We start from the raw sequence: 57671 nt of genomic DNA on the forward strand, positions 1-57671 counted from the left end.
GTTTCGCAGTAAAGAACTTTAGTGTTTTCAGTAATTGCGTCTTCAACCTGATCTAGTTTAGTAATATCTACAAAAGAAGTTTCAATATTTAGTCTCGGTGCAAAGTTTTTAAGAAATGCATAAGTCCCACCGTAAATTGTACGACTAGAAACTATATGGTCTCCAGCTTTACACAGTTGTAGTAGTGCAGGAGTGATAGCGCCCATTCCGCTTGCAGCAACATTTGCTGTTTCTGTGCCTTCCATTGCAGCAAGTGCTTGCCCTAGGTATAAGTTTGATGGACTTGTGTGTCGCGAATAAAGATAACATCCGTCTGCATTTCCTTCAAAGGTATCGAACATAGTTTTTGCTGAAAGAAATGTATAAGTAGAAGAATCTGATATAGAAGGATTAACGCCTCCAAATTCGCCAAAGTATTGTAAATCTTGAATTTTATCTGCTGGTTTAAATGCCATGATTGTCTTTTTATTGTTGTTTCACAAATTTGCGAAAATTTATAGGAGTGGTCAAATTATAAAAGCAATTAGTTTTTAATGATAAAACTTTAACTTTTAAACCGCTAAACTTTTAAACTATTAAGCAGTATTGTACCTTTGCATCTTCAAATAAAAAACACATACAAGATGTCAAAATATGATGTAGCAGTAATAGGTTCTGGTCCTGGTGGCTATGTAGCAGCAATTCGTTGCGCACAATTGGGTATGAAAACCGCAATTATAGAAAAGTACGATGTATTAGGAGGTACTTGCCTTAACGTTGGCTGTATTCCTAGTAAAGCCTTATTAGACTCTTCACATCACTACGAAGATGCTATGAAGCACTTTGAAGATCACGGAATTGAAATTCCTGGCGATATTAAGCTTAATTTCAAAAAAATGATTGAGCGCAAAGCCTCTGTTGTAGATCAAACTACCAAAGGGATTGTTTATTTGATGGATAAAAATAAAATCGATGTTTATACGGGAATGGGATCTTTTAAAGATGCTACTCATATCGATATAACCAACGGTAAGAAAACCGAAACCATCGAAGCAAAAAATACAATTATTGCCACTGGAAGTAAACCTTCAACGCTACCTTTTATTAAGTTAGATAAAGAAAGAGTAATTACTTCAACTGAAGCATTAAGCTTAAAAGAAGTGCCAAAGCACCTAGTTGTTATTGGTGGTGGAGTAATTGGTCTAGAATTAGGCCAAGTTTACCGTCGTTTAGGTGCAGAAGTTTCTGTTATTGAATATATGGACAGAATTATTCCTACTATGGACGCTGCTCAAAGTAAAGAGCTAACTAAAGCAATGAAGAAACAAGGGGTTAAATTTTATTTATCTCACAAAGTTTCTGATGTTTCTAAAAAAGGAAAAGAAGTTGTAATTACCGCAACCGATAAGAAAGATAAAGAAGTTACTTTTAAAGGTGATTACTGCTTAGTTTGTGTAGGTAGAAAACCTTATACAGATGGACTAAAAGCTGAAAACGCTGGGGTAAAAGTTACTGAGCGTGGAATGATTGATGTAAACGACCAACTTCAAACAAACATTAGCAACATTTACGCTATTGGTGATGTTGTTAGAGGTGCAATGTTAGCTCATAAAGCTTCAGAAGAAGGAACTTTAGTGGCTGAAATTATAGCGGGTCAAAAACCACATATCAATTACAACTTAATTCCAGGTGTAGTTTATACTTGGCCGGAAGTTGCTTCTGTAGGTAAAACAGAAGAGCAGCTAAAAGAAGCTAAAGTAGAATACAAAGCAGGACAATTCCCGATGCGTGCGTTAGGAAGAAGCCGTGCAAGTGGTGATATTGATGGTTTTGTAAAAATTCTTTCAGATAAAAATACAGATGAAGTGTTAGGTGTACATATGGTAGGAGCCAGAGTTGCCGATTTAATTGCTGAAGCTGTAGTAGCTATGGAATTCCGCGCTAGTGCAGAAGATATTGCTAGAATGAGTCACGCACACCCAACGTATGCCGAAGCAGTAAAAGAAGCTGCACTTGCCGCGACTGATGACAGAGCTATTCACGTATAGAAAAAGTGAATATCGATAAATGGTGAGTAACCATATAAAAAAAGCATCTTGAAATATTTCAAGATGCTTTTTTACTTTATTAGATTAATTGTGGATTATTCAATAATTCCTCCACAAGAAACACGTCCACCAGCATCACCTGTTGGTTGTGAAACAAAATCGTCTTCACCGTCGTGAACTATAATAGCTTTCCCAACAATGTTTTTGTTTTCATCATCACATCCAATACACCATTCGTCAGTTTCCATAGAAATTTTTGCCATCCCATTAGCATCAGCAACCATATTTCCTATGTCACCTTTATGGTATCCTTCGGCATCTCCCCACTTACCGTGTCTTTGATGAGTTGGGTTCCAATGACCTCCTGTTGAAGTTCCATCATCTGCACTACAGTCTGCTTTTTCGTGAATATGAATCGCGTGAGTACCTTCAGTTAAGCCTTCAAATTTTGCATCCATTTTTACTACTCCATTTTCTTCAGTAAAGACAACCTGACCAATAGCATTACTTCCACTTTTAGACTCCATCATTACTGATAGCGTTTTCGGAGCTTCCTTTACTTCTTCCACTTCAACCGATTCGGTTAATTCTTCTAAAGAATCAGCATCTTTTTTTTCGTTTTTACAACCTACAAAAGCTAACATTGCTGTTGCTGTAAGTAATAGTCCTAATTTTTTCATTTCAAAAGTTTTTTAGTTTGTGTTGATTAATAATTAATCACTAAAGATAAGATTTCACCATCCCACAAACAAGAATTTAAAAAAATCTTAGCAGTTTTTATGAATAATGAAATTCTATCAATATTTAAATACTATTCTACAAGCTTAGTGATAATTTGTGTTTTGCTATGAAGCGTTTTATGAACAGGGCATTTATCTGCAATTTGCATCAATTTCGCTTTTTGCTCATCGGTTAGATTCCCAACCAATTTAATTTCACGTTTAAAAGTGTCAATTTTTGAAGAATCTTTTTCGCATTCTTGACAATCTATAGCGTGTTCTTTTGAATAATCTATATGCACGGAAACATTCCCTACATTCCAATTTTTTCTTCTCGCATACATTTGTATTGTCATAACTGTACAAGCAGCAAGTCCTGCCGATAAAAATTCGTAAGGCGAAGGACCGAAGTTGTTTCCGCCGAAAGATTTAGGCTCATCTGCAATTAAATAATGATCGCCAACTTTTAAATTAGTTGTAAACTTCTCGTCTTGCCCTAAACTAGCGGCAACCTTACTTTTACTTTTTATTTCTTTGGCAGGAGGTATTTCTACATATCGCGAAGCCCATCCAGCAATAACCTCACCTACATACTTAGAATCTTCTTTTTTCGAGAGTAAATGATCTACGCCGTCTAATGATACAAAACTTTTAGGATGATGAGCGGCAATGTATATTTTTTCAGCATTTTTAATACCAACCGTGTTATCTTGAGGAGAGTGTAAAATTAACAGTGCTTTTCTAAGATCACTTACAACATCTTTTAAAGTATTGTTTTCTAGATCGTCTAGAAATTGTTTTTTTATGGTGAAATCTACACCGCCTAAATTAACTCTAGCTTTTCCATTTTTAGTTATTTCTTGTTCGCTATCCTTTAATAAATGCATAACGTGCGATGGATCACTAGGAGAATTGATTACTGCAACAGCTTTTATAGATTCAAGTTTAGAAGCCGCAAAAATAGCCGCAGCCCCTCCAAGCGAATGCCCAATAATAAGTGTAGGTGCTTGATAATTTTCTTCTAAAAAGTTCGCTGCCTCTATAAGGTCATCAACATTTCCTGAGAAGTTGGTATTCTCAAAATCTCCTTCGCTTTCACCCAAACCAGTGAAATCAAATCGCAAAACTCCAAACCCTGCATTCGTTAATGCCCGACCAACATTTTTTACAGCAGTTAAGTTTTTGGTGCAAGTAAAACAATGCGCAAATATTACAAAGTTATGTGGCTTCTGATCTAATGGTAGTTCCAAACGACCAGCTAATTGCTCTTTATCTTTATTAGTAAAGGATACCTTATGGATATTCATAAAAATCGTTTTTGATTAAATTACAAATTATAAAAAATATGTAGCCTTAAAATTAAGTATTTTATAGAGGATAAACAGAAGTTTCCATGAATTAATTCAACAGCTTTCATTAGTAGTTTTAATGCTAGTTTAACGTTTACTTGTTTTATTTAAAAAACAAATCCGTTACATTTATAAGATGAACAAAAAAGGACTTAAAAGCGGATTTGTCTTCACCAAGCATACTCCCAAAGAACTGTCTCCTTTCGAAAAACTCTTAGATGTTTTCCAAGAATTAATAACGCATACTTCTGGGGATGTTGATGAAGCTTTAGAGTGGTTAAAGCAATTGGATGACGAATATAAACTTACTACCGATGACTACACCTTAGATGATTTTGTAGAAGACCTTAAAAAGAAAGGTTATCTGCGTGAAGAAATTAAAGTGAATGGGAAAGGAGGTTTAGCAATTACCGATAAAACTGAAAGAGCACTTCGAAAGAGAGCTTTAGAGCAAATCTTTGGAAAACTGCGAAAAAGCGGCGCTGGAAACCACCGCACCAAACAAACAGGGAGAGGAGACGAGCAAGCAGGAGAATTTCGCTCCTATCGATTTGGGGACTCATTAGAACAGATTTCAATGACCGAGAGTTTTAAAAATGCTCAGATTAATCACGGTTTGGGTGAGTTTACACTGTCTGAAAACGATTTGGTTGTTGAAGAAACGATGTACAAAACCCAGATGAGTACCGTGTTAATGATAGACATTAGCCATAGTATGATTCTTTATGGTGAAGATAGAATCACCCCCGCTAAAAAAGTGGCAATGGCTTTATCCGAATTTATAACAACGCGTTACCCAAAAGATACTTTAGATATTTTAGTATTTGGAAATGATGCTTGGCCAATTCAAATTAAAGATTTGCCTTATTTAAATGTAGGCCCTTACCATACAAATACAGTTGCTGGATTGCAATTGGCAATGGATTTGTTGCGAAGAAAAAGAAATACTAATAAACAGATATTTATGGTAACCGACGGAAAACCAAGCTGTGTACGACTTCCCGATGGGCGTTATTATAAAAATAGCAATGGTTTAGATAGGTATATCGTTAATAAATGTTACGCAATGGCATCCCAAGCTAGGAAACTTCACATTCCAATAACAACCTTTATGATTGCTGAGGATCCCTATTTAATGCAGTTTATCGAACATTTTACAGCAGCAAACCAAGGGAAGGCATTTTATACAGGGTTGAAAGGATTAGGAGAAATGATTTTTAGTGATTATGAATCTAATAGAAGAAAGAGAATAAGATAAAAAGTCCTTTTCAAAGAGGTAGAAATGAAATTACCTAGGTGGTTTAAAAATTTAAGAAAGAAAAAGATATGAATATAGATATTACTAAAATAAAGACATTAGGCGACCTTCAAAAGTCAGGTTACGAATCAAAACCTGTAAAGGAGGAACTACGCAGGAACCTTCTTCAAAAAATTATGAAGAAAGAAAGTCCGTTTGTGGGAATTCACGGATATGAATTAACAGTAATTCCAGCGTTGGAAAGAGCCATATTGTCTAAGCATAATATCAACCTACTCGGATTACGCGGACAAGCAAAAACGCGGTTAGCACGACAGATGGTTGGGCTATTAGACGAGTATATACCTATTGTAGAAGGTAGCGAAGTAAATGACGATCCTTATAGCCCCATATCTCGTTATGCTAAAAATTTGATTAAAGAAGAAGGGGATAATACTCCTATAAGTTGGTTGCATCGAGATAATCGTTTTTTTGAAAAACTTGCCACACCTGATGTTACTGTTGCTGATATTATTGGTGATGTGGATCCAATTAAAGCGGCCAATTTAAAACTAAACTATGCAGATGATCGTGTAATTCATTTTGGGATGATACCGCGAAGTAATCGATGCATATTCGTAATTAATGAATTGCCAGATTTGCAACCGCGAATTCAAGTGGCATTATTTAATATTCTTCAAGAAGGAGATGTTCAAATTAGAGGTTTTGCTTTGCGATTACCATTAGATATACAATTTGTATTTACGGCAAATCCAGAAGATTATACCAACCGTGGTAGTATTGTTACACCATTAAAAGATAGAATTGGGTCGCAAATCCTCACCCATTACCCAGAAAGTATAAAAACAGCTCGTGCTATTACTGAGCAAGAGACCGACCAAGCTACAAAAGAAAAATCTGATGTTTATGTTCCTGATTTGGCAAAAGATGTTTTAGAACAAATTAGTTTTGAAGCACGAGAAAATGATTATATAGACGTTAAAAGTGGTGTAAGCGCGAGATTAAGTATTACAGCGTTTGAAAACTTATTGAGCACCGCGGAGAGAAGAGCATTGCATAACGGAGTGCAGAAAACTTCTGTTAGGTTAGGTGACTTTGTAGGAGTTATCCCTGCAATTACAGGTAAGATTGAATTGGTGTACGAAGGAGAACAGGAAGGAGTAAATCAAGTTGCACAGCAGTTAATAGTTGATGCAGTTGACACAACTTTTAAAGAGCGTTTTCCAAAAATTGAGAAACTTACCAAAGAAGGAGATGACGATCCGTATTCTGAAATTGTTTCTTGGTTTTTTGAAGAAAGTGATTTTGAACTATTGGATTCTTACTCCGATGAAGAATACAGAATGGAACTTGATAGGATAACTCCTTTACAGGAATTAATAGAAACATATCAACCTGATACTTTAAAAGAGGATATTTACTTTTTAAAAGAAGTAATACTATGGGGACTGGCAGCCAATAATAAGCTAAGTAAATTTAGCATTGGTAACGGACTTCATTTTAAAGATGTTTATGGTGGTTATATAAGTGGACTATAGCTTATAAATAAAAAAGGCTGTCAAAATTTTGACAGCCTTTTATTATAAATTCTTACAGAATATTAAATGTTCGGGATCACCAACTCATCACCAGGATGAATAAGATCTGCAGACTTTAATTTACCTTTATTAGCTTCAAAGATAGCGTTGTATTTGTTTGCATCACCATAGTATTTCTTAGCTATCTTACTTAAAGATTCGCCGCTTTGTACAGTGTGATGTGCAAAAACAGAACTATCGGCAACTTTAATGTCAGCCATAATGTCTGTAGGGTTTTCACCACCAACTCGCTTAATTTCATCCCAAATTAAATTTTTGTCGTATTGAGTCTTTGCAGTACCCCAAACTTTAAGTTGACCATTTTCTTCTTTTACATCACCCTCTTGGATGTTAAGTTTTTCTCCTAAATCCAGAACACTCTGGTATTTTGACTTAATCATTTTTTATAGTTTTAGTGTTAATTTCTATAAAGATACAATTTTACCCAAAATTAAATTTAACATTTAGAAAAATTTAAGACAAAAGTGTAACTATTTCATTATCAGCTAAATTTAACTAAATGTTAATGATAATTGGTAAAAACTTCACAGTTTGAACGATACCTTTGATACAAACTAAAAAACACACTATTATGAAGTTTAAACAAATTGTACTATCAATTGCAGCCGTTGGAATTCTATTGGTTGGTTGTAATGATTCGAAAAAGAAAGAAGCCGAAGCTCAAGCTCAGGCGGAAGAATTGAGAATGGAACGTGAAGCCGACTCTATATTGAAGTTAGAAGAAGAGAAAATGGCTAGAATGGAAGATATGGAAGCTAATTCTATTTCGGCTAAAGCAATGGGTAACGACAACTTATCTACTTTAGTTAGTGCGCTTCAAACTGCAGAGTTAGCCGATACCTTTAAAAGTGAAGGCGAATACACAGTTTTTGCACCGACAAATGATGCATTTGAAAAAGTTTCTAAAGCAACTTTAGATAATTTGATGAAACCGGAAAACAAAGAAAAACTACAAAGTTTGCTTAAGTATCACGTGCTTCAAGGAAAATTGCCTTCAGTGGATGTCTTAGCGAAAATTAATAATGCTAATAACAAATTGGATGTTACTACCTTAAATGGAGAGATTCTTACTTTATCGGAAAAGAATGGTAAAGTAATGATTAAAGATGCTAAAGGAAATGTTGCTACTGTTACAAATGTAGATATCGATGCCTCCAATGGAGTAATTCATACTTTAGATAAAGTATTGATGCCAAAAATGTAAATCATCTTATTTTCTATTATTAAAAACCTCTGAAAAGAGGTTTTTTTATGTCTATTCTTTTCCTAAATAAGCCCAAGCATATAAGTCCTCCTTAGAATTTATGGAGTGTGAAACACTATGTTTTATTAGGTTATTTTTAGGAATAATAAAATAGGATTGGAATATATTAATTAAAAAAGGTCAGTAAAATTAGTTTACTGACCTTTTCGATTCTTAATGACAAGTACAACCGCCATCCATAAATCCTTGGGTTTCTTGATGCCAAGGGAATGCCTGGTTATAACCATCTAACTCCCAGAAAAAAGGTAGGCGCTCTTTAGGATTGTTACCTATTTCATTCATAGTTTCAGTATCGTACAATCTACCATTTACCATAACCATATTTATAGATAAGGTGTTTTCGATATCTTCTAATGGGTTTTTATCCATCACGATTAAATCTGCTAGTTTACCAACTTTTAATGAACCTATATCTTCACCTGCACCAATATATTCAGCAGAGTTAATAGTAGCGGCTTTTAAGGTTTCAAGATTGCTAAGTCCACCTTGATTAATCATCCAGGTTTCCCAATGTGCCCCAAGACCTTGTAATTGACCGTGAGCCCCCATATTTACTTTTACGCCTGCTTCACTTAAATCTTTTACCGTTTCAGAAACTAAAATATGCCCGTTTTGGTACTCTTCCTGTGGAACTTTAATTCTATGACGAGAACGACTGTCTATAACGCCACGCGGAGTAAAGTTGAGTAGTTTTTCGTTTTCCCAAACATTGTCTCTTTCATAAAAATACATTTCTCCATTCATCCCACCATAATTTACAATAAGAGTAGGAGTGTAGCCAGTATTGCTTCTGCTCCAAACTTCTCTAATATCCTTATAAATAGGTGCTATAGGAATGTTGTGTTCTATTCCGGTGTGTCCGTCAATAACTTGCGTTATGTTGTGATAAAAAGTTGAACCTCCTTCAGGCACCACGTTAATTCCCATTTCACGCGCTGCTTGTAAAACTTGCTGACGTTGATCGCGGCGCGGTTGGTTGTAACTCTTTACACTTTTAGCGCCAAAGGCTTTTGTACGGCGAATACTGCTTCTAGCATCTTCTAAATTGTTTATCACAGCTTTAAAATCGCCATCACCACCGTATAAAATAAATCCAGTAGAATATAATCTCGGCCCTACCAATTGGCCACTCTTTTGAAGTTCAGATAGTGTAAATACCGTTTCTGTATTCGCCGAAGGGTCATGTGCTGTAGTTACACCAAAGGCTAAATTGGCCATAAACGACCATTTTTGCTGCGTAGGCAATCCATAGCGGAAAGCACCAACGTGAGCGTGTGCATCTACCATTCCTGGCATAATAGTTTTTCCTTCAGCAGCATAAATCTTTGTACCTGATGGAATAGAAACTTTATCTGCAGCTCCTACAGCTTCAATTTTATTACCATTAATTAATATAGTTCCGTTTTCAATTACCTTATCACCCTCCATTGTGATGATTCTTGCATTTGTGAATGCAATTCTACCGTTAGGAATATCTACTGGAGCTTCTAAGTTAATTTTGGTTCCGGTTAATGTTACCTCTGGTAATTCATCTGGTGAACCAGGTAAAAAGGTAAATCTGTTTTTTAATTCATTACTAAAGTATTCATCTCCAAGTGTCCACATTACATTCTTACTGTTTGCTGACCAATGTATGTTGATGCCAGCATCTTTTGCAAGTTGAGAAACAGGTAATGCTTTTGTTTTATCGTCTAAGTCAATTGTTTGTCCGTTAAGCAATAAAGGCGCAACATATAACTTATGAAGATTTGTAAAAGCAACCCATTTATTGTCCGGACTTGGAACTAATCTATTTGCATATTTTGAGGTAATGTGTGTTTTTTCTTCGTTTCCTTTAAGGTTTACGCTAATTAATTTCTTCTCAATGCTCCCAAAATATGTGCCGCCCGTTTGTAAGAAAATACGTTTTCCATCTGCGCTAAACATTGGGTAATCACCTTTGTCGGTTACAAAAGTTTCATTACCTCCATTAGCATCCATTATATAAATCCCTTCTTTCTTTGTATAAGTAAAACCTTGATCGGTATTTCCACTTTCTTTTTTAAAGATAATTTGTGTTCCGTTAGAAGAGAAAGAAGGCATTCGGTAAATTCCTTTATTTGAAGTAAGTTTTACAGGATTTCCGCCGTTTACTGAAATCTTGTAAATAGCTCCTTTATCAACGTCGTTCCAAGTAACGTAAATTATTTCAGTACCATTAGGAGAGAATGTAGGTTCGAATTCAAAATTGGTACTGTTTGTTAAACGTTGAGGTTTTCCGTTAGGTAATTCTTTTTTGTATAAATGCCCTAAAGCACTAAAAACAATATGTTTTCCATCAGGTGAAGTAACCGTATGACGGATCATTTTTGGGGTGAACTTTTCAGTTTCAATTCTATTGTCAAAATGAACAGTTTCGGCTAAATCTATATTTACATTAGCTGTAAAAGGGATGTTTGTAACTTCCAATGAGTTAACATCAATCTTATTAATTTTTCCACCACTCCAAAAGATGATTTCGTTGTTATTTGGCATCCAATTAAAATTTGGATAGACTCCAAAAATCGCCCAAGCTTCTTGCTGATCTTTGTTCAACTTGTCGTAGATAGGAAACTCTTCTCCTGTTTCTAGGTTGTGGATAAATAAAACACTTTTGGTACGCACTCTTTTTACAAAAGCTAATTTCTTACCATCAGGAGAAACTGTAGGTCTTGCTGCTCCACCAGGTCCACCGGTAATAGTTTCGGTTTCTCCGGTTTCAAACTCGTAGCGTTTTATAACATAAATCTGACTGTTTGGATCTTTGTTATATTGAAAATATCCGCCAGGGTACACATCTTCACTGTAATACAAATACCTTCCATCTGAAGAAACGAAGGGTTCGTTTACGTCTTGCTGGTCATTTTTTCTTTTGGTAAGCTGAATACCAGAGCCTCCTGTTTTGTGGTATTGCCACATCTCTCCAGCTCCTAGACTTCTACCTGATGTAAAGTGTTTTCTAGCAATTAAATAATTGCCATCTGCACTCCAAACGGCATTGTTAAGTAGTCTAAAATCTTCTTTGGTAACTTGTTTTGCATCGCTGCCATCAACATTCATCACCCAAATATTATCACCACCACCTGCATCGCTGGTAAATGAAATTTTTGTCCCATCTGGACTGAATCTCGGTTGAATTTCAAAAGGAATTCCAGTTCTAATAGCTTTGGCTGTACCTCCAGTAATTGGCAGAGTGTAAATATCGCCCACCATATCAAAAACTATGGTTTGCCCGTCGGGGCTAACATCAAGGTTCATCCAAGTTCCTTCATCGGTAGTAAAGGAATGTGTTTTGTAGTTGAAATCTTTACCAGGATTTGCAACTTCCCATTTTGTTTCTGATTTTTCACTGTCTTTTTTCTTTTTCTTCTGTGCTGTAAGCGTTAGTGAAATCGTAAAAATGAGGAGTGTTGAAAGTAGTTTCATATTCAATGTTTATAAATTTCGGTGTAATTATAATTGGGTGTACGTTATTCTATTTCTTCAGTAATAACATAAAAATCTTTTTTAATTTCAGCAGTTTCAATGGATGATGAAAATTCTTTTGTTTTCCATTCCGAAGTAGGTTCTATCCATTCTTCTTTTCCATTAATTATAGCAATAACAGGCATCTTAAAGTTTTTAAGGATGTCGGTATAGCGAAATTTCAACTTGTTGTCTTCAACTTTATATTCCACCTTAGGAATCATAGTTGTTCTTAGGTATTGGTTAAAAAACATATTGAGATTTAAGCCACTTTTCTGCATGATATAATCTTCAACCTGTTTGCTGCTTACAGTTTGGTGATAAAAATCTTTATTCAAACCGATTAAAATTTGTCGCCACTTTTCATCATTATCAATTAGTTGTCTAATGGTGTGAAGCATATTTGCACCTTTGTAATACTTATCGCTGCTACCTGAATGACTAACATTATAATTTCCAATTATTGGAATATCATTTAAAATACTACGGCGAAGTCCAACAACATATTCTGAAGAAGCTTTTTTTCCAAAGTGATAATCGAGATAGATATTTTCAGAATAGCAGGTAAATCCTTCGTGAACCCACATATCTGCCACATCATTATTAGTAATATTATTTGCAAACCATTCGTGACCACTTTCGTGAATTATTATAAAATCGAATTTCATTCCCCAACCCGATCTAGATAAGTCGCGGCCTAAATATCCGTTTTCAAACTGATTGCCGTAGGTAACACTACTTTGATGTTCCATTCCTAAATATGGTGCTTCCACAAGCTTGTATCCATCTTCATAAAAAGGGTAGGGGCCAAACCAGTGTTCAAACGCTTCCATCATCATTGGGGCTTGTTTGAATTGTTCTTTGGCTTTTTCTTCATTTTCTCTAAGCACGTAGTAATCCATGTCTAAAGTTCCATTTAAACCTTGATACTTTTCACTCCAACGTACATAATCGCCAATATTAATGTTTACTCCGTAAGCATTGATAGGATTTACAACCTCCCAAACCCAAGTTTTTGTGGTGTCATTTTCAATTACTTTAATAAGTCGTCCGTTGCTTACATCCATTAAATGTTTTGGTGCCGTAACCGAAATTTTCATGCCATTATCAGGCTCTTCGGAAGGGTGATCTTTTAACGGCCACCAAATACTTGCACCAATTCCTTGGTTAGCAGTGGCGATAAATTCGTTGCCATTGCTATCCTTTGTCCATGTAAAACCACCATCCCAAGGAGCACGTCGCGCTACAGTTGGTTTTCCAGAAAAGTAAATAGTGATTTTATTCTGCTTACCTTTTTTCTGTTTCTTTTTAAGTTTTAAAAAATGCGCATTTCCTTCTGAAGTGAATGAAATCTCTTCATTGTTTTGAAGAATTTTGTCAATTTTCATCGGAGCCTGCAAGTCGATTTGCATAATGTTGTTGCGCTCTAAAACTTCATAAGTTATGGTGTTACTACCTTCAATAGATTTTTCTGAAGGATTTACGGAAACTTTTAAATCGTAATGTGTAACATTCCACCAAGCTCTTTCAGGAGTAATGCTACCTCGAAGCGTATCTGCACGTGAAAATTCTTGTGCAATGGAAACAAAATTAATGCTTAGGAATAGTAGAAAGAAAAGATTTTTCATTGAGGAGAAATTTTTGTCTAAAAATACCAAAAAAAAGACTTGAAGCTATTAGAAATACTGAAAAGTAGCTGAGTTTTATAAAAGAGAAATTATTCAGTTAGTTCAATTGAAACATTCGGTTTTGCTATAAAAAAACTCAAGCTGTCTGAAACTTTAAAGCAAAAGGATTCATTTCAAGACTGTAATACTGAAGAATCTTCATTTTATTTAGCCTCCGAAATAAGGCAATTAAACTTTCAATTAAAAATTGATTTTATAATTTAATTTTCTTCAACAACTAGGGCTATTTTTTTTCCATTCGGACTAATTGCTATTCTAGTTATATTTTTTATTCCGTAGTCTTCAAGTGATGCTACACGATTCCATTCGGGTTCACCCAGAGTGTCGTACATATATAGTTTATTACCGCTACCAACAAGTATTTGGGTGTCGTTGATCCATACGTAATCTTGAATGCCAATAGGCAGTTCACTAACAAAATAACTTCCTAAAATATTCATTTCTAACATATAAATATCAAGGTTACCTTCATCGTTTATCAATGAATAGCTCATATAGTCCGATTTCGGAATTCTTTGAAGCGTTCTTCCTGCGTTTCGAAATAAAGTATCAACAGCTTTAGTGGTTAAGTTAATCATCACTAAATCCAATTTGTCATCCGCCAAAACAGTGGCAAGAATTAATTCGTCATTGTAAAATGCGAAATAAGCTACTTCTAAATCTTCTATAATTTCTGAAGATTTTCCCGTTTCTGAATCATATCTATAAAGTCGTTGTTTTCCGTCTTTATCCAATCTTACAGCTGCAATATCATTGCTAGAAGGAAATTTTTGTGGTGAATATTCGCCGCCCTCGGTTTCTTGATTAACCCAAGTTTTAATTTTTGAATTTAAATTGTATTCTGAAATATCTGTTTGTCCATTGTTATTTCCAGCAAAGACTAAGGTTTCATTTGAAATAAAAGAAGGCTGATTGTCGTACCCTTCATTATTTGAAACATTACGAGCGTTTAGCAGTTCCATACCCGAATAAGAAGGTGAAATATCGAATATATATACTTCAGTGTTTTGTTGGGCGAAACTTAATTGAAGGATAAATAAAGTGAGGAGGAAAAGAATCTTTTTCATAGTAAATCATTTTTCTTCAAAAATAGCAAACTCTACGCCATATTCTAGAAGAAGTAATATTTTACAAAATTTATGGCTCGTTTTTTCTTTTCGACATAATAAGCTTGAAAACTGTTTAAATATGTACTTTTGCAATCTGAAAATAATAAATAGGATTTTAGATAATTCTCACTTGTTTAAATGCCATTATTTTAAATAATTTCTAAATGAAAAAAGTATATTTCGATAGCGCCGCAACTACTCAGCTTAGAGATGAAGTGATTGACTGTATTAATGAAGTTTTAAAAACCGAATACGGAAATCCCTCATCAACTCATTCATACGGTAGATCTTCAAAGTCGTTGTTAGAAAATGCTAGAAAAGAAACTGCTAAGCTGTTGAATGTTTCAGCAAGCGAAATTATTTTTACTTCTGGTGGTACTGAAGCTGATAATTTAATATTAAACGGTGCTGTTCGTGATCTTGGCGTTAAGCGTGTAATTTCTAGTAGAATTGAACATCACGCTGTTTTACACACTTTAGAGTGGCTTCAAGAAAAGTACGAGATTAAATTAGAATTCGTGAACTTGGATCATTGCGGACATGTAGATTACGAGCATTTAGAAAAATTATTATCAGATACATCCGAAAAAACCTTAGTGAGCTTAATGCACGTTAATAATGAGGTTGGTAATCTTCTTGATTTAAAAAAGACGGCTGAGCTTTGTAAAAAATACGATACACTTTTCCACAGTGATACAGTACAATCTGTAGGGCATTTTGAACTTGATTTTAAAGAAATTCCAGTTGATTTTGCGGCTGCTGCTGCCCATAAATTTCACGGACCCAAAGGAGCTGGTTTTGCTTATGTAAGAAAAAACTCAGGGTTAAAACCATTAATTCACGGTGGTTCTCAGGAAAGAGGACTCAGAGCTGGTACGGAAGCTGTATATGCAATTGCAGGAATGGCTGAAGCCTTAAAATTATCTTATCACAAATTAGAAAAGGAACGCAAATATATTAGCGAACTAAAGCAATACTTTAAAACACAACTTTCAGAAAATATTCAGGGAGTAAAGTTTAACGGAGATTGCGATAATGACGAGCGCAGTACATATACCTTGTTAAATGTATGTCTTCCTATTACTTCTGAAAAAGCGATGTTGCTTTTGTTTCAATTAGATTTAAAAGGAATTGCTTGCTCTAAAGGAAGCGCTTGCCAAAGTGGTAGCGAGGGCGGATCACACGTGCTAAGCGCCATTCTTTCCGACGACGACCTTGCAAAACCATCAATTCGTTTTTCATTTTCTTCTTTCAATAAAAAAGAAGAAGTGGATTATGTAGTTGAAGTTTTAAAAGAATTTATTGAAGAATAAATTCAGATTTCAAATCCCAAATCCCAAATCCCGACCCACGAGCGGAGTCGAAGGATAGCTATGTTTTCAAAACACAAAATCCCTTTCCATTTGTCAGTCTAAGCCTGTCGAAGACAATGGTTGGAAATTCCAAAATCCAAATTCCAAATCCCGGATCCCGAGCGGAGCCGAAGGGAAATAATGTTTTTTAAATTTCACTTCCAACTTCCAACTTCCAACTTCCAACTTCCAACTTCCAATTTCCAATATCGTCCATCTATAGCGCCTCCTTCATAATCTCTTCAACTATTTCAGGATTTAGTAGGGTAGAAATATCTCCAAGGTTTGAAGTGTCTTTTTCAGCTATCTTTCTCAATATACGACGCATGATTTTCCCGCTTCTAGTTTTAGGTAAGCCGGAAACAAATTGAATCTTATCCAATTTTGCAATGGGTCCAATGTGTTCTGTGATAATCTGATTTATCTCTTTGCGCAAATTGTCATGCATACGGCTCTCTCCAGTTTCCTTCAGTATCACATAACCGTATAGTGCATTTCCTTTGATGCTATGAGGAAAGCCTACAATTGCACTCTCAGATACTGCTGGGTGCTCGTTTATCGAATCTTCAATAGGAGCAGTTCCTAGATTATGACCAGATACAATTATTACATCGTCAACACGGCCTGTTATTCTGTAATAACCTGTACTATCACGAAGTGCACCATCTCCAGAGAAGTACATGTCTTTATAAGCCGAAAAATAGGTGTCGCGATATCGCTCGTGATTATTCCATATCGTTCTTGCCATGGCAGGCCAAGGGAACTTTATGCATAATTTTCCACTAACAGAATTTCCTTTAAGCTCCTCTCCATTTTCACCCATTAATGCAGGTTGAATCCCCGGTAGCGGCAAGGTTGCATACGTAGGAATGGTAGGAGTGGAGTAGGGAATTGGAGAAATCATAATTCCACCAGTTTCGGTTTGCCACCATGTGTCTACTATTGGGCAGTTTTTCTTCCCAATATTATCGTTGTACCAATGCCAAGCTTCTTCATTAATTGGTTCACCAACACTACCTAAAATCTTAAGTGATGAAAGATCGTATTTTTCTGAAAAATCTGTTTTTTCTTTTGCTAAGGCACGAATTGCCGTTGGTGCGGTGTAAAACTGAGTTACTTTGTGTTTTTCTACAACATTCCAAAAACGTCCAAAATCTGGATAGGAGGGTACACCTTCAAACATTAAGGTTGTGGCTCCGTTTGCTAAGGGGCCATAAACTATATAACTATGGCCGGTTATCCATCCAATATCTGCAGTGCACCAAAAAACATCGTTCTCTCGGTATTGGAACACGTTTTTAAAACTATGGGCGGTATAAACCATATATCCAGCAATAGTGTGAACCATTCCTTTTGGTTTTCCTGTACTTCCAGATGTGTACAAAATAAATAATGGATCTTCCGCATCCATAATTACAGGTACGCATTCATTCATTGCAGCGTCTAATAAAGGTTGTAACCACTTATCGCGATTTTCCTTCATCGGGATATCAGAATTTGTTCGTTTTGCTACTAAAACAGTTTTTACACCTGGACAACTTTCTAAAGCATCATCAACAATTCCTTTTAAATCTATTGTTTTATTTCCACGGAAAGAGCCATCACTGGTTATAACCATCTTACAATCGGAATCGTTAATTCTGCTAGATAAAGCAGAGGCAGAAAATCCTGCAAAAACCACAGAGTGTATCGCTCCAATTCGCGCGCATGCCAATAAGGAAATTGCCAAATCAGGTATCATTGGTAGGTATATACAAACGCGATCTCCTTTTTGAATCCCGTGGTTTTGCAAAACATTGGCAAACCTACAAACCCTATCGTGAAGTTGGCGATAGCTTATGTGCTCTGCCATTTCATCGGGATTGTTTGGTTCAAAAATGATAGCTGTTTTATTGGCGTGTGTATATAAATGCCTGTCAATACAGTTTTCAGTAATATTTAGTTTTGCCCCTTTATACCAAGAGAATTCTGATTTTGAAAGGTCGTATTCTAGTACTTTATCCCATCGCTTACGCCACAAAAAGTTTTCTTCGGCTATTTCCTCCCAAAAGCTTTCTGGGTCACGAACAGATTTTCTGTAAACTTGAAAATATTCTTCTAAATTCTTTATGTGGTAATTACTCATTGCAAAACGGTTTTTATGGGAAGTGAATTTTCTAAAATTAAGACAGATTTTAATAAGCCTTAATAGACTATAGCCTTTCAAATATATTTACATTTTCAGAATATTTAAATTAGAAATCAAAAAAATATGGAAATAACTATTTACAAAAACTAAAAATCCCGCTAGCAAATTTTTGTAGCGGGATTTTCAAATTATGAATAAAATCGAAATTAATGAGGAAGTTTGTTTTTTACTAATCCATAAAGAAAGGTTCCTAATAGTGCTCCGAGGATAACTATTAAAATAGGAAAATATCCTGCTCCGGCTAAAACGTACATTGGTCCTGGACAAGCGCCAGACAGTGCCCATCCTAAACCGAAAATTATACCACCAATCATATAACGGCTAAAGCCTTTATCTTTTGGCTGTAATCTCATTTCACCTCCATCTATGGGTTTTATGTTCTTTCTTTTAATTAGCTGAACACCAATTATTCCAATGGCTAAAGCAGAGCCCATAATTCCATACATATGAAAACTACCAAACTGGAACATTTCATAGATTCGAAACCAAGATGCAGCTTCAGATTTAAACATTATAATTCCGAAGAATATACCTACTATTAAATATGTGATGTATCTCATTTTCTAAAATATTAAAGGGTAAATAAGGTGAATCATAACTAGGCCACCAATAAAAAAACCAATTACTGCAATCAATGAAGGAAGTTGTAAATTACTCAGTCCCGAAATTGCATGACCAGAAGTACAGCCGCCTGCATATCTAGCACCAAAGCCTACTAGTAAACCACCTATTAGTAAAATCAAAATGTTTTTTGGCTGAGATATATTCTCCATACTGAAAATTTCAGTTGGTAAATACGCTTCGTTTGCGGAAGTGATGTTGTAGTCATCAGCTAACTGTTGTGCGACTTCAGGATTTATAGTAACAATATTATCGCTCATAAAATTAGAAGCTATAAAACCCCCAATTATGGCGCCTAATACAACCATTAAATTCCAACGTTGCGTCCTCCAATCGAATTTAAAAAAGTCTGCTGCTTTGCCAGCTCCTAAGGCTGAGCAGGCTGTACGTAGGTTTGATGACATTCCAAATTGCTTTCCTAAGTACAAAAGCACAAACATTACAAGCGCAATTAAAGGTCCGCCTATATACCAAGGCCAAGGATCATAAAACAAATTCATAGTTAATTATTTTTGTGCAAATTTAAGTATGATTAACCAAACAGACTGTAACCTAGATTACATTCCAACGGGTAATTAAAAAGAAAAGAGAAAAAATTAATTTTTATTTGAGGTTAACTAGCTAAAGAAGAGTAGTGTATAGCCTTTTTAAAAATTGAATAATATGAAATAAAAAATTAATAATTTAGAGTTATTGGAGTGTTTGAGAGTAAATTGGAAGGTATAAATAGCAAAAGGTGGTGTTGTGTATTAAAACAGAACACCACCTTTTTTAATAGATCTAAATATAACTATCCTTATTATTTTCTAGCAGGAGAAATCATAATATGTGAACGATGAGTGCCAGCATCCATTAACCAGGGCATTCCTGGAGCTTGTGGTTTAGTTGGTAAGCCAGTGCTTTCACCCGTCATATAAGGTTTGTAAAGTACATATCGAATTCTGCTATTTTCAACTTCACCAGTTTCAATATTAAGGTCTTTTTCTTCAGCAGCCAAAACATAAACCATTGAAGGTTCTTCGGGCATTTTTAGCCTTCCAGCTTCAATTTCTTTTTTTCGAACTTCTTGCTTTTCAGGATTAGATTTTCCTTCAGCCTCTAATTCTCTTCCTCTTGCCATAAATGGTTCTAATTCGGCGCCATAGCAGGCTACGCTTATTCCTTCTTTGTTTGGATCGTCTGCTAAACAAATTAATGTATTTGTGCCTTCACGAAGTGTCACTAGTTTTCCATCGGCGTTATACCCAAGTACTGTAGCCGCATCGCGATACATTTCAGGTGCCGCTAGAAGAGCAGTTTTTATCTGAATGTCGGCTGGTAGAATTTTAGATTGGGAAAATGCTGAAAAAGCAAAAGTTAATGCAATAACAACGAGTAATTTTTTCATAATCAAACTTTTTAAAATTAAAGTTTAAGATACGAAAAATATGGAACTTGTATTTATAAATAATTCCATTGATTAAGTCCCCTTCTTTAGACCTACAAGGAGGTTTTCATTTGCTTACACAAATCAAAACAACACCTTGCAGGTCATCCTCCAGCATAGCCTAGGGTAAACTCAGCTGAGGGACATCTTCAAATTCGTTTTCGATTTCATCTTCACCTTCAATTTCAACCCCTTCCGACAGCTGGATTACGAATTTATCTCCTAATTCACCTATTTCCCAGCTGCCACCTTCCCCTTGATGCCACTAGTACAATTATTTAAAATATTTCGAAGGGGAAGGAGCTCGTAATTGTATTAAATCAGGTAATGTACTTTCTTTTTCAACTTCAACTTCAACTTCATCTTCATCTTCATCTTCTCCCGACAACTATCGGATTCAATCTCGATATCGTTTTCTTTAGACCTACAAGGAGATTTTCATTTGCTTACACAAATCAAAACAACACCTTGCAGGTCATCCTCCAGCATAGCCTAGGATAAACTCAGCCGAGGGACATCTTCAACTTCGTTTTCGATTTCATCTTCACCTTCAATTTCAACCCCTTCCGACAGCTGGATTACGAATTTATCTCCTAATTCACCTATTTCCCAGCTGCCACCTTCCCCTTAAAGCCACTAGTACAATTATTTAAAATATTTCGAAGGGGAAGGAGCTCGTAATTGTATTAAATCAGGTAACGTACTTTCTTTTTCAACTTCAACTTCAACTTCAACTTCATCTTTATCTTCATCTTCCCCCAATTACTATCGGGATTAATCTCGATTTCGATTTGATTTTTCGATTTCGTTTTCGAATTCGTTAGACCTACAAGGAGATTTTCATTTGCTTACACAAATTAAAACAACACCTTGCAGGTCATCCTCCAGCATAGCCTAGGATAAACTCAGCCGAGGGACATCTTCAACTTCGTTTTCAATCTCGATTTGGATTTCGTTTTCGATTTCTTTTTCATCTTCATCTTCACCTATTTTCCAACCGCCACCTTCCCCTTGATGCCACTAGTACAATTATTTAAAATATTTCGAAGGGGAAGGAGCTCGTAATTGTATTAAATCAGGTAATGTCCTTCCTTTTTCATCTTCAACTTCATCTTCACCTTGCTCCCGATAACTATCGGGTTCGTTTTCGATTTCAATCTCGATTTCGTTTTCGTTAGACCTACAAGGAGGTTTTCATTTGCTTACACAAATCAAAACAACACCTTGCAGGTCATACTCCAGCTTAGTCCAGGATAAACTCAGCCGAGGGACATCTTCAAATTCGTTTTCAATCTCGATTTGGATTTCGTTTTCGATTTCTTTTTCATCTTCATCTTCACCTATTTTCCAACCGCCACCTTCCCCTTGATGCCACTAGTACAATTATTTAAAATATTTCGAAGGGGAAGGAGCTCGTAATTGTATTAAATCAGGTAATGTCCTTTCTTTTTCAACTTCAACCTCAACTTCGGTTTCGATTTCGTTTTCGTTTTCAATTTCGATTTCTTCAGTGCCCATGCCCACCGCCACCTTCTTCCTGTAGCAATGCAAAACCACCTTTGGTTAAAAAACGACTATCTTTTTCAAATTCTGAAGCATTCTCAATTATTGTATAGCCTTGGTATGTAGCTCCAACCTTTACTCTTGCAGAGTGTAATTGGTATTCGTCGTTGTTTTCGTTTTCTATAAGCAATACATAATTCACTCCATCTAATTCTACTATCGCGTTTTCAGGTAAGGCCAAATGGTTTGAGGTACCTGTTACGATTTGAGCTTCTACAAACATTCCTGCGGTGAAATTCTGCGAGTCTTTTTCATCTATATGTCCGTGGATCATTGCAATTCTTGAATTAGGATCGATAGAAGTTCCAACCAAATGCACATCGCCTTTAAATGTTTCCTTTGAGGCTTCTGGCACAGAAAACAGTATTTCCTGATCTTTTTTAAGTTGTAACAAATCCTTCTCAAAAACTTTTAATTCCAAGTGAATATGGTCGGTGTTCATAATTTCCATAATCTTATCGGCTGGAGAAACATAGGTGCCCGTATTCACAAAAACTTGAGTTACATTTCCATCTATGGGGCTATATATATTTACTTGAGAAACTATATTTCCCGCTGCCACGGAAGCCGGATTTATATTCAGCATCTGAAGGTTTTTCTTTAAACTATTACTACGCGCCAATGCTGTTTTGTATTCACTTTCAGCTTTTAAATAACTTTTCTGAGAAGTTATTTTCTCTTCAAACATCGTTTTTTGTCGCTCGTATTCCGAGTTTAGGTATGAAAGCTGCGCCACAGTTTCCATATAATTCTGCTGCATTGTTATAAACTCTGGATTTTCGATGGTAACCAAGCGTTGTCCTTTTGAAACTTTGCTTCCAACTAATAACGGTGTGTTTTTAATATAACCTCCAGCAAAAGCGCTAACTACCGCTCGACTTTGTGGTGGCACATCAATTACGCCATTGGTTTGTACTGTTTGAGCAAATGGTTTTTCGGTGAGTTGGCCAATTTCCATTTTGGCGTTTTCAAACTGTGCTTTTGAAAGATGAATATTTCCGTCTGCAATTTCTTCTGAAGTAGAATCAGTAGATTCCACTTCTTTTTCTGAATTGTTACACGATGCCAAAATGAAGGCTAATAGCAACAAAATTGATTTTATATAATGCATAATTAATTTTTTAAAGCGTTAAATAGTTGATAGCAATAACTGCTTGGTTGTATTTATTGAGGTTTTCTAGATGTTGTAATTCAATTTCGTAAGCGTTTTCAAGACTTTGGATGTATTGAAAAAAGTCTATTTCTCCATTTTTGAAACTGATATTGGCTGTCTTTAAAATTTCTTCTGAAAGTGATTTTCCTTCGGTTTCGTAATACTGAAGTGCATCTTCATATTTTGAAACTTCATTGAGCAACTGCACTTTTCGTGAATTCATGTGAATTTTATAATCTTCAGCTTGCTGCTGACTTACATCTGCGGCAATCTTTGATGCTTTTATTTTTGAAGCATTTCCGCCAAAAAGCAACGGAATTTTAAGTCCGATTTGATAGGCGTAAAGATTCTGACTCAAACCAGAATTGCTGCCTAAGGAATAGGAAAGACTGATATCTGGAAGTAAGCTTTGCTTTTCAAGACCGCTTTTAGCCTTAAAAAAGCTATTTCTACTTTCATAATAGTCTAATGCTGGATGTTGTTCAGAAGCTGCAATTGAAAGTTGAAGTTTCTCAAGGGGTTGCTCAGCAATCAGCAAACTATCTTTGGATTGAACTACAGTTTTTAGCTGCTCCATTGCAATTAATACATCTTCTTTAGTCTGATTGAAATCGGTTTCTAACTGTCGTTGTTTGGCACGAGCAGTTATCTTTTCTAGGTAATTTGTTTCCCCTAATTCAAAACGGCGTTGCGCTGCGTGCGCAAAATTTTGATACAAACTATCCAATCTCTCGTAAACACTTGCTCTATTTTTCTCATATTGATATTGATAATAGGCTGCTGCAACCATCCCTTCAGTTTTGCGTTTTTGAAGTTGGTATTGCTTGCTTTGCATTTCAAACTGACGCTTATTTACATTCTTTTCAGCGAAGTAAACTGTTGGGAAAAGAAAGTCTTGTTCCACACCAAAAACTTTAAGTGGTTCATTATTGGGCGCCATATTGTTTTCGTCAAATTCATAAAACACAGTGGTTTTATCAAAACTGAAAGCACTACCAATTAAAGCATTGGCTTCATCCATCTGAAGTGAGGAAGCTTTGAGTCCAGCATTGTTTTCCAAAGCCATTTGCTGTAAATCTTGCAATGACTTCGGATTCTGCTGAGCCAATCCTGAAAAACTTAGAAGTATTACTAGGATTGTAATTGGCAATGACTTTCCTAATTTCTTTTTAGGTTTTTTCTTTTTATCAGAATCAAAAATTGAAAATAACACAGGTAAAACTATTAAGGTTAGAATTGTAGCTGTTATCAAACCACCAATTACCACAGTAGCTAATGGTCTTTGAACTTCAGCCCCAGCATTTGTTGAAACAGCCATTGGTAAAAATCCGAGTGCTGCTGCCGAAGCGGTTAGTAATACTGCACGTAAACGGTCTTTTGTACCTTGTACTATAAGTTCGTTTTTATCTGTCATTCCTTCTTTTTTAAGTTCTTTAAAATGTTCTATTAAAACAATTCCGTTAAGTACGGCAATCCCAAAGAGGGCTATAAAACCAACACCTGCCGAGATGCTAAAAGGCATATCGCGAATCCAAAGCAACAACACGCCACCAACCGCTGCCAAAGGAATTGCAGAGTAAATCATCAAAGCTTCCTTTACTGAATTAAAAGCGAAATAAAGCATTATAAAAATCAGCAGTAATGCAATGGGAACGGCGATTAAAAGTCTGTTTTTTGCACTTTGAAGATTCTCAAACTGACCTCCGTAATCAATGGTGTAGCCAGCAGGGAGTTTAAGATTGTCGTCAATTATTTTTTGAACATCATCAACTACACTTTGTAGATCGCGACTTCTCACATTTACCCCAACTACAATGCGACGTTTTGTGTCGTCTCGGGAAATTTGCGCAGCACCTTTGGAGTATTTTATTTCAGCTAGTTCACTTAAAGGAACTTTTCCACCGGCAGGAATATCTACATAAAGGTTTTGAAGATTTGAAAGATCGCGACGATTATTTTCATCTAAACGAACCACTAAATCAAAACGTTTTTCACCTTCAAAAATGCTTCCCAAAGATTTTCCAGCGAAGCCCATTGAGATCATTTCATTTAAATCTTCAATGTTTAAACCGTATCGTGCGATTTTATTTCTATCGAATTTTACATTCATTTCGGGTAGGCCGGCAACTTTTTCTACAATAATATCGTCGGCACCTTCAACATTTTCTATTAGGCCTTTTATTTCGTTAGCCTTTTTATTTAGTATATCGAGGTCTTCTCCAAAAATCTTAATCGCAATATCTGCTCTAACTCCTGTAATAAGTTCATTAAAACGCATTTCGATTGGCTGGGTGAATTCCACTTCCATCCCAGGAATTATTGCTAAGGCTTCTTTAAATTTCTCAGCTAACTCATTTTTAGTTGAGGCGGATGTCCATTCCTTTATTGGTTTTAAGGTGATTATAACATCACTTTCTTCCATAGACATCGGGTCTGTAGGAACTTCTGCGGCACCAATACGGCTAACCACTTGATCAACTTCTGGGAAGTTATCAATGAGAATTTTTTCAATTTGAGTAGTAATATCAATGGTATTGCTAAGAGAAGTCCCCGTTTTTAATACAGGCTGAATTACAAAATCACCTTCGTCAAGCGTAGGGACAAACTCGCCACCCATAGTAGTAAAAATATAAACAGTAACTGCAAGGATTAAAATAGCAATACTTAAAACCAGTTTTTTCGCTCCTAATGCCCAACGGATTGACGGTTCGTAAAAGCGATTTAAGAAAGTCATTATCCGAACAGAAATGTTTCTTTTGGAAGCTTCCTCGGGTTTTAAAAATAGAGAAGCAGCTACAGGAACATAAGTAAAACACAAAATCATAGCTCCGATAAGCGCAAAACTAAACGTCATCGCCATTGGTCTAAACATTTTGCCTTCCACACCGCTTAATGAAAGAATAGGAATAAAAACTATAAGAATAATAAGTTGCCCAAAAATGGCAGAATTCATCATTTTTGAAGCGCTATTCCAGGTGAGGTTATCTTTTGCTAATCGCCTTTCTGATAAAGGAAGTGCATTGAGTTTTGAAGCGTTTTTACTAATTTGAAAAGCGACAAATTCAACTATAATTACTGCACCGTCAATGATAATTCCAAAGTCGATAGCGCCAAGACTCATCAAGTTTGCGTCCACACCAAATAAATACATCATCGAGAGCGTGAAAAGCAAAGACAGCGGGATAACAGAGGCTACCACTAATCCGGAACGGAAATTTCCTAATAGTAGCACCACTACAAAAATTACAATAAGTATCCCGAGAATAAGGTTTTCAGCGATTGTAAAAGTGGTTTTTCCAATCAGCACACTTCTATCCAAAAACGGATTTATATAAACCCCTTCAGGGAGAGATTCTGCTATTTCTGCTACTCTTTCTTGTACGTCATTTATTACTTGATTGGAATCGCCATCTTTCAGCATCATTATCTGTCCGAGGATTTTTTCGCCTTCTCCATTTCCGGTAATAGCACCAAAACGTGGAGCACCACCAAACTGTACTTTGGCGACATCCTTCACATAAATGGGGAAGCCATTATCGTTTTTTACTACAATATTTCCAATGTCTTCTAATGAAGTCGCCAAGCCTTCCCCGCGAATAAAATAAGCTTGATTTTCCTTTTCAATATAACCACCGCCAGAAACACTGTTGTTTTTTTCTAAGGCAGTAAATATTTCTGAAGCGGTAATATTCATCGCATTCAGCTTGTTGGTATTTATAGCAACTTCGTATTGCTTTAAATGTCCTCCCCAAGTATTTACTTCTATTACACCTGGAATTCCCGAAAGCTGTCTTCTTACAATCCAATCTTGAATGGTACGCAGTTCAGTAGTGGTATATTTATCTTCATAACCTGGCTTTACGTCTAGAATGTATTGATAAATTTCACCAAGACCAGTGGTTATCGGGCCCATTTGAGGTGTGCCAAATCCTTCGGGAATATTTTCGGATGCAGATTGAATTTTCTCTGCAATAAGTTGTCTGGGCAAGTACGTACCCATACTTTCTTCAAAAACAATAGTAACTACTGAAAGTCCAAATTTTGAAGTAGAACGAATTTCAACTACCCCAGGTAAGTTGGCCATTTCCAGCTCGACAGGGTAGGTGATAAACTGTTCCATATCCTGAGTAGAAAGGTTGCGGGAAGTGGTAATAACCTGCACTTGATTGTTGGTAATATCAGGAACTGCCCCAATAGGTAATTGTGTAAGGGAAAACACACCAAAGCCAATCAGAACAAGGGTAAATAACCCGATAATGAGTTTATGGTTGATGCTAAATTGAATGATTTTTGATAACATAACTAAATTAATCTTTGAACTTCAACAGATAAATTGCTGAAGTATGAGTAAATAGAAAATTGTTGGAATACCGATCCAAGTTTGGAGCAGTAAAAACTTGCAATTGGAAATAGATAATTTCCAAAAGGTCTATTTAGTTATGCGAATTTTGGAGGTTGGAAAATTGAAATTTTTTCCAAAGAGGAATATAAATTTTGGTAATAAAATTTATGAGATTGTGGAATGTTTATTTCCACTTTTGGTAAAGTAATATCCAATGAAACTATCACAACATCGGTTAAAACGTGTTGACAAGAAATATGCTGAAATGGCAATTCTTCGTGTTCAGGTTCTTGATGATTTTCCTTTTCAATACCGTAGTGTTTTTGAACAAATGTAAAAAAGTCGTCTCCGTAATTTTCTGAATGATATTCGGCGTGTTGTACTAGTTTTCCTATTAAAAATATATCCTGAATGCCAATGCCAACGCTTTGGAAAGCGAGGAGAAAAGAAAATGATATGGCGAATATGGCTTTCATTTAAGTATCAAAAATATATATTTTTTTCTGAACTGAATATGATATGAATCAGTTAATTAATACGATTATTAGTAACTGCTGAAATTCATATAATTAAAAATATTATTTCAAAGATTGTGATTTAAAAGGATAGATACAGTGACTTTTGTTACAAAGTAGAAAAATGAATTATTTTTTCTGATTCATCTTAGTCACAATTAGCTTAGTAACTAATAAGCCAATTGCGCCTCCTACCAGTGAAACGGCCATATTTATAGCGAAGAGTGCATAGTTAACTTCTCCTGTTTTCATAATGGAAATAGGGTCGAAGCCAAGTCTTCCGAAGATTTTAATAAAAAATATACTCCCGAATATTCCAGCGATTGTATTTCCTGTGAACCCCAATGAATATTTCTTCTTAATTACACTTAAAAGCAATGCACCAAGGATTCCAATAAAAATACTGATTATAGCAATTAATGTATCTGTCATAATGGAGTAATACTAAATCTTACTAATGTTCTCCATACCCTACATCGTCCATCTTTCCTTTAAAAACGCGATACTGAATAACCATATAAATAGCTACCAACACTGCGGCAATTACAAACCAATAAACACCAACCGATAAACCATACTCGTGTGCGGCTGCGTTATAAACGGTTAGGGAAGGGTTTACATTATTTGTAGATGGTAATAAGTTGGGGAATATAGAAGATACAGTTGTAGCTAATCCGCCAAATAAAAATAAGGTTGAAAATAAAAATCCGAACCCATCCTTTTTAAAGCTTTTGACTTTAAATAAGCCGAAAATTCCAGTAAATGTGATGATCGGGAAGATCCAAAGCCAAGGGTATTTTACAAAATTATGAAATGGTTTAGGGTCGATTATATGCCAAGAAAATAGCGATATAATAACTAAGATTAACAAAACAATATTCAAGTTAAAAACTACTTGCTTAAGCTTTTGGTTTAAGTCAGAATTGGTTTTAAAAATTATCCAATTTGCCCCGTGAATAGCTAAGGCTACAACACCAATTACCCCCAGTAACAACGTAAACCAATCAATTATACCTAAGTGTTCTGCGTGCGGACTAAAAGTTGAATTCCAAAGTGGTAAAAAGAAAAAATGAGGTTCGTGCGCAGACACTCCGTCGGTAACCATCCCCAAATTTACTCCTCTTACTATGTTTCCTAAGGCTATCCCAAAAAACAAGGCTAGGAGTAGACTTGCTATTCCAAAGGCTTTATCCCAAATTGCTTCCCATATTTTGTTGTGGATTTGCCCTCTAAGTTCTAAACCAATAGCTCGAAAAATAAGTAACCACAATATCATTATCAATGGCAAATAAAATCCGCTAAACGAAGATGCGTACAAGGTTGGAAAAGCAAAAAATAAAACACCACCTACAGCTATAAGCCACACCTCATTAGCATCCCAAAATGGGCCAATAGCATTTCTAATAGCCTTTTTGTCTTTTTCTTTTTTCGCATAAAATAGATGAATAATACCAGCACCAAAATCATAACCATCTAAAATCACATAAATGGTAAACATAGCCATTAAAACGATATACCAGAATAATTCCATAGTTAGTTGAGTTTAGTGGTTTCAGGACCTTTATAGATAATTTTTCCAGCGAGCATTAAAAACAATAGCCCTAGCAGTAAATAAAGTCCGATAAATCCAAGTAAAGTAAATAATGTATTTCCTGATGACACAGTTGGGGAAATTCCATCGACGGTTCTTAATAGGTTGTAAACCAACCACGGCTGCCTTCCCAATTCGGCGGTGTACCAACCTGCAGTATTTGCGATATATGGAAAAGGAATCATAAACATCAATGACCAGAGAATCCATTTAGTTTTATAAAGTTTCTTTCTGAATAACTGAACGGCTGCTAAAAGTAATAATCCTATAAAAATAGTTCCCAAACCAACCATTATGTGGTACGAATAGTACAGGCCAGGGATGTTTGTGGGATAAACACTTTCGTCGAATTCATTAAGACCTTTAATCTCTGCATCCCATTTTTGGTAGGTTAAAAAGCTCAATATATTCGGAACTGCAATCTTGTTGTCTAGTTTTTTGTTTTCCACATCGGGTTGACCGATTAAGATAATTTCAGAACCACCTTCTTCAGTTTCGAAAATACCTTCCATGGCTGCAAAAGTTACTGGCTGATATTTTACAACGTTTTTTGCTGCCCAATCTCCTGTAGGAAAAGCGACTAATAGGCTAGAAACCAAACCAAAAATAACTCCAGTCTTCACAAAGAGCTTTCCAAATTCACTGTGTTTATTGTTTAGGATATAAAATGCACCAACTCCTGCAACTACAAAAGAAGAGGTGATTAAAGATCCCATTTGATTGTGTAAGAATGAGGGTAGCAGCCAAGGATTGGAAAACAATGCACCAAAGTTATTGAGAACAAATTTTCCGTTTTCTAATATTTCATAACCCACTGGGTGTTGCATCCACGAATGGGTTGCAATAATTAAATATCCACTAGCCCAAGAACCAAGGAAAACCAAGAAGCCAGTTAAAAAATGAAGTTTTTGTCCAAGTAGTTTTTCTCCAAATAGAAACAATCCTAAAAATGAAGATTCAAGGAAAAACGAAAACATCCCTTCCATAGCAAGGGTTTGCCCAATAATTCCTCCCGTAAGCTCAGAAAATTTAGCCCAATTTGTTCCAAATTGAAATTCCATTGGGATTCCTGTTACCACTCCCATTGCAAAATTAAGAGCGAATATCTTCATCCAAAACTTTGCAGCATCGTTGTATTTATCAATTTGAGTTCTTAAGAATTTCCATTTAAAATAGACTATCATCAGGGATAGTCCCATAGTTAATTGCGGAAATAAATAGTGGAAAGTGATAGTAAATGCAAACTGCATCCTATCGTAAAAAATCATGTCTTCCATAACTGATTGAGAGTTGGTCACTCAAATTTATGAAATCGAAATCAATGATTTAGTAATAATTACTATTAAAATAAAGAAAGGACGTTTTTAAAACGTCCTTTCTAAATAATTAATCGATTAACCTTAATTCTTAAAGTCGTTTACATCGTCGCTGAGGTCAAAAACATTTTTTGCGTTTAATTCTTTTTCAAGAATACTTGAGCCAGCTGCACTTCGGTAACCTCCTGCACAGTGAACCACTATCGGTTTATCTGTAGGTATTTCACCTACTTTTTCGCGTAATTGGTGTAGCGGAATGGTAATAGCATCGTCGAAAAACTTCCCTTCCAAAAATTCACTTTCATTACGAATATCAACTATAGTATAGTCTTTCAGATTTTGCTTGAATTCATCTACATTTAATCTATCAGATTTTTCTAAAGCTTTTTCCGCAAGTGTACTTATAGAAACTAAATTCGCTTCATATCCAATTTTAGCAGTACGCTGAAGGATTTTTTCAACATTGTCTATAGAATCAACTACTATTTGAAATTTCTCATCTGGGCGAACAATAGATCCTAACCAAGTTTCAAATTTGGAAGTATCAGAAGTAGCCATAATGTTTATACTTCCAGCAATATGATTCTTCTTAAAATCCTTTTCATCTCTAATGTCAACGATTAATAAATCGTTATCTAATTCAGTAACATTTAATTTAAGATCGATTTCACCTAGAGAAGTTCTGAGGTTTTTTGCACCGTTTTTATTTACATCAACATTATACCCAAAATAGTGTGGGATAAAAGGTTGAGAGTCTAATAAGTGATTTACAAACTGCTCTTCTGTTTGTTTTTTGAAGGCCCAGTTGCCCATACGCTCATTTCCTAAAGTACTAGAAGTTGCGTCTGCACTCATTCCTTTTCCACATAAAGAACCTGCCCCGTGAGCTGGGTATACATATGCGTTATCCGGTAGATGAGTGAATTTATTCTGAATAGTGTCAAACATCATTTTCGCCAATTCTTCACGCTTAACTTTTACGTGACCTGCGTTTTCACGTAAATCTGGACGACCTACATCTCCTACAAAAAGTGTGTCACCTGTAAACATTGCTGTTTTGTCGCCTTCCGTAGCTACAAACGTTACACTATCTGGGGAATGTCCTGGAGTATTTATAGCTTTAAAATTAGCATTTCCAATTTTAACTTCATCACCATCGTCAAAAGCTTGATGTGGGTAATCGGCCCCAGTCTTTTGGCTGCAATATAAGGTTGCTCCAGTTTCTTTATGAATCTGAAGATGCGAACTCACAAAATCGGCGTGAGGGTGCGTTTCAAAAACGGCAACTATTTCAGCGTTGTTCTCTTCGGCATATTTATAATACTGTTGCGGATTTCTTTCTGGATCCACTAAGGCCATTTTTCCATCGCTTATAATAGCATACGAAAAATGTGAAAGTGGCTCGTATTCAAATTGTTTTATTTTCATAATTAGTTTTTTTAAGAGCAGAGAATAGAGAGAAAAGATGTGTCTTTTCTACTTAATTCTTTGACTTTGTGGTTTTCTTTAGTCTTGTTTGCTTTTATTCAGTTTTGTTTAATTCTTAAAAATCTAGAGTAATACTGCAGAATGAATTTTTCAATTTTTTCCTTAGTTAATATCTATTTCCTTATAATTATTAAAGGTAAGATAATAAATAATAAAGTACAGTAACTCAGGTTACAAAGGGTGAGAAAATTGATTTTTATAGGTTTGAAAAAAGTAATTTCGGAGTTTTTAAAGAAAAGAATCCAGTAATTAATTTTTCATCTAAAATCTAACTAGACATTTTCCCAGTCGCGCAACTTACAAACGATTTCGCTTTTGAAGTAAGTGAGTTAGCGTCGTCTACTGATGGGTAGCCTAAGCTTTTTAGTTTTTCTTTTACTTTCCATATTTCTTCAGTATCGGCAGATTCAAACGAAATTGTGCTTGATTCTACATCTACTTGCACTTCACTTATATTTTCAAATCTAGATAGGTTGTTTGTGATAGTATTTGCACATCCACCGCACTTTAAATTCTGTACTGTAATTGAGTTTTTCATATTTTTTTATTTTAAAGTAAACCTTTGGGATTTAATTATGTTCAAAAATATGACTGAAATTTATGTGGGGCAGTAACCTAGGTTACAAAAGGGGACTGTGCTATACTCTTAAGTTGAAAAAAAAGGTATTAAGATGAAATTAAACGAAAAAAACTTTACAGAAAACAATAAGCTTTACATCTTGCGTCCTACGTCCAACGTCCAACGTCCTACGTCCAACGTCCTACGTCCTACGTCCTCCCGTCCAACGTCCTACGTCCTCCCGTCCTAAGTCATACTTCTAACCTCTCACCTCTCACTTTACAACAAACTCCATATAGAAAATGAAGAAAGCCATGGCAAATATGAAATAACCGAAAGCTTTTTTAAGCTTCTTCCCGTCGATGAAATTGCTTAAATAACTACCGATAAAAATACCTACAAATGATATTCCGGTGAAAAGCATTAAGAAAGGCCAATCGATATTCATTGTTAGCGCATCTCCTAAAAAGAAACCGAGTAGTGATTTAAAAGCGATGATTATTAAAGAGGTTCCCACAGCAACTTTCATTTCAACTTTTGCTAAAATCACTAAGGCAGGAATAATTAAAAATCCGCCACCAGCACCAATCAAGCCTGTAATAGCACCTACTAGCAACCCTTCAAGAAGGATTAAGGGGTAGTTGTATTTTATTTCAGTATTCTTATTTACAGCAACATCTTTTTTAGGCTTTAGCATAGAGAAAGCTGCGGGAATCATTAGTAGCGCAAAAAAGCCAAACATTCCCATTCTTCTGGTGAGTTCAAAATCGCCAATGCTAAACAAAACTTCAGGTAGAACAGGAATTACAAAATACCTCACTAAAGATACACCGGCAATCGAAGGAATCCCGAATACAATAGCGGTTCGCCAATCTACAAAACCTTTAAGATGTTGTTTTACTCCGCCTACCAAAGCACTAGCTCCAACAATAAATAGCGAATAGGCTGTCGCTGCTTTTTCGTCTATCGAAAATAAATACGCCAAAACGGGAACGGCTAATATAGAACCACCACCGCCAATAATACCTAAAGAAATTCCAATTGCTAAGGCACTTATATATCCAAAAACTTCTATTAATTCCATAATTTTAAACTTACGCCAAAAGTAATCTTTTAAAACAGCCTGTGTTGTAACAAGTGTTACACATAGATTATAAGTTTAAAATTTTTAGATAATTTCTGCCCAGTTCAATTTTTCCCATTTGCTCCATTTTTTTAAGCAATCTTGAAATTACTACTCGGGAAGTATTGAGGTCGTAAGCAATTTCTTGATGGGTGTTTTTTATAATCTCGCTTTTATTTACCCTAGATTTTTCGCGTAAGTACTGTGCCAGCCTTTCATCCATTTGCTGAAAAGCAATACTATCCAAGGTAGCCAAAAGTTCATTTATTCTGTTGTGATAACTTTCAAAAACAAAATTTCGCCACGATTTGTATTTAGAAGTCCATTCTTCCATCTTTTGAACGGGAACCATTATTAGTTTGGCATCCGTTTCGGCTATGGCTCGAATTTCACTTTGTTTTTGGCCGAGGCAACACGTCATAGTCATTGAACAAGTTTCTCCTTTTTCTAAATAATAGAGTAGGAGCTCATCGCCTTCATTATTTTCTCTTAAAATTTTGATTGCTCCAGAAATTAGCAGCGGCATAGATTTTACGTAATCGCCTATATCCATCATTTTAGAACCTTCCGGGACTTCCTTAATAACCCCAACCTCCATAATTTCGTTGAGTAAATCATCTTCAAAAAGATGTCCGTAGCTTTGTTTTAGGTCTTCAATCATTCTAAAAATAAATATTCTTTCGGGTTTGAGAATTGTTGCCTAAGAAACTCAAGGTTAAAAACCATCAAGTAATTTCTATTAGCGCTTTATACTATACTTCAAAAATACATTATAAAATAAGTTTTGGGAGGAATTTTAAAAAAGGATTCTAGTAGTTTAAAATAAAATTAATCGATTATGATTTTTTAAAACTTTCAAGTTAATTGTGTGTAAAAAACTATAAAAATCACAATTTAGTTGTTATTCTGTTGAAATAATGCAATAACCGATGCTTAAATCTCTTTTTTCTCTATATTCACATATATAATTGAGTATGAGAAGACAATTACTATTTTTTACGGCCTTTTTGCTATTTGTGCAATTTATAGCTCACTCGCAGGATTCTACAAATTTCAAAAAGAAATCTTTCCAAGGTAAAAAACCAAAGGTAGCATTGGTTCTAAGTGGTGGAGGGGCAAAGGGAATAGCTCACGTACCCACTTTACAGGTTTTAGATTCATTAGGGATAGTGCCAGACTTAATTATTGGGAATAGCATGGGGAGTATTGTTGGCGCTTTATACGCAATGGGATATTCTGGAGATAGTATTACAAATATTCTAAAAAAGACCGAATGGGATAATTTGATTGGTGGCGGCGTGGCCCTAAAAGATGTTAGCGTGGAAGAGAAAGCAGAGTTTGGACGCTATGCCATCGAAATGGATTGGATGGATGGTAGCCTTAAACTAGGTAACTTTTTAGTAAACGACCAGGGTCTTCGAGAACTTATTACGCTATTAACCTTCCCAGTTTACGACGTTACAAATTTCGACGATTTGGCAATTCCGTATAGGGCAATTGCAACCGATATAGTCAACGGAAAAGAGCTTGTTTTAAGCAAGGGTTCGTTAGCACTTGCTATGCGCGCTAGTATGTCTATTCCAGGAGTTTTTCAAGCGGTAGATTACAAAGAAACCCTCTTGATAGATGGTGGGCTTTTAAATAACTTTCCAGTAGATGTGGCAAAAAGAATGGGTGCCGATATTATTATTGGTAGTGACGTTGGCGACGTGCCTTTTACAAAGGAAAAGTTACAAAGCCTTCCCGCTTTAATGTCACAAACTACTATGCTAAATAGTAATAAAAAAAGACCCCAAAACAGAGAGTTATGTGATGTTTTAATAGATCATAGCGGTAAGCTTTCCTATTCCTCAGCAGATTTCGATAAGGCTAATATTCTTTATGAAAATGGAAAACAAGCTGTACTAGAAAAGATGGATACGCTTAGAGCTTTGGCGAAAATGCTGAAAAACTACGAACAGATAAAAGTTAATCCTCCAAAACCAAGAGATAAATTTAGTTTTGACACTATTACCTATAACGGCGTGAGTGACGCTAACCTTGCCTTGGTAAAAGCTCATTTAAATTTAGAAACCGATACCCCTTATAATGTAAATGAAGTAATAGAAGGTGTAAATAGAGCCATGGGAACGACGATCTTTACTCAAATAGCATACGATATTGATATAAATAGTGATGCTGTTGAGTTAAACTTTAACGCAGTTGAAAGGTCGCCGCATCAACTGAAAGGTGGCTTGCATTACGATGGGTATAACGGGATTGGAGTTGTATTAAATTACACGGGTCGAAATTTATTAGGCGATGCATCACGAACTGTAATTACTGCCGATATTGCCGAACAGCCAAAACTTCGCCTTCAGTATCAAAAGAATTTCAGTAAAAATCGCAATTGGTGGTGGCGAGCAGAATTATATGGCGAACAAAAAAAGCAAAAAGTATATCTACAAGGAGACTATGTTGAGAATGTAAGAAACAGATACCATTCCTTTAACAATCAGGTTAATTGGAATATTAGTCCTATGCGTAGCTACGTGGGGCTTGGTGTAAGATATCACAACACGAATATAAAACCAACTATAAACCCGAACTTAAATGAGAATATTTTTAAGTTTAGTATGTATGATAATTACGATGTAGAACTTTATGCTCACTACAAATCTAATAGTATGAATAAAGTGTTTTTTGCTACTGAAGGTTCGGAGTTTAAAGGTTGGGTAGGAAGATCGTTGCTTGGAAATTTAAAGGTGAATTTTACAGATAAAACAATTCCAGATTACAATGGCGACACCAATGGGTTTACTAGATTGGGGGTTGATTATGAGAAAAGATTTCCAGTGTCTAATATTGTTACCGCTATTATCGGTGCTGCAGGACACTTTACGATAGACGATGCCGAATCGACTGAGGAGAAATTGTATTCAGGTTTAACGCTTAACTCAAAATATTCCTTAGGCGGGAATTTAAGATCTGCTAGAAGTGATTTCTACATTTTCCCTGGCTTGCAAGACAAAGAGTTGGTGATGAGTCAATTTATAAAACTTAATCTGGCAACGCAAATTAATGTAATGCACAAAGTATATATAACACCACATTTTAATGTTGCTTCCGTTGGGTTTGGAGATTTTAAGGATTACATAGGAGATGCGTTTTCTAACAAAGGAAAATGGTCAGATCTTGATCAGCCTAGTATTTTAATGTCCACCGGGGCAACTTTTTCATATAATTCTATTTTAGGGCCGGTAAACTTCGATATGTCCTATGTAAACAATATTAATAAACTTCGATTTTTTATAGGAATTGGTTTTCATTTAGACAGTTCCGATTAATTATTTGGTATTTACCGCTATTTTTTTCTTTGGAATGTTTGGGAGTTATCGTTAACTTTCAAGGTATCTAACAATTGACAAAATGATAAAAAATATAGGTGTTTTAGGTTTGGGAAAAGTAGGAAGTTTAGTGGCTACTTTATTAAGTTCAAAGTATCATGTGGAAGGAATGGATCAATATGAAGCCAAAGAGAAATTTCCTTTTGAAATAGTAAAAGGAGATGTTTCCAATGACAAGAGTATACGTGATTTTCTAAAAGACAAAGACGCTGTTGTTTCCTGTTTGCCTTACTTTCTGAATATAAAAATAGCCGAAACAGCTGTTGATATGGGCGTTCATTACTTCGATTTAACCGAAGATGTACCTACTTTAAATGCTATCCTAAAAATGTCAGAAAACAGCAACTCGGTGCTGGCTCCACAATGTGGATTGGCTCCAGGTTTTATCGGGATTTTAGGAGCGGGATTATACAGTAAGTTTTCTGAAGTTAGATCGGTGAAACTAAGAGTAGGAGCCTTGCCTTTGCATCCGATGGGGCAATTAGGGTATAGTTTTACTTGGAGTGCAGAAGGGGTGATTAACGAATACTTAAACGACGCTGAAGTGATTCACAACGGCGAACGTAAAATGCTCAGCTCCTTAAACGACCTAGAGATTATAAATATAAACGGCCGTCAATATGAAGCATTTTTAACCTCTGGTGGGTTGGGAACTATGTGTGAAACTATGGAAGGAAAAGTAGATACTCTAAACTATAAAACCATAAGATATCCAGGACATAGAGATGGAATGAAATTATTGCTCTACGATTTGCTTCTAAAAGACGACCGAAAACTTGCTAAAGATATTTTAAACAATGCCTTGCCGTTGGTTGATGAAGACATAGTTCTTGTTTATGCTGCCGTTGAAGGAATGATAGATGGGAAGTTAAGAAGAGAAGAATTTTCAGAGTCCTATCGCAGAATTACATTAGATAATAAAGATTGGCGCGCCATAAGTTGGACAACAGCCTGTAGTATTTCGGCAGTGGTGGATTTGGTTTCAGAAGGGAAATTAAAAAACAAAGGTTTTATCAAGCAAGAGGAAATTCCATTCGATTTGTTTATCAATTCACATTTTGGGTCGATGTATGAAAAATATAAAGACCCTAAATAATTTTTAAAAACTATTATTCGAAGCGCATATGCTCAAAAAACTTCAAAAGGACTATAACATTCTTTTTCGATAAAAATAGTTCGTATTTTTGAAAGTTGAATTTTGATTGATATGTCGAAGAAAGAAAATGGCGAAAATACCGAACTCGAAAATGCTAATTTAGAAAAGCAAGAGTCGGAATTACCGTCGACAAATAATGAAAACAAAATTGAACCCGAAATTGTTTCAGATTCTGAAGTAGAAGAGGATTCTTTTACTGAAAAGTGGAAAAACAATCGTTTTCTGCTAATTCGCGGTACTTACTACCTATTGCATTCAATCTGGATGGTGATAATGGTTGTTGGCGGCTTTATAGCTTGGTTAATAGCGTTATTGTTTATCTAATGCGCAACTTTCCGCTTAAAATATTACATGGCTATGTGCTTTTTTCAGTAGTAGTGTTTTTATGCGTTCAAGGGTTGAAATATTTTGAAATAGTTGCGCCTAACTGGGTTTTTAATCACCTAAATGATTTTCTTGTAATACCAATGGTAGCAACGCTTGGGTTGCATACGGCTTGGTTTATTAAGAAAGATAAAAGCATTCGCATAGATTTATTTACAATTATAAGTTTAGTAGTTCTGTATTCGGTTGTTTTTGAATATTATCTTCCAAAACAATCCTATCGATATACGGGAGATATTTGGGATGTGGTTTGTTATGCTTTAGGTGGAATTGTATTTTATGTTCTTCAGAAAATGGAAAATAGAAGTGCTTCTTAATTTTTCTTTATAGATATTTTTTTAATATAAATCAAAATTGTCCTAAAGGTTTTCTCTCTTCTTATCAGATTGCCTCGTATTATTAATATTTCCACAGATTTAATATTAAAAGAGGTTGAAATTAAATGTCAAATTGGCCTATCGAAAATTTATCGTAAAATTTGAAATGAGTGCAGCGTTAAAAATTTTAGGCTGTTTGAGCATTATGAATTTTTATATTTAGCAAAAAATAACAAAGCGATCCCGATAGCTATCGGGATAAAATTTAGCTGCCGAATGATAAATTTAGATAAAGGTTCGTAAGCCTAGACTTTTTTGTTGAAGCCTGTCCTGAGCGGAGCCGAAGGGTTTTGGGCGATGCAAAAAAGAAAGGAATTAAGAAAAATTAAGAAATATTCAGTTCGGCGCAAAATTTATTTAGGATAGCATTGATTGCTAGTTATTATCTCAATTTCATTATCTTTGCGAGCAATGAATTCAATTTTCCATAAAATAGTATCTGTGTTTATGGCGATTTTAGTGATGTTTACCACTATGTCGTTTACCATAGATATGCACTATTGTGGAGAAACGTTAGTAGATTATTCGCTAACCCAAAGCGCTCACTCTTGCGGAATGGATATGGAGGTGCCTACTAGCGATTGTGAAATTCAAATTCTTGAAGACTCTTGTTGTACAGACAAACAAGTTTTGATTGAAGGTCAAGATGAGTTAAAACATTCTTTTGATACATTAAGCTTAGAGCAACAGACTTTTGTTGCTTCATTTTTCTATTCATATATAAATCTTTTTGAAGATCTAGATGCTAACATAATTCCGTTTAGGGATTATAATCCTCCCTTTCTCATACGGGACATACAGAAGCTTCACGAGACTTACCTAATTTGATTTTAAACAGTTTCCAACGCCGATAATTATCGTGGGTTTGGATAAGTCTGTCCTATGGTTTTACCATTCTAGGACAAGATTCTTGATTTTATTTTCCTGACTTCTTAGGATTTTATTCAAAGTTTAACTGTTTAATAATCAATTCAAATGCTAAATAAAAGCATAAAATTTCTCATAGAGAACAAACTGGTTGCAGTATTGTTACTCGCACTTTTTGTAGGCATGGGTGTTGTAAATGCACCTTTTAGTTGGGATACGGGCTTATTGCCTAGTAACCCTGTAGCCGTGGATGCCATTCCTGATATAGGCGAAAATCAACAAATAGTTTACACTCAATGGGAAGGGCGTTCTCCCCAAGATATTGAGGACCAAATAACCTACCCGCTTACAACTTCACTATTAGGAATTCCTGGAGTAAAGACCATTAGAAGTTCTTCTATGTTCGGATTTTCGAGCATTTACATCATTTTTGAAGAAGATGTAGAATTCTATTGGAGCCGAAGTAGGATTTTAGAAAAGCTAAACTCCCTTCCAGCTGGCTTACTTCCAGAAAATGTAAATCCGTCCTTAGGGCCAGACGCAACAGGTTTAGGACAAGTTTATTGGTACACGCTTGAAGGTAGAGATAAAGATGGTAATGTAACCGGTGGTTGGGACTTACACGAACTGCGAAGCATTCAAGATTACTATGTAAAATACGCACTGTCATCGGCTAGTGGAGTTTCAGAAGTTGCTTCCATTGGTGGGTATGTTCAAGAGTATCAAATTGATGTAAAGCCAGAGTTGATGAGGCAATACAACATCAGTCTATCACAAATTGTAAAAGCTGTAAAAGAAAGTAATAAAGACATCGGTGCTCAAACCATGGAAATAAACCAGGCTGAGTACTTAGTGCGTGGTTTGGGATATATAAAGTCTGTAGCCGATATTGAAGATGCGGTGGTTACTTCCGAAAACTACACTTCTATCCGAATCAAGGATATTGCAAATGTTAGTTTAGGACCTACACCGCGAAGAGGAATTTTGGATAAGGAAGGTGCTGAGGTTGTTGGTGGGGTTGTTACTGCTCGTTACGGAGCCAACCCTATGGAAGTTATTAATAATGTAAAAGATAAACTTGAAGAACTTAAAGCAGGATTGCCTTCAAAAGAACTTTCTGATGGAACTATTTCGCAGCTTACCGTGGTTCCTTTTTACGATAGATCGGAGCTTATTCAGGAAACATTAGACACCCTCGACGAAGCCTTAAGTTTAGAAATCCTAATTACAATTTTTGTAATTATTGTAATGGTTTTTAACCTTCGAGCGTCAATACTTATCTCCGGATTATTGCCAGTTGCGGTGTTAATGGTGTTTATCGCCATGAAGTTCTTTAATGTAGATGCTAACATTGTTGCCTTATCTGGTATTGCCATTGCCATCGGTACTATGGTGGATATTGGAGTAATACTTTCTGAAAATATAATTAGGCATTTGGAGGAAGAAAAACAACGATTTTCAGAAACAGGTGTAAAGCAATCAATCAACTCGGTTGTTTATAATGCGAGCGCAGAAGTATCAGGCGCTATATTAACTGCGGTCCTTACCACTATAATCAGTTTTATCCCGGTATTTACGATGATAGGAGCAGAGGGGAAATTATTTCGCCCACTTGCTTTTACCAAAACAGCGGCACTAGTAGCGGCATTTATGGTTGCGTTATTTTTAATTCCTCCATTTGCAGCGTATCTATTCCGAAGAAAAAACTTTAAAAAGGTTACTTCTAATTTAATTAACGGAATTCTAATAATTCTTGGGATTGCCGCCATAGTTTTTGGCTATTGGTTAGGTCTTATTTTAATCGGTTTCGGAATTACAGGACTTTTAAAAGATAAAAGAATCGCTTCTAAAATTTCTGACAAAATCTGGCTTACAGACGAACGCGCCAATATTATAAACATCTTTATTTCAGCACTAGCAGTAGTCTTTTTATTAGCTGAATTCTGGCGTCCTCTTGGTGTAGATAAAAGTATATTTTGGAACCTCTTATTTGTAGGATTTATCTGTTTTGGACTTCTTGGAGTGTTTTGGGTGTTTCAGAAATATTACGCTCGAATTCTAACTTGGGCACTAAGCAATAAAATAGTTTTCCTTTCTGTGCCAACGCTAATCGTTGTTTTCGGAGTTCTTATTTGGCAAAATACAGGAAAAGAGTTTATGCCATCACTAAATGAAGGTTCCTTCTTGCTGATGCCAACTTCAATGCCGCATTCTGGGGTAGAAGAAAATAAACGCGTCTTGCAGCAATTAGATATGGCCGTCGCAAACATACCTGAAATTAAAACAGTTGTAGGAAAAGCAGGGAGAACAGAATCAGCTTTAGACCCAGCGCCATTGTCGATGTATGAAAATATCATTTTATACAAGCCAGAATACGCAATAAACGACGAAGGAAAACGACAGAGATTTAAAGTTAATGAAGATGGACTTTTCGAGCTGAAGAAAGGTGGTCTTGTCGAAAACCCCAATACATATCTCAGTTCGAGCGCAGTCGAGAACGCTTCAGAAGAAGGGAGAGATATTTCTTCTGCGTTCAATGTAACATCAGAAGACCTTATACCCGATAACGACGGGGAGTTTTATAGAAACTGGAGACCTGAAATAAAATCTCCTGATGATATCTGGAATGAAATTGTACGAGTTACCAAAATCCCAGGGGTGACATCTGCTCCCAAATTGCAGCCTATTGAAACTAGGTTGGTGATGCTGCAAACAGGAATGCGTGCGCCTATGGGGATTAAAGTGAAAGGTCAGGATTTACGAGAGATTGAGGCTTTCGGACTTGAACTTGAAGAAATCATAAAACACGCTGAAGGGGTAAAAGTAGAAGCCGTTTTTGCCGATCGTATTGTTGGGAAACCTTATTTGTTAATAGACATTAAAAGGGAGCGTCTCGCGCGATATGGAGTTTCTATTGAAGAGGTTCAACAAATATTGCAAGTTGCTGTAGGGGGAATGCCTTTAACGCAAACAGTTGAAGGGCGTGAGCGATACGGAGTACGCGTGCGTTACCCAAGAGAGCTAAGAGCTAACCCACAGGACCTTCAGAACATCTATGTGCCAGTAGGAAAAGGAAATCCAGTACCTTTAGGAGAACTAGTGGATATACGTTACGAGCAAGGGCCGCAGGTTATTAAAAGTGAAGACACCTTCTTGGTAGGCTATGTACTTTTTGATAAGCTAAACGATTTTGCAGAAGTTGATGTGGTTGAAAACGCTCAGGCATTAATTCAAGAGAAAATAGACAGCGGAGCGCTTTCAGTCCCTAAGGGAATTAGTTATCAGTTTACGGGAACTTATGAAAATCAAATTAGAGCTGAGAAAACACTTTCAGTTATTGTTCCCTTAGCGTTGGCAATTATCTTTTTAATTCTTTATTTCCAATTCAGGTCGGTATCTACTTCGTTAATGGTGTTCACTGGAATTGCAGTGGCTTTCTCTGGAGGATTCTTAATGATTTGGTTTTATGGACAAGATTGGTTTTTAAATTTCAATTTCTTTGGTGAAAACCTAAGGCAAATGTTTCAGATGGACACTATCAATTTAAGTGTAGCTGTTTGGGTAGGATTTATAGCCCTCTTCGGAATTGCCACTGATGATGGTGTGGTAATGGCAACTTATCTAACGCAAACTTTTGATAAGAATGAACCGGAAAGCGTAAAGGAAATCCGAGCGTCTGTATTAGAAGCAGGGTTGAAGCGTATCCGTCCGTGTTTGATGACTACGGCTACTACTATTCTTGCCTTATTACCAATTTTAACATCTACAGGTAGGGGAAGCGATATAATGATTCCTATGGCTATTCCAAGTTTTGGTGGGATGTTAATTGCACTAATTACCCTATTTGTAGTTCCAATTTTATTCAGCTGGAGACGAGAAGCAAAATTGAAAAAACGTTTAAAAATTATTAAAGAAAACTAGAGTTTGGAAGTTGGAGGTTGGAGGTTGGAAATTAGAAATAGGAATTTTAAATGTTCTTTAAAAAACACAGAAGTTATGATAAAATCGTACAAGGATTTACAGGTACATAAGGAAGCGTTTTCGTTGGCTATGGATATATTTTGGCGAACAAGAAAATTTCCGAATGAAGAAATATATTCACTCACTTCACAAATCGTGCGCTCCTCGCGTTCTGTATCAGCTAACATTGATGAAGGTTGGGGAAAACGACAATACGAAGCAGTTTTTAAACAGCAGCTTATAAAGGCATTAAGCTCGAATTCCGAAACCCAAGATTGGCAAGACTATGCCTTGGCTTGTAATTATATAGAAAAAGAAGAGCATTCCGAATTTACTAAACGCAATGAACAAATAGGAAAAATGTTTACCAAATTATATCAAAACTGGAAAAGCTATGAATAAAATAAATTTCATAAAAGTAAAAGTGAATACACAAATGTTAAAGTCGCATTTCAGGCTTCCAGCTTCCAGCATCCAACTTCTATCTTTAATCTTTTTAGTGTTGATGAGTGGTTTAGGTTATTCACAAAATTTGCAAACCTATATTGAAGAAGCCCTAGAAAACAACCCAAATATTCAAGCGGTGGAAAAGCAGCATGCAATTTCAACTGAAAAAATAGCTGAGGTTAATGCCTTACCCGATACTCAGTTTTCAGGAGGGTATATGTTTGGAGAAGGAAATATGCCTATGATGCAACAAGCAGAATTTTCGGTTATGCAAATGCTGCCTTGGTTTGGAACTATTGCAGCACGTCAAAAATATGCAAATGCTATGGCGGACGCAGATTTAGTTGAGATTGAAATCGCTAAAAGAAAAATTGCCTTGGCCTTGTCGCAATCCTATTATCGTTTGTATGAAATAGCAAAAAAACAACAGGTATTAGATTCTAATATTCAGCTTTTAAAGGTTTATGAGCAAATGGCTTTAACATCTGTGGAAGTAGGACAAGCGTCTGCTGTTTCTGTATTGCGACTTCAAATGAGACAGAATGATTTAGCCGAAAGGAAAATGGTATTGGCACAGGATTTTGCTTCAGAGCAAACTGTTTTCAATAAGATTATGAATCGAAAAGAAGTTGTTGATATTCCTATTGTTGATAGCTTAACTATTCCAGAAAAAGAGGTAGCGATAGATTTTGAAAAATTAAATTTCCACCCCGAATTGGTAAAGTTTGAAGAGTTAAACAAAGTAGTTTCTCAAGCCGATGCTCTTAATAAAAAAGAAAGCGCACCGAGTTTTGGAGTAGGGGTAGAATATATGCTTTTTAATGAAGCCCCGAATATGGTAATGCCTATGGCAACACTTTCTATTCCGATTTTTAATAAGAAGTTTAAGTCTGTAGCGCGTCAGAACAAGTTGAGGTATGAGGAACTAAACATTCAAAAAGAAGCCTCGCAGAACAGTTTGTTTACACAACTTCAAACTGCATTAAGAAGTAGAGATGCAGCGCGAATCCGGCTTGAAACTCAAGATAAAAACTTGAAACAAGCAGAAAATGCAAATGAAATTCTATTGAGGAATTACGAAACAGGCACTATCAATTTTAATGAAGTTTTAGATGTACAGGAATTACAACTTCAGTTTCAAATAAAGCGCATTGAAGCTGTCGCAGAGTATTTTAAACAAAGCAGCATCATTAATTACTATATCCCGTTCATTTAAATTTTAAATAAGAGGTGTTAACAGAATACTTTATCAACATCGATTAATAATCTAAAGGTCTAGAAAATGAATAACTTAATATTTTATACAATTCTCCTATTAATAGGCTGCAGTCAAATGACTGCGCAAATGGTTGAAGGCAATTCTGATAATTTACCAGTTCGTGAATATACGCTTGTTATAAAGGAAGAAATGGTCAACAAAGCAGGTAAATCAGTCAAGGGAATGACGGTAAACGGAACTATTCCAGGACCAACTTTAGAGTTTACGGAAGGTGAATACGCCGTTATTTATGTGAAAAACGAAATGAAGGTAGAGACTTCCATTCACTGGCACGGATTGTTGTTGCCAAATTTTATGGATGGGGTGCCTTATTTAACCACGCCACCAATCAAACCAGGAACAACTTTTAAGTATGAATTTCCTATTAGGCAATCGGGTACGTATTGGTATCACTCGCATACCATGCTGCAGGAACAAAGTGGGGTTTTTGGGTCCTTATTGATTCATCCAAAGGAAAAAACAATGGAATACGATCACGATTTAATAGTGATGTTATCCGATTGGACCAATGAAAATCCGCATAGTATACTGCAAAACTTAAAGCGTGGCAACGAATGGTACCAGATGAAAAAAGGTACTTCAACACCATTAAATAAAGTGATAGCTCGTGGCGCATTTGGCGCACAGCTAGATTTTTGGCGCCAACGGATGGGAGGCGCAGATATAGCCGATGTATATTATCCAGCATTTTTGATTAACGGAGAGCAATCTGTGGAATATCCCAATTTTAAACCTGGAGATAAAGTGCGTTTACGAATTATAAACGGTTCCGCATCCTCACAATTCTGGATGACATTTGGTGGAGAGTCTCCTTTATTGGTGTCTTCAGATGGAATGGACGTGGTTCCGGTTGCACAGAGCAAAACTTTTATTGCCACTGCTGAAACCTATGACTTTATAATTACGATTCCTCCAAAGGGAAAGATAGAATTACGGGCAATGGCACAGGACGGTTCGGGAACCACCACAGCTTATTTTGGTGACGGAGAGATTTTGCCAGCTGAAGTTATCGCTAAACCAGACAAGATTGAGATGATGCAGGAAATGGCAAAAATGGATATGAAAATGGGAGCGCATGCCTTGAAATTCCGTCCCAAAAAAGATGAGCGATATAAAATGAAGGAAGAGTATGGTATGCAAATGGACCATATGAACCCGCCTACGGAACAGGAAGGTATGTCTAAAAATTCTGAATTGGATGATAAAATGGACCATTCTAAAACGGAAATGAAAATGGATTCATCTAAAACCAAGGCAGGGATGGAAATGGATCATTCCAAGATGGATCATTCCAATAAAGGGAAGAGATCAGATTCGCCTTCAAAAATGGCGGGCATGGATCATTCAACTATGGATGAAATAAACATGTTTGCAGAATATAACTACGATTATCTAAAGTCCCCAGAAAAAACGGATTATGATAAGGACCTTCCTATTAAGGAAATACTACTAAATCTAACAGGGAATATGCAACGCTATGTTTGGAGTATAAACGGGGTTCCTTTAAGCGAAACGGATAACATAAAAATAAGTGGCAAGGAGGTTACCAGGATTACTTTTAACAACCTAACCATGATGCACCACCCAATGCATCTTCACGGACATTTTTTTAGGGTCATAAACAAAAATGGAGAATATTCCCCTTTAAAACACACCGTAAACGTTGCGCCTATGCAAGAAGTAACCATAGAATTCAGCGGCAACGACGGTGATGAAAATGGCGATTGGTTTTTTCACTGTCATATATTATATCATATGATGAGCGGAATGGCGAGAGTGGTTAGTTATGAGACTCCTCGTGATCCACGAATGGAGCCATATCCCGTAAAAAAATTAATTAAGGAGGCAGACGAGTTTTATACTTGGTCTACCCTTGACGCTGCTTCGCACATGGCGGAATTTAAATTTGTGGCTTCAAACATTCGAAATCAATTTAATATTTCTGCGGAGTATGGTTGGAACCAAAATTTGGAAGCCGAAGTAAGTTATGAACGTTATCTACACGATTATTTTAGAGTGTTTGGGGGTGTGAATTTTGAAAACGAAATGGACGATAGTCTAGATGAAATATCCACCACCGCCATTGCAGGAATTAGGTTTTTAACGCCCTACCTCTTCAATCTTGACGTTCGAATTGACAGCAAATTAAGACCGCAAATAAGTCTGAGTAAAGAAATCCTCATTTTCCCACGGACTGCCATTTTTGGTAGCTATGAATATCAAGCAGATTTTGGATGGGTGAACGACCTTCCTATGGGAGATAATTTTATGAATGAAGTTACTTGGAAGGCAGGAATAGAATATTATTTATCACGAGACTTTTCATTGATGGCAAGCTATGACAACCGATTTGGCGCAGGTGGCGGTCTTTCGATGAGGTTTTAATCAATAATTATAAATCAATTAAAAACGAGTACTAATTTAAATCAAAATAAAAATGAAGAAAGTAAGAGTAACAACAGCAATGATTGCAATGGCTTTTATAAGCCTAACAGCAATGTCGTGTAAAGACGGAAAGACGGAGCATAACGAAGAGACAGGTATGCATTCTGAAATGAATCACGAGGAAGGTATGAACCATGACAATATGAGTGCCTCTAATACTGGGATGGATTCCAACACTCAAAACTCCCAAGCTAAGCAAGTGTTGACAGAATATATGACGCTTAAAGACGCATTAGTAGCGACGGATGAAAAAGCTGCTGCCGATGCAGGTAAGAAGCTTCAAAATACTTTGCAAGCTTTTGATGTGAGTAGTTTTACTGCTGAACAACAAACGGAGTTGAAAGATATTATTGAAGTAGCAACGGAGCACGCAGAGCATATTAGTAGAAGCGATATGGCTCATCAACGCGAACATTTCCAAATGTTGACAAAGGATGTTACAGATATGGTTGCAATTACTGGCACGGAAAACACCTTATACCAGCAATTTTGCCCGATGTACGCTGATGGTGGTGGCGCATGGTTAAGTATGGAGAAAGAAATTAAAAATCCATATTTCGGAAGCAAAATGATGAAGTGTGGAAAAGTGCAAAAGGAGATAAATTAATTACAACCTGCAAGGTATTCCCCGCCCTTCAGCGGGGTTCCTTGTAGGTTTTACAGAAAAATAAATGATAAAACTCCTAAAAATCATAGCGCTAATTTTACTGGTAGCTTTTGTGGGAATTCAGTTTATACCCTCAGAACGCAACCAAAGCGAATTTGTGCCAAAAACCGATTTTTTAACAGTAAACAATACTCCGGATAATATCGGCAAATTGTTGCAAGTAGCCTGTTATGATTGTCATAGCAATAATACGGCCTATCCCTGGTACAACAAAGTGCAACCCATTGCTTGGTTTTTAGAGGATCATGTAGTAGAAGGAAAAAAAGAATTGAATTTCAGTGAATGGGACGAATATTCCAACCGCCGAAAGAACAGCAAGCTAAAATCAATTATTAGCCAAATTGAAGATGACGAGATGCCGCTCTTCTCATATACTTTGCTTCACAGAGATGCTGTGTATTCTGATTCTGAAAAAGAAGAGGTAATAAATTATATGAAGGCCATAAAAGGCAGTTTACAATAATTACTCAATGAATTAAGCGCAAGACTATGGAACACCAAGAACGTACCAATCATCCAAATCCATCGAAGCTTAAAGCAGAAATGGATCATTCCAATCACAATCACGACGATATGGGCCACGACCATCACAGGATGATGATAGCCGATTTTAAACGCAGGTTTTGGATATCGCTCATTTTGACGATACCCATTTTAACATTATCACCAATGATTCAGAGAATGCTAGGGGTGGAGTGGGTTTTCCCGGGCAGTGGTTATGTGCTTTTTGGGTTGTCGACCATCGTCTATTTTTATGGAGGGTGGCCATTTTTATCAGGTTTGATAAGCGAGTTGAAGAGCAAATCGATAGGGATGATGACGCTCATCGCCGTCGCTATCTCTGCAGCTTATTTCTATAGTTCCGCGGTTATTTTGGGATTCGAAGGCCAAACCTTTTTTTGGGAATTGGCAACGCTTATCGTAGTGATGCTTGTTGGGCATTGGCTGGAAATGCGGTCTATTTTGGGGGCCAGCAAAGCCTTGGAAGCTCTGGCGGCCTTAATGCCAAATGAGGCAAACCTCGTGGAAGGGAGCCAAACGCGAAAAGTGAAAATAAGTGAACTAAACGAAGGCGATATTATTCTGATCAGACCCGGAGAAAAAGTTCCTGCTGATGGGATAATTGTTGAAGGTGAAAGTGACCTTAATGAAAGTATGCTCACTGGCGAAAGCAGACCCGTTACCAAAACCGTGGGTGATGAGGTTATCGGCGGTGCCATAAATGGAAATGGGGTTGTAAAAGTACAAGTTAAAGGTATTGGCGAAGATGCCTATTTATCAAAAGTGATAAATATGGTGCAAGCTGCCCAAAAACAGAAATCAAAATCCCAGCGCTTGGCAGACGTAGCCGCAAAATGGCTTACCATCATCGCTTTAGTGTTAGGTTTTGGAACTTTCTTTACGTGGTTGGCATTGGGCGAAACGATGGCATTTGCAATGGAACGTATGGTAACGGTTATGGTAATCTCCTGCCCGCACGCCTTGGGGTTAGCTGTGCCTTTGGTTGCCGCAATATCAACAAGTATTTCAGCGAGAAATGGATTGTTGATTCGCAATAGAACAGCCTTTGAGTCTTCTCGAAAAATAACGACTATAGTATTTGATAAAACAGGAACACTTACCAAGGGTTCACACGAAGTAACGCGCATTGTTTCATTATCTTCAAACTATGACAAAACAGAGTTGTTAAGATATGCCACCGCCGTTGAAAGTCCATCTGAGCATCATATTTCCAAAGGATTAATGCGAAGGGCGAAAGAGGATAAATTGGATATTCCCTCAGTAACCGACTTTAAGTACACGGCAGGTGTAGGTGTAAGTGGAATTGTAAATGGCAAAAAAGTGCAGGTGGGTGGATTTTTATTGTTGGAACAATTAAAAAAATCTGTTGCCGAAGATATAGAGGAAGGAATTGAAACCAAGATATTCACCATTATTGACGGTGAGTTGATTGGCTTTATAACCTTTGCAGATGAAATTAGAGAAAGTTCTTATGGCGCTATTAAAACCCTTCAGAAAAACAATATAAAAGTATCCTTGCTCACAGGCGACAATGAAATAGTAGCCAAGAACGTGGCCGATAAGCTGGGGCTCGACGATTATATGGCGGAAGTGTTGCCCGATCAAAAACTCGACAGAATAAAAGAACTTCAAGCAAAAGGCGAATTTGTGGCTATGGTTGGAGACGGCGTAAATGACGCACCCGCCTTGGCACAAGCCGACGTAGGGATCGCTATTGGTTCGGGTACGGACGTAGCTGCTGAAACTGCAGACATCGTTTTAATGGACAGCAATCCAAAAGATATCGTCAACTTGATCTTGTTTGGAAAGGCGACCTATCGGAAAATGGTTCAAAACCTAGTTTGGGCAACAGGTTATAACGTAGTGGCTTTACCATTGGCCACAGGATTTATCCCTGGACTTATGATAAGTCCTGCCTTTGGAGCTGCGTTAATGAGTATCAGCACGATTATCGCCGCTGCAAACGCACAATTGCTAAAAAGAAGTATGAAATCTGAAATTAAAAATTAATATTATGAAAAACTCAAAGCAACATTCAGAAACCAACAATTACACAAAATTCATTTTGATGCTCGCTGCTTCTTTTATAGCTATGTACATCACTATGTATTTGAATACTTACCAGATAGACCACGTGTATTTTAGTATTACAAGATTTTATATGTCTTGCTTAGGTATTTCAACTATGGCGGTAATTATGTGGTTTTTTATGCGAAAAATGTATAAAAACAAGAAAAAGAACATTGCAATACTATTGGGGAGTTTAGTTCTGTTTGTATCTGCTCTTGGCTTGGTTAGAGCTCAAAGTCCTATTGTTGGCGATGTATTATGGCTTAGAGCAATGATTCCACATCATTCTATCGCTATTTTAACTAGTGAAAGAGCGGATATAAAAGATCCGGAGGTAAAAAAACTCGCAAACGATATTATAAAAGCCCAAGAAAAGGAAATAGCCGAAATGAAAGCTATGATTAAACGATTAGAAAACAATAAGTAAAATAAAGAATCAGATGAATAAAAATATTATTTATATAGCGATAGCCTTAATTGTTGGGCTTTTAGGTGGCTTTCTATTATTTGGTGGAGATGCTAAATCTACAACAGGTGGTCACGAACATTCAGGGGAATCTGCAGCTAACGAAATGTGGACTTGCTCTATGCACCCTCAAATTATGCAACCCGAACCTGGAGACTGCCCAATTTGTGGGATGGATTTAATTCCCGCAGAATCGGGAGCTGAAGGGCTTTCATTAAACGAAATAAGAATGACCAAAAACGCTATGGCATTGGCAAATATTCAAACTGTAAAAATGGGGAATGCTGTGGATGAAGACGAAAATAGTATGTCTCTTTCTGGGAAAATTATGCCTAATGAAGAAGCTAATGCAGTACAAGCAAGTTATTTTGAAGGAAGAATAGAGCGATTAAACGTAAATTTTACGGGTGAAAAAGTGAATAGAGGTCAGTTGTTGGCAACAATTTACGCTCCATCCTTAGTTGCTGCTCAGCAAGAGCTTTTAACAGCAGCCTCAATGAAAGAATCGCAACCTACATTGTATAAAGCAGTTCGAAATAAATTAAAATTGTGGAAGCTGTCAGAAGCTCAAATCAATCAGATTGAAACATCAGGAAAAGTACGTGATAACTTCCCTATTTACGCAACGGTTTCTGGAACAGTTTCAGAAAAATTGGCGGAAGAAGGCGACTATGTTAAGCAGGGGCAACCAATTGTAAGAGTAAGTGATTTAGGTACAGTTTGGGCTATGTTTGATGCTTACGAAAACCAGATTTCTCAATTAAAAGAAGGTCAGAAAATTACAGTAACCACTAATGCTTATCCAAACAAAGAGTTTGAAGCTACGGTATCTTTTATCGACCCAATTTTAAATACTCAATCTAGAACTGTTTCTGTAAGAGCAACTTTAAATAATAGAGAAGGCTTGTTTAAACCTGGAATGTTTGTTACTTCTAAAGTAAATCTTCCAAAAAATGTAGGGAATGAAACGACTATTAGCGTTCCTGCTACAGCGGTACTTTGGACGGGAAATAGATCATTAGTTTATGTGAAAACAAATCCTAACGAACCAATTTTCGAAATGCGAGAAGTAAGCTTGGGCGTAAAAAATGGTGAGAACTATATAATTACCGATGGACTTAAAAATGGAGAAGAGGTAGTTGTTAATGGTACATTTACCGTAGATGCGGCAGCACAACTTCAAGGGAAAAAGAGTATGATGAATTCACAGGATCACACTCAGGAGGATACTTCAAAAAAAATAGCCGATATCGGAAGACAAAAAGTATCTTCAGAATTTCAAAAACAGTTAAAAGCAGTTTTTGATGACTATATGGTAATTGAAAAAGCCTTGGTAAATGATGATTCAGAAAAACCTAAAACAGCGGCTTCAGATTTACTTAAAAGCATACAAAAAGTTGATATGAAGCTTTTAAATGAAGAGCCAGGCCACAGTCATTGGATGGAATTGGAAAAGGAGCTTCAAACTGCTGCAGAAGCAATCTCTAAAACTTCTGATATTAAAGAGCAACGAGATAATTTTGAAAAATTATCGAACTATTTAATAAACGCAGTAAAAACCTTCGGTATAAATCAAAAAGTATATGTTGATTTTTGTCCGATGGTTAATAACGATAAAGGTGCATTTTGGCTAAGTACTGAAGAAGGTATCTTGAACCCGTACTATGGAGCCAGTATGCTGAGGTGCGGAGAGGTTTCGGAAGAGATAGAGTGAGGTGTTACTTTTTAATCATCTTGTAAAATAAAACGAGGGACGCTTTTTTATTAATTGCGTCCCTCATTATATTTATTTATAAACTTAGCTCTCACAAAAAAAAAAGAACTAAATCTATAAAAAGTTTATGTTACAAGTAGCGTGCAGCTACTTTTTAAAATCCTTTTTAGTAAGGCCGTTATTGAATTTAATATCAGACCAAGTAACTAGAATCCAAGGCTCCTCAGTTACCTCAGCGTTCCAATTGGATTTCTTGTATTTTCGCTTTGTAGGCAATAGAATACCATCTATCTCTTCATATTCAAGTTTCATTAAATAAGGTGTCTCCATTACGTTAAAATCTGCTACAGTAAAGAGAAACTGGTCCACTAGTGATGTTTCCTTATTTATATAAAGTTGATAAATATCAGTGGCTGGTTTACCATTTAAATCGAATGTAATTTTTACGATGTCATAATTTCTACCTTCAATCAATTTTTCACCAAGATGTTCGTAGGTGATACCCCCATCTAACTGGACTGATAACCAATGCCACAGAAGTAAGATATTATTCAGTCAATACCCTGATATAAAAATTGCCTTTGACTTGGTCCAAGGGCTTAGAAATATATTCAACACGGCAACATCCATAGAAACAGCTTATACAAAACTGGCCCATTGGTACAAAGATGTAGAAAACACAGGCTTTAGAGCGTTCAATACTATAGCAAACACGATAACACTAAATTATAGATCAATCTTAAACTATTTTATAAACAGAAGTACAAATGCAGCAGCAGAATCATTCAATGCAAAGATAAAAGCATTTAGGGCACAATTTAGAGGAGTGAAAAACGTAGAATTCTTTCTGTATAGATTAACAAGGATTTTTGCATAAACACAACAATTGTTCTTGATCCGTTATTGATCCAAAGTATATGAAGAAAGTATTATGCCTCTAATTATGCCCCCTAAAAAACAAAGCCCCGTAAACACTGAGTTTACGGGGCTTTTTGCGGAGAAAGAGGGATTCGAACCCCCGGAGGTGTGACCCTCAACAGTTTTCAAGACTGCCGCATTCGACCACTCTGCCATTTCTCCTGTGGTATGCGTTTCATAAGCGTTTTGCTTACGAGACTGCAAATATAAAAAGCTTTTTTAAATATCCTATTCATTTTTTAAAGTTTTTATTTGTTAAAATTTTAGTTAACTAATGCAGCGAAATAAAAGACTTTGCAACAATTTGAAAATAAGAATCTTGCATAAACATAAACGCAGTAAATTTTTCACTAACTTTAAGGAACTAATTATACCAAATGAAGATTTTTACGCTAATTGTCACATTATTCTTGACAAACTTTGTCTTTTCGCAGAGTAAAAAGCAAGTAGCCTTTAGAGAACTTACCGTAGAACAAGGTTTATCGCAAAATAGTGTGGTAAGTATAGCACAAGACAGTACAGGGTATATATGGTTTGCAACTCAAGACGGACTTAACAAATACGATGGACGCGACTTTACTCATTACGATATTCAATTTGAAGATGTTACTCGTGCAACCTATAGTAAATTAGGGAAAATTTACGTTGCAAGAAACGGAGATATTTGGATAACTTCTAATTCTGGAAATTTAGAAAAGTATAACTCTGAGACCGATAGTTTTCAAATCATACCCAGCCTCGAAAATATTAGCACGCTTATTCAAGATACTTCAGATAACTATTACTTAGGGACTTTTGAAAATGGTATTTATAAAATTAATAGACAAACAAAAGACACCCTTCAGTTTTTAAATTCAAATGATGCTCGACATACTATTTACGATTTTCTGCAAACGGACAATCAAACTATCTTAGCAACTACTGCAAACGGCTATTTCGAAATAAAAAATGATACCTATAAATTTCAAGAAATTCTTCTTGCTACAAACTTTAGTGCACTCGCTCAATCCACCAACAAAACTCTTTATATAGGGAGTTACGGAAAAGGACTTTTTATAAAACAGCAAAACACAAGTTTACCGAGTAGGTTTCTCGGGTTTAAGGATTATAAACTTCCAGGAAATTTAATTATTCAGGATCTTTTAATAGACAAGAAAAATCAGTTGTGGATAGCTACTTATGGTCAAGGTGCCTATTTAGTGAATTTTGAAAATGAGACTATTCAAAATTTTACCGAAAACAAGAACAATCCTTATGCATTGCATTATAATGATGTTTTGTGTTTGTATGAAGACAATACAGGCGCAATTTGGTTAGGTACAGATGGTACAGGTTTGAGTTATTATGATGAGTATTTGGTGAAGTTTAACGTACTCACTAACGACCAGATTCCGCTTAACGTGAATGTAGATGTAATCAGAGCTATAAGTAAAGATGATAAAAATAACCTTTGGGTTGGAACTTCAGGAAAGGGCTTAACTCGATTAAATATCGATAAGCAAGATTATTTCACTTACAGATCTAAAGATTCTGGACTTTTAGGTGATAGAATTATGAGTCTTTTCTATGACGATGGTCAATTGTGGATAGGTCATCAATCGGAAGGATTACAATTGTTGGATTCCGAGGGAAATTTTACTTCGTTTAAGGAAACAGCTTCCTATACCATCTGGAAAATTTACAAAGATGAAAAGGGAGCTATCTGGCTAGCTACACGCGATCACGGACTTATTAAGTTTGATAAAGATTTAGGAGTTCTCAATCAATTCACAATTGATAATTCATACATCACTACAAACAATATTCGAACCGTGGAAAGTGGAGGCCACAAATATCTTTGGATAGGCACCGAAGATGACGGTCTGTTTAGATTAAATAAAGTGACAAAAGAGTTAGCAAAAATTGAATCTTTAAACAGTTATATAAAGTCGCTTTATTTTGATGGAACGTATCTTTTTGTTGGCACCAATGGTGATGGTTTAAAAATCTACCATCCTGAAGATGAAACTATTCTGAATCTCACAACAAAAGAGGGACTGCCAAACAATGTAGTTTATGGTATTCTTCCCGATGAAGAAGGGTATTTATGGGTGAGTAGTAATAAAGGAATTTCAAAGTTGAAATTTGATGGTAATACAATTTCAGTGATTGAAAACTACAGTAATTATGATGGCTTGCAGGCATTTGAATTCAATACTGGCGCTTATTATAAGGATGAAAATGGAATCTTGTATTTCGGAGGTTTGCAGGGATTAAATTGGTTTAATCCGAGTCAGCTAACCTTTAACCCGATTAAGCCAAAAACTGTTATTACAGGTATTCAGGTGTTTAATAAAAACCGAGCACTTTCACCAGATTTGAATTTAAAACACAGCGAAAACACAGTTACCTTTACATTTTCGTCACTTCATTTTTCACAACCTGAGCGCAATCAGTTTAAGTATCGACTTTTAAACAACGATGAAGATTGGATATTTTCTGGTAATAGCAATATAGCGCATTACACCAACTTGCCGCCCAATGATTACGAGTTTCAAGTTATTTCGAGTAATTATGATGGAGTTTGGAATACTACCCCAAAAACGTACTCCTTTACAATTTTGAAACCTTGGTATGGAACCATTTTGGCGAAAGCTATCTATATATTCTTGTTTTTACTATTTGGATTTTACCTATACAGATATTTAAAATGGCGATGGGAAATAAAAAACCAGCTGCGATTAGAACATGAGGAAACCGAGCGCTTGAAAAAGCTTGAGGAATTTAGGACAAAACTTTACACAAACATTTCACACGAGTTCCGAACGCCATTAACACTTATCTCTGGTCCGATAGAAAACCAACTTTCGAAACCTAAGATTTCAAAAACTGATAAAATGGAGCTTTCACTTGTAAAACAGAATGCCGATAGATTGTTGAGTTTGGTAGAACAGATGCTCGATTTGTCGATGATAGACTCTGGACAACGAAAACTAGCAGTAAAGCAAGGAAATCTTTCCATATTGCTAAAACAGTTAATCAGTGCTTTTCAATATAAAGCTTCAGAAAAGAACATTACAATTTCTAGTAAAATTCAAAGTTTGGAGTGTGTGTGGTATGATAAGGATGTGATAGAAAAGATTATATCCAACTTGCTTTCTAATGCTATAAAATACGCGCCTCAAGAAAGTAAAATTTTGTTTGAGGTAAGTAGGCAGGATAAAAGTTTGGTGCTATCCATAATTAATAAAAGTGAATCTGTTGGAAAAAAAGACTTAAGCAAACTCTTTCGCCGATTTTAT

General features: G+C 36.1%; 44 protein-coding genes and 1 tRNA gene (2 of these 45 cut by a window edge). 21 read left to right on the plus strand and 24 right to left on the minus strand.

All coding sequences use genetic code 11. The features are described from left to right. Positions 1 to 455 carry the beginning of an aminotransferase class I/II-fold pyridoxal phosphate-dependent enzyme gene (locus H4O20_RS07305; protein ID WP_185098776.1) on the minus strand. It extends 748 nt beyond the left edge of the window, so the window shows 455 of its 1203 coding nt (coding positions 1-455); its start codon is at positions 453 to 455; its stop codon lies beyond the left edge, outside the window. Positions 456 to 623: 168 nt separating this feature from the next. On the opposite strand from H4O20_RS07305, the gene lpdA reads away from it, so the two are divergent. Next, on the plus strand, positions 624 to 2027 hold the full coding sequence (gene lpdA / locus H4O20_RS07310) for a dihydrolipoyl dehydrogenase (RefSeq protein WP_139855703.1): 1404 nt from the start codon (positions 624 to 626) through the stop codon (positions 2025 to 2027). Positions 2028 to 2122: 95 nt separating this feature from the next. Here lpdA and H4O20_RS07315 read toward each other — a convergent pair whose 3' ends face one another. After that, positions 2123 to 2707, minus strand: a complete 585-nt coding sequence (locus tag H4O20_RS07315) for a superoxide dismutase family protein (RefSeq protein ID WP_185098777.1) — start codon at positions 2705 to 2707, stop codon at positions 2123 to 2125. Between the two features lie 131 nt (positions 2708 to 2838). Continuing rightward, positions 2839 to 4053 (minus strand): bifunctional alpha/beta hydrolase/OsmC family protein, encoded by a 1215-nt coding sequence (locus tag H4O20_RS07320; RefSeq protein ID WP_185098778.1) that lies wholly within the window; start codon positions 4051 to 4053, stop codon positions 2839 to 2841. A 178-nt stretch (positions 4054 to 4231) separates the two neighbouring features. On the opposite strand from H4O20_RS07320, the gene H4O20_RS07325 reads away from it, so the two are divergent. Both H4O20_RS07325 and H4O20_RS07330 read left to right on the plus strand, forming a co-directional pair. After that, positions 4232 to 5353, plus strand: coding sequence for a VWA domain-containing protein (locus H4O20_RS07325; RefSeq protein WP_185098779.1), 1122 nt, complete (start codon positions 4232 to 4234; stop codon positions 5351 to 5353). Between the two features lie 74 nt (positions 5354 to 5427). Next, positions 5428 to 6891, plus strand: coding sequence for a magnesium chelatase (locus H4O20_RS07330; protein WP_185098812.1), 1464 nt, complete (start codon positions 5428 to 5430; stop codon positions 6889 to 6891). Positions 6892 to 6953: 62 nt separating this feature from the next. Here H4O20_RS07330 and H4O20_RS07335 read toward each other — a convergent pair whose 3' ends face one another. Continuing rightward, positions 6954 to 7331 carry a LysM peptidoglycan-binding domain-containing protein gene (locus H4O20_RS07335; protein ID WP_139855699.1) on the minus strand — a complete coding sequence of 126 codons (378 nt, stop codon included), beginning with the start codon at positions 7329 to 7331 and terminating at the stop codon, positions 6954 to 6956. A gap of 191 nt (positions 7332 to 7522) precedes the next feature. On the opposite strand from H4O20_RS07335, the gene H4O20_RS07340 reads away from it, so the two are divergent. Further along, entirely contained in the window at positions 7523 to 8155 is a 633-nt protein-coding gene (locus H4O20_RS07340; protein ID WP_185098780.1) for a fasciclin domain-containing protein, read from the plus strand. Between the two features lie 213 nt (positions 8156 to 8368). Here the strand turns inward: H4O20_RS07340 and H4O20_RS07345 are convergent, their stop codons facing one another. The 3 genes from H4O20_RS07345 to H4O20_RS07355 form a co-directional block, all read right to left on the minus strand. Beyond that, the gene (locus tag H4O20_RS07345; RefSeq protein WP_185098781.1) at positions 8369 to 11659 is read right to left on the minus strand and encodes an amidohydrolase family protein; all 3291 of its coding nucleotides are present in this window, start codon (positions 11657 to 11659) and stop codon (positions 8369 to 8371) included. 44 nt (positions 11660 to 11703) lie between these two features. Beyond that, the gene (locus H4O20_RS07350; RefSeq protein ID WP_185098782.1) at positions 11704 to 13326 is read right to left on the minus strand and encodes a M1 family metallopeptidase; all 1623 of its coding nucleotides are present in this window, start codon (positions 13324 to 13326) and stop codon (positions 11704 to 11706) included. A gap of 260 nt (positions 13327 to 13586) precedes the next feature. After that, positions 13587 to 14453: a hypothetical protein gene (locus H4O20_RS07355; protein WP_185098783.1), complete on the minus strand. Its 867-nt coding sequence runs from the start codon at positions 14451 to 14453 to the stop codon at positions 13587 to 13589. Between the two features lie 206 nt (positions 14454 to 14659). On the opposite strand from H4O20_RS07355, the gene H4O20_RS07360 reads away from it, so the two are divergent. After that, on the plus strand, positions 14660 to 15808 hold the full coding sequence (locus H4O20_RS07360; RefSeq protein WP_185098784.1) for a cysteine desulfurase family protein: 1149 nt from the start codon (positions 14660 to 14662) through the stop codon (positions 15806 to 15808). A gap of 256 nt (positions 15809 to 16064) precedes the next feature. On the opposite strand, the gene acs is transcribed toward H4O20_RS07360, so the two are convergent. The 15 genes from acs to H4O20_RS07430 form a co-directional block, all read right to left on the minus strand. Beyond that, a complete protein-coding gene (gene acs / locus H4O20_RS07365) occupies positions 16065 to 17972 on the minus strand; it encodes an acetate--CoA ligase (RefSeq protein WP_139855693.1) in 1908 nt (635 codons plus the stop codon). Positions 17973 to 18181: 209 nt separating this feature from the next. After that, the gene (locus H4O20_RS07370) at positions 18182 to 18595 is read right to left on the minus strand and encodes a DUF6691 family protein (protein WP_139855692.1); all 414 of its coding nucleotides are present in this window, start codon (positions 18593 to 18595) and stop codon (positions 18182 to 18184) included. 3 nt (positions 18596 to 18598) lie between these two features. Further along, positions 18599 to 19156, minus strand: coding sequence for a YeeE/YedE family protein (locus H4O20_RS07375; RefSeq protein WP_139855691.1), 558 nt, complete (start codon positions 19154 to 19156; stop codon positions 18599 to 18601). Positions 19157 to 19455: 299 nt separating this feature from the next. Beyond that, a complete protein-coding gene (locus tag H4O20_RS07380) occupies positions 19456 to 20043 on the minus strand; it encodes a hypothetical protein (protein WP_185098785.1) in 588 nt (195 codons plus the stop codon). Positions 20044 to 21465: 1422 nt separating this feature from the next. Then, positions 21466 to 21600, minus strand: coding sequence for a hypothetical protein (locus H4O20_RS15155; RefSeq protein ID WP_260402656.1), 135 nt, complete (start codon positions 21598 to 21600; stop codon positions 21466 to 21468). Next, the gene (locus tag H4O20_RS07385) at positions 21590 to 22756 is read right to left on the minus strand and encodes an efflux RND transporter periplasmic adaptor subunit (protein WP_185098786.1); all 1167 of its coding nucleotides are present in this window, start codon (positions 22754 to 22756) and stop codon (positions 21590 to 21592) included. The genes H4O20_RS15155 and H4O20_RS07385 overlap by 11 nt, the downstream gene beginning before the upstream one ends. Positions 22757 to 22766: 10 nt before the next feature. Continuing rightward, a complete protein-coding gene (locus H4O20_RS07390) occupies positions 22767 to 27098 on the minus strand; it encodes a CusA/CzcA family heavy metal efflux RND transporter (protein WP_185098787.1) in 4332 nt (1443 codons plus the stop codon). A 137-nt stretch (positions 27099 to 27235) separates the two neighbouring features. Then, positions 27236 to 27616, minus strand: coding sequence for a hypothetical protein (locus H4O20_RS07395; protein WP_185098788.1), 381 nt, complete (start codon positions 27614 to 27616; stop codon positions 27236 to 27238). Positions 27617 to 27784: 168 nt separating this feature from the next. Then, complete coding sequence (locus H4O20_RS07400; RefSeq protein WP_139855680.1) at positions 27785 to 28087, minus strand: hypothetical protein; 303 nt, start codon at positions 28085 to 28087, stop codon at positions 27785 to 27787. A gap of 22 nt (positions 28088 to 28109) precedes the next feature. Next, positions 28110 to 29186, minus strand: coding sequence for a cytochrome d ubiquinol oxidase subunit II (gene cydB, locus H4O20_RS07405; protein WP_185098789.1), 1077 nt, complete (start codon positions 29184 to 29186; stop codon positions 28110 to 28112). A gap of 2 nt (positions 29187 to 29188) precedes the next feature. After that, complete coding sequence (locus tag H4O20_RS07410) at positions 29189 to 30523, minus strand: cytochrome ubiquinol oxidase subunit I (RefSeq protein WP_139855678.1); 1335 nt, start codon at positions 30521 to 30523, stop codon at positions 29189 to 29191. 123 nt (positions 30524 to 30646) lie between these two features. Then, entirely contained in the window at positions 30647 to 31990 is a 1344-nt protein-coding gene (locus H4O20_RS07415) for a rhodanese-like domain-containing protein (protein ID WP_185098790.1), read from the minus strand. Positions 31991 to 32318: 328 nt separating this feature from the next. Then, positions 32319 to 32588 carry a heavy-metal-associated domain-containing protein gene (locus H4O20_RS07420; protein ID WP_139855676.1) on the minus strand — a complete coding sequence of 90 codons (270 nt, stop codon included), beginning with the start codon at positions 32586 to 32588 and terminating at the stop codon, positions 32319 to 32321. Between the two features lie 295 nt (positions 32589 to 32883). Further along, on the minus strand, positions 32884 to 33693 hold the full coding sequence (locus tag H4O20_RS07425; protein WP_139855675.1) for a sulfite exporter TauE/SafE family protein: 810 nt from the start codon (positions 33691 to 33693) through the stop codon (positions 32884 to 32886). A gap of 67 nt (positions 33694 to 33760) precedes the next feature. Next, positions 33761 to 34393 (minus strand): Crp/Fnr family transcriptional regulator, encoded by a 633-nt coding sequence (locus tag H4O20_RS07430; RefSeq protein ID WP_139855674.1) that lies wholly within the window; start codon positions 34391 to 34393, stop codon positions 33761 to 33763. Positions 34394 to 34706: 313 nt separating this feature from the next. On the opposite strand from H4O20_RS07430, the gene H4O20_RS07435 reads away from it, so the two are divergent. The 14 genes from H4O20_RS07435 (at position 34707) to H4O20_RS07500 (ending at position 53472) form a co-directional block, all read left to right on the plus strand. Then, positions 34707 to 37058 (plus strand): patatin-like phospholipase family protein, encoded by a 2352-nt coding sequence (locus H4O20_RS07435; protein ID WP_139855673.1) that lies wholly within the window; start codon positions 34707 to 34709, stop codon positions 37056 to 37058. Between the two features lie 82 nt (positions 37059 to 37140). Continuing rightward, positions 37141 to 38214: a saccharopine dehydrogenase family protein gene (locus tag H4O20_RS07440; RefSeq protein ID WP_221442770.1), complete on the plus strand. Its 1074-nt coding sequence runs from the start codon at positions 37141 to 37143 to the stop codon at positions 38212 to 38214. 111 nt (positions 38215 to 38325) lie between these two features. Beyond that, positions 38326 to 38598, plus strand: coding sequence for a hypothetical protein (locus H4O20_RS07445; RefSeq protein WP_139855672.1), 273 nt, complete (start codon positions 38326 to 38328; stop codon positions 38596 to 38598). Positions 38599 to 38633: 35 nt separating this feature from the next. Continuing rightward, entirely contained in the window at positions 38634 to 38975 is a 342-nt protein-coding gene (locus H4O20_RS07450) for a hypothetical protein (protein ID WP_185098791.1), read from the plus strand. 471 nt (positions 38976 to 39446) lie between these two features. After that, entirely contained in the window at positions 39447 to 39863 is a 417-nt protein-coding gene (locus H4O20_RS07455) for a hypothetical protein (RefSeq protein WP_185098792.1), read from the plus strand. A gap of 147 nt (positions 39864 to 40010) precedes the next feature. Further along, positions 40011 to 43823, plus strand: coding sequence for an efflux RND transporter permease subunit (locus H4O20_RS07460; RefSeq protein ID WP_139855669.1), 3813 nt, complete (start codon positions 40011 to 40013; stop codon positions 43821 to 43823). 75 nt (positions 43824 to 43898) lie between these two features. Then, the gene (locus H4O20_RS07465; protein ID WP_139855668.1) at positions 43899 to 44264 is read left to right on the plus strand and encodes a four helix bundle protein; all 366 of its coding nucleotides are present in this window, start codon (positions 43899 to 43901) and stop codon (positions 44262 to 44264) included. After that, on the plus strand, positions 44257 to 45525 hold the full coding sequence (locus H4O20_RS07470; RefSeq protein WP_246051407.1) for a TolC family protein: 1269 nt from the start codon (positions 44257 to 44259) through the stop codon (positions 45523 to 45525). Before H4O20_RS07465 ends, H4O20_RS07470 begins: the two co-directional genes overlap by 8 nt. Positions 45526 to 45591: 66 nt before the next feature. Then, a complete protein-coding gene (locus H4O20_RS07475; protein WP_139855667.1) occupies positions 45592 to 47973 on the plus strand; it encodes a multicopper oxidase domain-containing protein in 2382 nt (793 codons plus the stop codon). Positions 47974 to 48025: 52 nt separating this feature from the next. After that, positions 48026 to 48640, plus strand: coding sequence for a DUF3347 domain-containing protein (locus H4O20_RS07480; RefSeq protein ID WP_139855666.1), 615 nt, complete (start codon positions 48026 to 48028; stop codon positions 48638 to 48640). Positions 48641 to 48707: 67 nt separating this feature from the next. After that, positions 48708 to 49163, plus strand: a complete 456-nt coding sequence (locus H4O20_RS07485; RefSeq protein WP_139855739.1) for a heme-binding domain-containing protein — start codon at positions 48708 to 48710, stop codon at positions 49161 to 49163. A gap of 110 nt (positions 49164 to 49273) precedes the next feature. After that, positions 49274 to 51232 (plus strand): heavy metal translocating P-type ATPase, encoded by a 1959-nt coding sequence (locus tag H4O20_RS07490; protein WP_306785641.1) that lies wholly within the window; start codon positions 49274 to 49276, stop codon positions 51230 to 51232. A 4-nt stretch (positions 51233 to 51236) separates the two neighbouring features. After that, positions 51237 to 51719, plus strand: a complete 483-nt coding sequence (locus H4O20_RS07495) for a DUF305 domain-containing protein (protein WP_185098794.1) — start codon at positions 51237 to 51239, stop codon at positions 51717 to 51719. 13 nt (positions 51720 to 51732) lie between these two features. Beyond that, complete coding sequence (locus H4O20_RS07500; protein ID WP_185098795.1) at positions 51733 to 53472, plus strand: efflux RND transporter periplasmic adaptor subunit; 1740 nt, start codon at positions 51733 to 51735, stop codon at positions 53470 to 53472. 147 nt (positions 53473 to 53619) lie between these two features. Here H4O20_RS07500 and H4O20_RS07505 read toward each other — a convergent pair whose 3' ends face one another. Next, on the minus strand, positions 53620 to 53946 hold the full coding sequence (locus tag H4O20_RS07505; protein ID WP_185098796.1) for a hypothetical protein: 327 nt from the start codon (positions 53944 to 53946) through the stop codon (positions 53620 to 53622). Between the two features lie 22 nt (positions 53947 to 53968). On the opposite strand from H4O20_RS07505, the gene H4O20_RS07510 reads away from it, so the two are divergent. After that, complete coding sequence (locus H4O20_RS07510; RefSeq protein ID WP_368856695.1) at positions 53969 to 54349, plus strand: transposase; 381 nt, start codon at positions 53969 to 53971, stop codon at positions 54347 to 54349. A gap of 118 nt (positions 54350 to 54467) precedes the next feature. On the opposite strand, the gene H4O20_RS07515 is transcribed toward H4O20_RS07510, so the two are convergent. Next, a tRNA-Ser gene (locus tag H4O20_RS07515) sits at positions 54468 to 54552 on the minus strand. A gap of 215 nt (positions 54553 to 54767) precedes the next feature. Here H4O20_RS07515 and H4O20_RS07520 point away from each other — a divergent pair. After that, positions 54768 to 57671, plus strand: the 5' portion of a protein-coding gene (locus tag H4O20_RS07520) for a two-component regulator propeller domain-containing protein (RefSeq protein ID WP_185098797.1). It continues 987 nt past the right edge of the window; only the first 2904 of its 3891 coding nucleotides appear in the window; the start codon lies at positions 54768 to 54770; its stop codon lies beyond the right edge, outside the window.

The organism is Aequorivita sp. 609 (assembly GCF_014212065.1).
GTDB classification, from domain to species: Bacteria; Bacteroidota; Bacteroidia; order Flavobacteriales; family Flavobacteriaceae; genus Aequorivita; species Aequorivita sinensis.

What these genes read in the sequence shown, in the direction of transcription:
- H4O20_RS07445 (WP_139855672.1), top strand. Translation starts at nt 38,326, where the DNA reads ATGTCGAAGAAAGAAAATGGCGAAAATACCGAACTCGAAAATGCTAAT.
- H4O20_RS07390 (WP_185098787.1), bottom strand. Translation starts at nt 27,098, where the DNA reads ATGTTATCAAAAATCATTCAATTTAGCATCAACCATAAACTCATTATC.
- H4O20_RS07400 (WP_139855680.1), bottom strand. Translation starts at nt 28,087, where the DNA reads ATGACAGATACATTAATTGCTATAATCAGTATTTTTATTGGAATCCTT.
- H4O20_RS15155 (WP_260402656.1), bottom strand. Translation starts at nt 21,600, where the DNA reads ATGGGCACTGAAGAAATCGAAATTGAAAACGAAAACGAAATCGAAACC.
- H4O20_RS07355 (WP_185098783.1), bottom strand. Translation starts at nt 14,453, where the DNA reads ATGAAAAAGATTCTTTTCCTCCTCACTTTATTTATCCTTCAATTAAGT.
- H4O20_RS07490 (WP_306785641.1), top strand. Translation starts at nt 49,274, where the DNA reads ATGGGCCACGACCATCACAGGATGATGATAGCCGATTTTAAACGCAGG.
- H4O20_RS07340 (WP_185098780.1), top strand. Translation starts at nt 7,523, where the DNA reads ATGAAGTTTAAACAAATTGTACTATCAATTGCAGCCGTTGGAATTCTA.
- H4O20_RS07440 (WP_221442770.1), top strand. Translation starts at nt 37,141, where the DNA reads ATGATAAAAAATATAGGTGTTTTAGGTTTGGGAAAAGTAGGAAGTTTA.
- H4O20_RS07435 (WP_139855673.1), top strand. Translation starts at nt 34,707, where the DNA reads ATGAGAAGACAATTACTATTTTTTACGGCCTTTTTGCTATTTGTGCAA.
- H4O20_RS07315 (WP_185098777.1), bottom strand. Translation starts at nt 2,707, where the DNA reads ATGAAAAAATTAGGACTATTACTTACAGCAACAGCAATGTTAGCTTTT.
- H4O20_RS07480 (WP_139855666.1), top strand. Translation starts at nt 48,026, where the DNA reads ATGAAGAAAGTAAGAGTAACAACAGCAATGATTGCAATGGCTTTTATA.
- H4O20_RS07410 (WP_139855678.1), bottom strand. Translation starts at nt 30,523, where the DNA reads ATGGAAGACATGATTTTTTACGATAGGATGCAGTTTGCATTTACTATC.
- H4O20_RS07500 (WP_185098795.1), top strand. Translation starts at nt 51,733, where the DNA reads ATGAATAAAAATATTATTTATATAGCGATAGCCTTAATTGTTGGGCTT.
- H4O20_RS07380 (WP_185098785.1), bottom strand. Translation starts at nt 20,043, where the DNA reads ATGAAAAAATTACTCGTTGTTATTGCATTAACTTTTGCTTTTTCAGCA.
- H4O20_RS07475 (WP_139855667.1), top strand. Translation starts at nt 45,592, where the DNA reads ATGAATAACTTAATATTTTATACAATTCTCCTATTAATAGGCTGCAGT.
- H4O20_RS07395 (WP_185098788.1), bottom strand. Translation starts at nt 27,616, where the DNA reads ATGAAAGCCATATTCGCCATATCATTTTCTTTTCTCCTCGCTTTCCAA.
- H4O20_RS07335 (WP_139855699.1), bottom strand. Translation starts at nt 7,331, where the DNA reads ATGATTAAGTCAAAATACCAGAGTGTTCTGGATTTAGGAGAAAAACTT.
- cydB (WP_185098789.1), bottom strand. Translation starts at nt 29,186, where the DNA reads ATGGAATTATTCTGGTATATCGTTTTAATGGCTATGTTTACCATTTAT.
- H4O20_RS07495 (WP_185098794.1), top strand. Translation starts at nt 51,237, where the DNA reads ATGAAAAACTCAAAGCAACATTCAGAAACCAACAATTACACAAAATTC.
- H4O20_RS07470 (WP_246051407.1), top strand. Translation starts at nt 44,257, where the DNA reads ATGAATAAAATAAATTTCATAAAAGTAAAAGTGAATACACAAATGTTA.
- H4O20_RS07320 (WP_185098778.1), bottom strand. Translation starts at nt 4,053, where the DNA reads ATGAATATCCATAAGGTATCCTTTACTAATAAAGATAAAGAGCAATTA.
- H4O20_RS07345 (WP_185098781.1), bottom strand. Translation starts at nt 11,659, where the DNA reads ATGAAACTACTTTCAACACTCCTCATTTTTACGATTTCACTAACGCTT.
- H4O20_RS07425 (WP_139855675.1), bottom strand. Translation starts at nt 33,693, where the DNA reads ATGGAATTAATAGAAGTTTTTGGATATATAAGTGCCTTAGCAATTGGA.
- H4O20_RS07375 (WP_139855691.1), bottom strand. Translation starts at nt 19,156, where the DNA reads ATGAATTTGTTTTATGATCCTTGGCCTTGGTATATAGGCGGACCTTTA.
- H4O20_RS07415 (WP_185098790.1), bottom strand. Translation starts at nt 31,990, where the DNA reads ATGAAAATAAAACAATTTGAATACGAGCCACTTTCACATTTTTCGTAT.
- H4O20_RS07385 (WP_185098786.1), bottom strand. Translation starts at nt 22,756, where the DNA reads ATGCATTATATAAAATCAATTTTGTTGCTATTAGCCTTCATTTTGGCA.
- H4O20_RS07460 (WP_139855669.1), top strand. Translation starts at nt 40,011, where the DNA reads ATGCTAAATAAAAGCATAAAATTTCTCATAGAGAACAAACTGGTTGCA.
- acs (WP_139855693.1), bottom strand. Translation starts at nt 17,972, where the DNA reads ATGAGTAATTACCACATAAAGAATTTAGAAGAATATTTTCAAGTTTAC.
- H4O20_RS07430 (WP_139855674.1), bottom strand. Translation starts at nt 34,393, where the DNA reads ATGATTGAAGACCTAAAACAAAGCTACGGACATCTTTTTGAAGATGAT.
- H4O20_RS07350 (WP_185098782.1), bottom strand. Translation starts at nt 13,326, where the DNA reads ATGAAAAATCTTTTCTTTCTACTATTCCTAAGCATTAATTTTGTTTCC.
- H4O20_RS07465 (WP_139855668.1), top strand. Translation starts at nt 43,899, where the DNA reads ATGATAAAATCGTACAAGGATTTACAGGTACATAAGGAAGCGTTTTCG.
- lpdA (WP_139855703.1), top strand. Translation starts at nt 624, where the DNA reads ATGTCAAAATATGATGTAGCAGTAATAGGTTCTGGTCCTGGTGGCTAT.
- H4O20_RS07325 (WP_185098779.1), top strand. Translation starts at nt 4,232, where the DNA reads ATGAACAAAAAAGGACTTAAAAGCGGATTTGTCTTCACCAAGCATACT.
- H4O20_RS07360 (WP_185098784.1), top strand. Translation starts at nt 14,660, where the DNA reads ATGAAAAAAGTATATTTCGATAGCGCCGCAACTACTCAGCTTAGAGAT.
- H4O20_RS07455 (WP_185098792.1), top strand. Translation starts at nt 39,447, where the DNA reads ATGAATTCAATTTTCCATAAAATAGTATCTGTGTTTATGGCGATTTTA.
- H4O20_RS07420 (WP_139855676.1), bottom strand. Translation starts at nt 32,588, where the DNA reads ATGAAAAACTCAATTACAGTACAGAATTTAAAGTGCGGTGGATGTGCA.
- H4O20_RS07370 (WP_139855692.1), bottom strand. Translation starts at nt 18,595, where the DNA reads ATGAGATACATCACATATTTAATAGTAGGTATATTCTTCGGAATTATA.